At 67.2% G+C, this 56498-nt stretch carries 51 protein-coding genes and 1 pseudogene (2 of these 52 only partly in view); 22 read left to right on the top strand and 30 right to left on the bottom strand.

The features are described from left to right. A protein-coding gene (locus ACQEVO_RS08085) for an acyl-CoA carboxylase subunit beta (protein WP_432910497.1) crosses the window boundary here: on the top strand, positions 1-111 show its end. The gene continues 1386 nt to the left of window position 1, outside the view; 111 of the gene's 1497 nt are visible here — the last part of the coding sequence; its start codon lies beyond the left edge, outside the window; its stop codon occupies positions 109-111. A gap of 162 nt (positions 112-273) precedes the next feature. Here ACQEVO_RS08085 and ACQEVO_RS08090 read toward each other — a convergent pair whose 3' ends face one another. The 4 genes from ACQEVO_RS08090 to ACQEVO_RS08105 form a co-directional block, all read right to left on the bottom strand. Continuing rightward, on the bottom strand, positions 274-1734 hold the full coding sequence (locus tag ACQEVO_RS08090; RefSeq protein ID WP_432922479.1) for an aldehyde dehydrogenase family protein: 1461 nt from the start codon (positions 1732-1734) through the stop codon (positions 274-276). A gap of 212 nt (positions 1735-1946) precedes the next feature. Then, positions 1947-3137: an acyl-CoA dehydrogenase family protein gene (locus ACQEVO_RS08095; protein WP_432910499.1), complete on the bottom strand. Its 1191-nt coding sequence runs from the start codon at positions 3135-3137 to the stop codon at positions 1947-1949. Continuing rightward, complete coding sequence (locus ACQEVO_RS08100) at positions 3134-4372, bottom strand: CoA transferase (RefSeq protein ID WP_432910501.1); 1239 nt, start codon at positions 4370-4372, stop codon at positions 3134-3136. The genes ACQEVO_RS08095 and ACQEVO_RS08100 overlap by 4 nt, the downstream gene beginning before the upstream one ends. A 154-nt stretch (positions 4373-4526) precedes the next feature. After that, complete coding sequence (locus ACQEVO_RS08105) at positions 4527-5738, bottom strand: acetyl-CoA C-acetyltransferase (protein WP_432910504.1); 1212 nt, start codon at positions 5736-5738, stop codon at positions 4527-4529. A 585-nt stretch (positions 5739-6323) separates the two neighbouring features. Here ACQEVO_RS08105 and ACQEVO_RS08110 point away from each other — a divergent pair. From ACQEVO_RS08110 to ACQEVO_RS08120, 3 genes are read left to right on the top strand one after another with little or no spacing between them, the layout of a single operon-like run. Continuing rightward, positions 6324-7133, top strand: coding sequence for an NAD(P)-dependent oxidoreductase (locus ACQEVO_RS08110; protein ID WP_432910507.1), 810 nt, complete (start codon positions 6324-6326; stop codon positions 7131-7133). A gap of 20 nt (positions 7134-7153) precedes the next feature. Continuing rightward, positions 7154-8641: a coniferyl aldehyde dehydrogenase gene (locus ACQEVO_RS08115; protein ID WP_432910509.1), complete on the top strand. Its 1488-nt coding sequence runs from the start codon at positions 7154-7156 to the stop codon at positions 8639-8641. A gap of 10 nt (positions 8642-8651) precedes the next feature. Then, positions 8652-10322 carry an acyl-CoA synthetase gene (locus tag ACQEVO_RS08120; protein WP_432910512.1) on the top strand — a complete coding sequence of 557 codons (1671 nt, stop codon included), beginning with the start codon at positions 8652-8654 and terminating at the stop codon, positions 10320-10322. Between the two features lie 27 nt (positions 10323-10349). Here ACQEVO_RS08120 and ACQEVO_RS08125 read toward each other — a convergent pair whose 3' ends face one another. From ACQEVO_RS08125 to ACQEVO_RS08170, 10 genes are all read right to left on the bottom strand, one after another. Continuing rightward, positions 10350-11537 (bottom strand): acyl-CoA dehydrogenase family protein, encoded by a 1188-nt coding sequence (locus ACQEVO_RS08125; RefSeq protein WP_432910515.1) that lies wholly within the window; start codon positions 11535-11537, stop codon positions 10350-10352. Positions 11538-11658: 121 nt separating this feature from the next. Then, on the bottom strand, positions 11659-12273 hold the full coding sequence (locus ACQEVO_RS08130; protein WP_432910517.1) for a hypothetical protein: 615 nt from the start codon (positions 12271-12273) through the stop codon (positions 11659-11661). A gap of 41 nt (positions 12274-12314) precedes the next feature. Beyond that, entirely contained in the window at positions 12315-13271 is a 957-nt protein-coding gene (locus ACQEVO_RS08135) for an MlaD family protein (RefSeq protein WP_432910518.1), read from the bottom strand. Beyond that, positions 13268-14362, bottom strand: a complete 1095-nt coding sequence (locus ACQEVO_RS08140; RefSeq protein WP_432910520.1) for an MlaD family protein — start codon at positions 14360-14362, stop codon at positions 13268-13270. The genes ACQEVO_RS08135 and ACQEVO_RS08140 overlap by 4 nt, the downstream gene beginning before the upstream one ends. Continuing rightward, the gene (locus ACQEVO_RS08145) at positions 14359-15462 is read right to left on the bottom strand and encodes an MlaD family protein (protein ID WP_432910522.1); all 1104 of its coding nucleotides are present in this window, start codon (positions 15460-15462) and stop codon (positions 14359-14361) included. The genes ACQEVO_RS08140 and ACQEVO_RS08145 overlap by 4 nt, the downstream gene beginning before the upstream one ends. Further along, positions 15462-16502 carry an MlaD family protein gene (locus ACQEVO_RS08150; protein ID WP_432910524.1) on the bottom strand — a complete coding sequence of 347 codons (1041 nt, stop codon included), beginning with the start codon at positions 16500-16502 and terminating at the stop codon, positions 15462-15464. Before ACQEVO_RS08150 ends, ACQEVO_RS08145 begins: the two co-directional genes overlap by 1 nt. Next, positions 16490-17494, bottom strand: a complete 1005-nt coding sequence (locus tag ACQEVO_RS08155) for an MlaD family protein (RefSeq protein WP_432910526.1) — start codon at positions 17492-17494, stop codon at positions 16490-16492. The genes ACQEVO_RS08150 and ACQEVO_RS08155 overlap by 13 nt, the downstream gene beginning before the upstream one ends. Next, entirely contained in the window at positions 17494-18552 is a 1059-nt protein-coding gene (locus ACQEVO_RS08160; RefSeq protein WP_432910527.1) for an MlaD family protein, read from the bottom strand. The genes ACQEVO_RS08155 and ACQEVO_RS08160 overlap by 1 nt, the downstream gene beginning before the upstream one ends. Positions 18553-18556: 4 nt before the next feature. Then, on the bottom strand, positions 18557-19420 hold the full coding sequence (locus tag ACQEVO_RS08165) for an ABC transporter permease (RefSeq protein WP_432910529.1): 864 nt from the start codon (positions 19418-19420) through the stop codon (positions 18557-18559). Further along, positions 19420-20154, bottom strand: coding sequence for an ABC transporter permease (locus tag ACQEVO_RS08170; protein ID WP_432922482.1), 735 nt, complete (start codon positions 20152-20154; stop codon positions 19420-19422). The genes ACQEVO_RS08165 and ACQEVO_RS08170 overlap by 1 nt, the downstream gene beginning before the upstream one ends. 375 nt (positions 20155-20529) lie before the next feature. Between ACQEVO_RS08170 and ACQEVO_RS08175 the strand changes: the two genes are divergently transcribed. Further along, the gene (locus tag ACQEVO_RS08175) at positions 20530-22176 is read left to right on the top strand and encodes a GMC family oxidoreductase (RefSeq protein ID WP_432910531.1); all 1647 of its coding nucleotides are present in this window, start codon (positions 20530-20532) and stop codon (positions 22174-22176) included. Here ACQEVO_RS08175 and ACQEVO_RS08180 read toward each other — a convergent pair. After that, positions 22173-22664 carry a MarR family winged helix-turn-helix transcriptional regulator gene (locus ACQEVO_RS08180; RefSeq protein ID WP_432910533.1) on the bottom strand — a complete coding sequence of 164 codons (492 nt, stop codon included), beginning with the start codon at positions 22662-22664 and terminating at the stop codon, positions 22173-22175. The genes ACQEVO_RS08175 and ACQEVO_RS08180 overlap by 4 nt on opposite strands. Positions 22665-22787: 123 nt before the next feature. Between ACQEVO_RS08180 and ACQEVO_RS08185 the strand changes: the two genes are divergently transcribed. The 3 genes from ACQEVO_RS08185 to ACQEVO_RS08195 all read left to right on the top strand — a co-directional run bounded on the left by ACQEVO_RS08185 (position 22788) and on the right by ACQEVO_RS08195 (position 26471). Further along, entirely contained in the window at positions 22788-23933 is a 1146-nt protein-coding gene (locus ACQEVO_RS08185; RefSeq protein WP_432910535.1) for a spirocyclase AveC family protein, read from the top strand. 64 nt (positions 23934-23997) lie between these two features. Continuing rightward, the gene (locus ACQEVO_RS08190; protein ID WP_432910536.1) at positions 23998-24810 is read left to right on the top strand and encodes a CbbQ/NirQ/NorQ/GpvN family protein; all 813 of its coding nucleotides are present in this window, start codon (positions 23998-24000) and stop codon (positions 24808-24810) included. Further along, positions 24807-26471 carry a nitric oxide reductase activation protein NorD gene (locus ACQEVO_RS08195; RefSeq protein ID WP_432910539.1) on the top strand — a complete coding sequence of 555 codons (1665 nt, stop codon included), beginning with the start codon at positions 24807-24809 and terminating at the stop codon, positions 26469-26471. Before ACQEVO_RS08190 ends, ACQEVO_RS08195 begins: the two co-directional genes overlap by 4 nt. 141 nt (positions 26472-26612) lie before the next feature. Here ACQEVO_RS08195 and cyaB read toward each other — a convergent pair whose 3' ends face one another. Together cyaB and ACQEVO_RS08205 are read right to left on the bottom strand one after the other, a co-directional pair. Beyond that, positions 26613-27170, bottom strand: a complete 558-nt coding sequence (gene cyaB, locus ACQEVO_RS08200) for a class IV adenylate cyclase (protein ID WP_432910541.1) — start codon at positions 27168-27170, stop codon at positions 26613-26615. Between the two features lie 22 nt (positions 27171-27192). Continuing rightward, complete coding sequence (locus ACQEVO_RS08205) at positions 27193-28278, bottom strand: helix-turn-helix domain-containing protein (RefSeq protein WP_432910544.1); 1086 nt, start codon at positions 28276-28278, stop codon at positions 27193-27195. 38 nt (positions 28279-28316) lie between these two features. Here ACQEVO_RS08205 and ACQEVO_RS08210 point away from each other — a divergent pair, with 38 nt between their 5' ends. Next, positions 28317-28622 (top strand): hypothetical protein, encoded by a 306-nt coding sequence (locus ACQEVO_RS08210; protein WP_432910546.1) that lies wholly within the window; start codon positions 28317-28319, stop codon positions 28620-28622. Positions 28623-28778: 156 nt separating this feature from the next. On the opposite strand, the gene ACQEVO_RS08215 is transcribed toward ACQEVO_RS08210, so the two are convergent. From ACQEVO_RS08215 to ACQEVO_RS08240, 6 genes and pseudogenes are all read right to left on the bottom strand, one after another. Next, positions 28779-29183, bottom strand: a complete 405-nt coding sequence (locus ACQEVO_RS08215; protein WP_432910549.1) for a PaaI family thioesterase — start codon at positions 29181-29183, stop codon at positions 28779-28781. 98 nt (positions 29184-29281) lie between these two features. After that, entirely contained in the window at positions 29282-30940 is a 1659-nt protein-coding gene (locus ACQEVO_RS08220; protein WP_432910552.1) for a class I adenylate-forming enzyme family protein, read from the bottom strand. Continuing rightward, positions 30933-32624, bottom strand: coding sequence for a class I adenylate-forming enzyme family protein (locus ACQEVO_RS08225; RefSeq protein ID WP_432910554.1), 1692 nt, complete (start codon positions 32622-32624; stop codon positions 30933-30935). Before ACQEVO_RS08225 ends, ACQEVO_RS08220 begins: the two co-directional genes overlap by 8 nt. Positions 32625-32952: 328 nt before the next feature. Further along, positions 32953-34434, bottom strand: a pseudogene (locus ACQEVO_RS08230) (class I adenylate-forming enzyme family protein); the annotation flags it as partial. Further along, a complete protein-coding gene (locus tag ACQEVO_RS08235; RefSeq protein WP_432910555.1) occupies positions 34434-35348 on the bottom strand; it encodes an enoyl-CoA hydratase/isomerase family protein in 915 nt (304 codons plus the stop codon). The gene ACQEVO_RS08235 and the pseudogene ACQEVO_RS08230, both read right to left, overlap by 1 nt. Beyond that, positions 35345-36148 carry an enoyl-CoA hydratase/isomerase family protein gene (locus tag ACQEVO_RS08240; protein WP_432910557.1) on the bottom strand — a complete coding sequence of 268 codons (804 nt, stop codon included), beginning with the start codon at positions 36146-36148 and terminating at the stop codon, positions 35345-35347. Before ACQEVO_RS08240 ends, ACQEVO_RS08235 begins: the two co-directional genes overlap by 4 nt. A 115-nt stretch (positions 36149-36263) precedes the next feature. Between ACQEVO_RS08240 and ACQEVO_RS08245 the strand changes: the two genes are divergently transcribed. Further along, positions 36264-36950 (top strand): PaaI family thioesterase, encoded by a 687-nt coding sequence (locus ACQEVO_RS08245; RefSeq protein ID WP_432910560.1) that lies wholly within the window; start codon positions 36264-36266, stop codon positions 36948-36950. A gap of 36 nt (positions 36951-36986) precedes the next feature. After that, complete coding sequence (locus tag ACQEVO_RS08250) at positions 36987-37886, top strand: enoyl-CoA hydratase/isomerase family protein (RefSeq protein WP_432910562.1); 900 nt, start codon at positions 36987-36989, stop codon at positions 37884-37886. Between the two features lie 74 nt (positions 37887-37960). Here the strand turns inward: ACQEVO_RS08250 and ACQEVO_RS08255 are convergent, their stop codons facing one another. The 4 genes from ACQEVO_RS08255 to ACQEVO_RS08270 form a co-directional block, all read right to left on the bottom strand. Then, a complete protein-coding gene (locus ACQEVO_RS08255) occupies positions 37961-38665 on the bottom strand; it encodes a TetR/AcrR family transcriptional regulator (RefSeq protein ID WP_432910565.1) in 705 nt (234 codons plus the stop codon). 26 nt (positions 38666-38691) lie between these two features. Then, the gene (locus tag ACQEVO_RS08260) at positions 38692-39537 is read right to left on the bottom strand and encodes an enoyl-CoA hydratase/isomerase family protein (RefSeq protein WP_432910567.1); all 846 of its coding nucleotides are present in this window, start codon (positions 39535-39537) and stop codon (positions 38692-38694) included. Continuing rightward, positions 39524-40735: a cytochrome P450 gene (locus ACQEVO_RS08265; RefSeq protein ID WP_432910569.1), complete on the bottom strand. Its 1212-nt coding sequence runs from the start codon at positions 40733-40735 to the stop codon at positions 39524-39526. Before ACQEVO_RS08265 ends, ACQEVO_RS08260 begins: the two co-directional genes overlap by 14 nt. A 190-nt stretch (positions 40736-40925) precedes the next feature. Then, positions 40926-41711: a coniferyl-alcohol dehydrogenase gene (locus ACQEVO_RS08270; RefSeq protein ID WP_432910571.1), complete on the bottom strand. Its 786-nt coding sequence runs from the start codon at positions 41709-41711 to the stop codon at positions 40926-40928. 157 nt (positions 41712-41868) lie between these two features. On the opposite strand from ACQEVO_RS08270, the gene ACQEVO_RS08275 reads away from it, so the two are divergent. Then, the gene (locus ACQEVO_RS08275; protein WP_432910573.1) at positions 41869-43107 is read left to right on the top strand and encodes a cytochrome P450; all 1239 of its coding nucleotides are present in this window, start codon (positions 41869-41871) and stop codon (positions 43105-43107) included. A gap of 46 nt (positions 43108-43153) precedes the next feature. On the opposite strand, the gene ACQEVO_RS08280 is transcribed toward ACQEVO_RS08275, so the two are convergent. Then, positions 43154-44026, bottom strand: coding sequence for a helix-turn-helix transcriptional regulator (locus ACQEVO_RS08280; RefSeq protein ID WP_432910576.1), 873 nt, complete (start codon positions 44024-44026; stop codon positions 43154-43156). Positions 44027-44156: 130 nt separating this feature from the next. On the opposite strand from ACQEVO_RS08280, the gene ACQEVO_RS08285 reads away from it, so the two are divergent. Continuing rightward, positions 44157-45062, top strand: coding sequence for an oxidoreductase (locus ACQEVO_RS08285; protein WP_432910579.1), 906 nt, complete (start codon positions 44157-44159; stop codon positions 45060-45062). Between the two features lie 59 nt (positions 45063-45121). Here the strand turns inward: ACQEVO_RS08285 and ACQEVO_RS08290 are convergent, their stop codons facing one another. Then, positions 45122-45961 carry an enoyl-CoA hydratase/isomerase family protein gene (locus ACQEVO_RS08290; RefSeq protein ID WP_432910581.1) on the bottom strand — a complete coding sequence of 280 codons (840 nt, stop codon included), beginning with the start codon at positions 45959-45961 and terminating at the stop codon, positions 45122-45124. Positions 45962-46293: 332 nt separating this feature from the next. On the opposite strand from ACQEVO_RS08290, the gene ACQEVO_RS08295 reads away from it, so the two are divergent. Genes ACQEVO_RS08295 through ACQEVO_RS08320 form a run of 6 tightly spaced genes read left to right on the top strand, consistent with a single transcriptional unit; the run spans position 46294 to position 52758 of the window. Then, positions 46294-47919, top strand: a complete 1626-nt coding sequence (locus tag ACQEVO_RS08295; RefSeq protein ID WP_432910584.1) for an AMP-binding protein — start codon at positions 46294-46296, stop codon at positions 47917-47919. 4 nt (positions 47920-47923) lie between these two features. Then, positions 47924-48757 carry an amidohydrolase family protein gene (locus tag ACQEVO_RS08300; RefSeq protein WP_432910585.1) on the top strand — a complete coding sequence of 278 codons (834 nt, stop codon included), beginning with the start codon at positions 47924-47926 and terminating at the stop codon, positions 48755-48757. 48 nt (positions 48758-48805) lie between these two features. Next, positions 48806-49852 (top strand): acyl-CoA dehydrogenase family protein, encoded by a 1047-nt coding sequence (locus ACQEVO_RS08305; RefSeq protein ID WP_432910588.1) that lies wholly within the window; start codon positions 48806-48808, stop codon positions 49850-49852. A gap of 14 nt (positions 49853-49866) precedes the next feature. Then, positions 49867-51063, top strand: coding sequence for an acyl-CoA dehydrogenase family protein (locus ACQEVO_RS08310; RefSeq protein WP_432910591.1), 1197 nt, complete (start codon positions 49867-49869; stop codon positions 51061-51063). 36 nt (positions 51064-51099) lie between these two features. After that, entirely contained in the window at positions 51100-52110 is a 1011-nt protein-coding gene (locus ACQEVO_RS08315; protein ID WP_432910593.1) for an aromatic ring-hydroxylating oxygenase subunit alpha, read from the top strand. Positions 52111-52137: 27 nt separating this feature from the next. Beyond that, the gene (locus tag ACQEVO_RS08320; protein WP_432910595.1) at positions 52138-52758 is read left to right on the top strand and encodes a cysteine hydrolase; all 621 of its coding nucleotides are present in this window, start codon (positions 52138-52140) and stop codon (positions 52756-52758) included. A gap of 232 nt (positions 52759-52990) precedes the next feature. Here the strand turns inward: ACQEVO_RS08320 and ACQEVO_RS08325 are convergent, their stop codons facing one another. Next, the gene (locus ACQEVO_RS08325; RefSeq protein WP_432910597.1) at positions 52991-54211 is read right to left on the bottom strand and encodes a CaiB/BaiF CoA transferase family protein; all 1221 of its coding nucleotides are present in this window, start codon (positions 54209-54211) and stop codon (positions 52991-52993) included. 127 nt (positions 54212-54338) lie between these two features. On the opposite strand from ACQEVO_RS08325, the gene ACQEVO_RS08330 reads away from it, so the two are divergent. From ACQEVO_RS08330 to ACQEVO_RS08340, 3 genes are all read left to right on the top strand, one after another. Beyond that, positions 54339-55520, top strand: a complete 1182-nt coding sequence (locus tag ACQEVO_RS08330) for a thiolase family protein (RefSeq protein ID WP_432910599.1) — start codon at positions 54339-54341, stop codon at positions 55518-55520. 66 nt (positions 55521-55586) lie between these two features. After that, positions 55587-56348: a crotonase/enoyl-CoA hydratase family protein gene (locus tag ACQEVO_RS08335; protein WP_432910602.1), complete on the top strand. Its 762-nt coding sequence runs from the start codon at positions 55587-55589 to the stop codon at positions 56346-56348. A 66-nt stretch (positions 56349-56414) separates the two neighbouring features. Further along, positions 56415-56498, top strand: the 5' end (the start) of a protein-coding gene (locus ACQEVO_RS08340) for an SDR family NAD(P)-dependent oxidoreductase (protein WP_432910604.1). It continues 687 nt past the right edge of the window; the window shows 84 of its 771 coding nt (coding positions 1-84); its start codon is at positions 56415-56417; its stop codon lies off the right edge, out of view.

Below are 56498 nucleotides of genomic sequence, written 5' to 3' on the forward strand. Positions count from 1 at the left end.
CTCATCCGGCCCGAAGAGACCCGCGACGCCTTGCTGATCGCCCTGCGCCGCGGGATCTTCGCGCGACAGCAGGTCCCGGAGCCGGTGACGCGCTGCGCCATCGTCCCCTGAACGGCCGTGGTACCCCGGGTGCGGGTTGTTCGCTACCGCACTCGGCACCGACTCCTACAACGAAGGGACTCCCATAGCCGACCGGCGCACTCACCTCACACGACGATGTTGGTGAGCGCGAGACAAGGAACCCATTCCCGCGACCAGCAGGGCCCGGATCGGTCAGCCGCGCGGTACCCGGTAGCCGATGGTTTTCGTCTCGAGGTACTGCTGAAAGCCCTCCAGACCGCATTGGCGGCCGACCCCGCTGTGCTTGTAGCCGCCGAACGGGGCGTCGGCGCCGTAGAACATGCCGCCGTTGACCCCGATCGCCCCGGCTCGGATCCGGTGCGCGATCCCCATCCCGCGTTCGGCCGAGGCGGACAGCACCGCCCCGGCGAGGCCGTAGGCACTGTCGTTGGCCAGGCGTACCGCCTCGTCGTCGTCGGCGAACGGGGTCATCACCAGGACCGGGCCGAAGATCTCGTCCTGCGCGATGGACAGGCCGGAATCCGTGCAGACGAATACGGTCGGTTCGACGTAGTGCCCGCCGGCCAGATGCGGCGGCAGATCCTTCGGTTCGGCGCCGCCGGTGATCAGGCGGGCGCCGTCGCGGACCGCCCGCTCGTAGGCGTCGAGCACCTTGGTGCGCTGCGCCGCGCTGATCAGTGGCCCGACAATCGTTTCCGGCAGTGCCGGGTCGCCCACGGGGACCGCCTGGAATGCCGCCGCGACACCGGTGACCATTTCGTCGAAAATCGACCGGTGCACCAACATGCGGGTCGTCGCGGCACAGGCCTGCCCGGCGTGCACGCAGACACCGGCCGCGCTGCGCAACGCCGCGCGCGGATCTGCGTCCTCGAGCACGATGAGCGCGGATTTTCCGCCCAGTTCCAGGAAGGTCCGTTTCATGGTGTCCGCGCCCCGCCGCATGAGCAGGCGGCCGACCGCGGTCGAGCCGGTGAACGAGATCAGGTCGACTCGCGGATCGGTGGCCAGTAGTTCGGCGACCTCGTTGGACGGGGTCGGCACGACATTCACCACACCGGCGGGGAAATCGGTGCGCTCGGCGATGATCCGCCCGAGCCGGGTGGCGTTCCACGGCGTGTTCGGGTCCGGTTTCAGCACCACCGTATTGCCCGCGGCGAGTGCCGGTCCCAGTTTGTTGAGTGCGACCTCGACCGGGAAGTTCGACGGGCAGATCGCGGCGACCACGCCCACCGGCTCTTGGACGACCGTGCGCACATTGCGGTCGCCGAACAGGCTGTCGCCCGCCAACTCGCGCTGCCAGGGGAATTCGTCGATCAACCGCGCCGGATAGCGCAGCGCATCCGCCAGTGGCCAGTCGAGCTGGGCGATCCGAGTGGTGGCGACCGGACAACCGGCCTCGGCGACGAGTTCGTCGCGCAGTTCTTCGCTCTCGGATTCGAGTGCCTGCTGGAGTTGTGCCAGGCACCGCTGCCGCAGGGCCCGGTTCGTGGACCAGTCGGTTTCGTCGAAGGCGCGCCGGGCCGCGGCGATCGCGCGCAGCATATCCTCGGCGCCCGCCGCGGCCGTGCTGCCGAGTACCTGCCCGGTGGCCGGGCTGACATTGTCGAATGTTTCGCCCGAGACAGCAGGTACCAGTTCCGCGCCGATGAGCATCCGGGATTCGGCACGAACGCCTGCCCGGCGACCCAGTTCCACGCTGGGGGCAGTGTACTGCCCGTCGACCTCGCCCACATCTGCCTCCAGTTCGCCGGCGTTCGCACCCCCTGAAGCAATAATACTGTATTGGCAACCGTATGTATTACGGTATGGGGCATGCACGTGCCCGGTCGGCCGGCGGTGCCGGAGGTGCCCGCTGGGCACCGTGTTCAGAGCCGGTAGTCGCGCATGACTCCCTTGGCGATGATGCGTTTCTGGATTTCGCTGGTGCCTTCACCGATGAGCATGAAGGGGGCCTCGCGCATGAGGCGTTCGATTTCGTATTCGGTGGAATAGCCGTAGCCGCCGTGGATGCGGAAACCGGCCTGGGTGACCTCGTTGCAGAATTCGCTCGCCAGGTATTTCGCCATACCGGCGGCGACGTCGTTGCGTTCGCCGGAATCCTTCAGTCGCGCCGCGTTGACCATCATGAGGTGGGCGGCTTCGACCTTGGTGGCCATTTCGGCGAGGGAGAATTCGATGGCCTGGTGTTCGACGATCGGTTTGCCGAAGGTGGCGCGCTGCTGGGCGTAGCGGGCGCCGAGTTCGAACGCGCGCAGGGCGATTCCGCAGGCGCGGGCCGCGACATTGACGCGGCCGACCTCGATACCGTCCATCATCTGCCGGAAACCGCGGCCGCTGGTACCGCCGAGCACCGTATCCGCGGGAGTGCGGTAGCCGTCGAACAGCAGCTCGGTGGTGTCGATGCCCTTGTACCCCATTTTGTGGATCTTGCCGGGGATCGTGAGGCCCGGGGCGACCGTGCCGTAGCCGGTGGGTTTTTCGATGAGGAATGTGGTGAGGTTGTCGTGCGGTGTGTCCTTACCTTCTTCGGTGCGGACGAGGACCGCGACCAGATTGGCGGTGGAGCCGTTGGTGATCCACATCTTTCGGCCGTCGATGGTGTAGTCGCCGGTGTCGTCGCGGATCGCCTTGGTGCGGATGGCGGCGACATCGGAGCCCAGTTCCGGTTCCGACATCGAGAACGCGCCGCGGACCTCGCCGGTGGCCATCCTGGGTAGATAGGTGCGTTTCTGTTCCTCGGTGCCGTGGTGGCGCAACAGATAGGCCAGGATGAAATGGGTGTTGATCACGCCCGATACGCTCATCCAGCCGCGGGCCAGTTCCTCGACGCACAGGGCGTAGGTGAGCAGGGATTCACCGAGTCCGCCGTACTCCTCGGGGATCATGATCCCGAAGAGCCCCATCTCGGCGATCCGGTCGACGATCTCCTGCGGGTAGGTATCGGTGTGCTCGAGTTCCTGGGCGTGGGGGATGATCTCCTTGTCCACGAAGGAGCGCACGGTGGCGAGGATTTCGTTCTGGACGTCGGTGAGTCCCTGTGTGCGTGCGAGTTTCATCGGTTGGTCCGTTTCGTGGCGCCGGGGGCGGTGTCGTGGAGCCGGGCGATATCGGCGTCGGTCAGGCCGAGGTCGTCACGGAGAACGGCGTCGGTGTGCTGACCGAGTTGCGGGGCGACGCGGGCGGGCGGGTATGTTCCGTCCACCGATATCGGTGCACCGGCCGCGCGGTAGGTGCCGAGCCCGGGTTGCTGCAGGTCGGTGAACAGGGGATTGGCGGTGACCCGGGGATCGGTGGCGAGTTCGCCGAAGGTGCGGTAGCGCTCCCACAGGATCGAGGTGTCCGACAGTGCCGCGGCGATTTCCTCGGCGGAGTGCGTCCGGAACCAACCGGCGAACACTGCGGTGAGGACCTCACGATGCCGGTAGCGGGTGCCTTCGTCCGCGAAATCCGCGTCGAGGGCGGTGGCCAGGGCGGATACGACCTCGGCGGTATCGGTCACCGAGACGAGGTCGCGGAAATGCCGGGGTGTCAGGGTGACCAGCATGAAGCACACGCCGTCGGCGCTGGTGAAATCCTGTCCGTAGCTGCCGTAGAGCGCGTTGCCGACCCGGGGTCGTTCGGTGCCGGTGAGCTGCGCCTCGCCGAGGAACCCGAGATTGCTCGCCGTGGCCAGCGCGACATCCTCCAGCGGAATCGCGAGACGGCTACCGGCGCCGGTGGCCTCGCGGCGGCGGACGGCCGCGGTGATGGCCAGCGCGGCGTAGAGGCCGCACGCGATATCCCAGACCGGGACCACGTGATTGACCGGGCCCCGGTGGCCGGGTGGTCCGGTGACCAACGGGAAGCCGGTGGCGGCGTTGACGGTGTAGTCGACACCGGTGGACCCGTCGCCGCGGCCGGTGATCTCCAGGTGGATGAGGTCCGGGCGGACCCGGGCGAGCGCGTTGTACCCCTGCCAGTCCCGGCCGGTCGTATTGGTGAGCAGGATGCCGCCCTGCGGGCCACTGCCGGTGATGAGCCGGGCCACCAGGTGCTGCCCTTCGGGGGAGCGCAGGTCGGCGACGAAGGACCGTTTGCCTTTGTTCAGGCCCGCCCAGTAGATGCTGGTGCCGTCCTCGGTGAGCGGCCAGCGGTTCCGGTCGGCGGCGCCGCCCACCGGGTCCACCCGGATCACCTCGGCGCCGAGTTGAGCCAAGGTCATACCGGCCAGCGGGGCGGCGACGAAACTGGAGATCTCGACGATCCGGAGTCCGGCGAGCGGCGCTGCCGCGGCGATCCGGGGATCACTCATCGCGCTACCTCCCACACGGGCACCGGGACTGCGCCGCCGGTGGTCGCCGAGCCGGAGCGCACGCGCCGGTGCCCAACGGGAAAGCCCTGGCGCGGGTCGCGACGGGGAACACGCCGGTGCGGACCGGCGATGACGGGGTTCGGTGCAGGCAAGGTCAGACCACCCTTTCGAAGACTGCGGCCAGACCCTGACCACCGCCGATACACATGGTCTCCAGACCGTATCGCGCTTCGCGGTGCTGCATTTCGCGGGCGAGGGTGGCCAGCATCCGGACACCGGTCGCCCCCACCGGGTGACCGAGCGAGATTCCGGACCCGTGCACATTGGTTCGCTCGAGGTCGCCGTCGCCGAACTTCCATTCCCGCAGTACCGCCAATGCCTGGGCGGCGAAGGCCTCGTTGAGTTCGATCAGGTCCATATCGGCGAGGGTGAGCCCGGCCAGGCCGAGCGCGGCCTCGGTGGCGGGGACCGGGCCGATCCCCATCACTTTCGGTTCGACACCGGCGACGGCCCAGGAGGTGAGTTTCACCAGTGGGGCGAGGCCGAGCTGTTCGGCGCGGTCGCGGGTGGTGACCAGGCACATGGCGGCGGCGTCGTTCTGGCCGCTGGAATTGCCTGCGGTCACCGTCGATTCCGGGTCGACCTTCGCGCGCACCGGTGTCAACCGGGCCAGCGCCTCGACCGTGGTATCCGCGCGTGGATGTTCGTCCCGGTCCAGCACGCGTTCACCGTCGCGTGACCGCACCGGAGTCGGCACGATCTGCTCGGCGCAGGCACCGCCGTCGGCCGCCGCGACGGCGCGCCGATGCGAACGCACGGCCAGCCGGTCCTGCTCCTCGCGGGAGATTTCATAGGTGCGGCGCAGGTTCTCCGCGGTCTCCAGCATGCCGCCGGGTACCGGATAGTGCTGGCCGCCCGCGGTCTCACGACCCCGCACCAGGCTGTCGTGGATCCGCACACCCCCGCGGGCACCACCCCAGCGCATATCCGTGGAGAAGAACGAGGCATTGCTCATACTTTCGGCGCCACCCGCGACGACGATGTCCTGCGCGCCGCTGTCCACCTGGAGCACCGCCTGGATCACGGCCTGCAACCCGGACCCGCAGCGGCGGTCGATCTGTATCCCGCCCACCGTGACCGGCAGCCCGGCGTCGAGCGCGATGACCCGGCCGATGGCCGGGGCCTCGCTGGAGGGGTAGCAGTGGCCGACGATGACGTCCTGTACGAGCGCGGGGTCGAGGCCGGTGCGTTCGAGCAGGCCGCGCAGTGCGGTGACGCCGAGTTCGACCGCGCCGAGTCCGGCGAACATTCCGCCGTAGCGTCCGATCGGGGTGCGGACCGGTTCGCAGATCACTACTTCGCGCATGGGTTCAGTCTCCAACAATGGGGAAGTCCGGCGTGCAGATCGATAGGGGTGCGGGGATCGCCGCCGCCGACGGTCGTGCCGGTGCGCGCGGCGACCATATCGCCGTTACCCATCGGTGTGGCCACGGCGCCGGGTGCGCGCCGTTCACCCGGATCTTGTGTTTGCCGAGTTCGGAGGCCACCGCCCGGGCACTTGCGCGAGTGCTGCTCCGGTGATGAACGCTACTGTGCCGCGGAGTCGGCTCGTCACACGCTTTCCTCACTGTCGTCGGGCGGCCTGCCCCGCACCGCGCGCCCGGGCGCACCGACCGCGCGGGTCGCGGCCGGGCTCGGCGCGGAGCCGGCCGGAGATAGTTATCGTAATGAATATCGTAAGCCCAACTGTATGCCGGGCGGAAGGTTGTTCGGCAGGACGGGGTCCGGGGTCTGACCTGGCCGTGGCTGCGAGCGGGGGAATTTGCGAACTTGGCCCCTGGTCGGTGGTCTCAGTGCTACTGTTGCCGTTACTGGATGTATCTCTGTTCGTAGGTTGCCCCGTCGGTACGCGCGGTGGCGAGCTCGGGCCGATCGCGAGTGAGGTGTGTTGATGTCGCAGGTCGTCGGGTTTGTCGGAGCGGGCCGGATGGGGGAGCCGATGGTGTACCGGCTGGTTGCCGCGGGACACCGCGTGCAGGTGTACGCCCGGCGGGAAGCGGTGCGGGAACGGCTGCGGGCGGGCGGTGCGACGGTGGTGGATTCGATCGCCGAGGCCGCGGCGTCCGCCGATATCGTGATTACCTGCCTGTTCTCCGACGACCAGCTCGTCGAGGTCGTGGGCGGGCCCGGCGGCGTGTTCGCCGCGGCCCGGCCGGATGCCGTCGTCGTCTCGCACACCACCGGCACCGTCACCACCGTGACCGGCCTGGCCGCGGGCAACCCCGGCGGGCCGGCGCTACTGGACGGCCCGGTGAGCGGTTCCGCCGACGATATCGCCGCCGGAAAACTCACCGTACTGCTCGGCGGCGCCGCGGCCGCGGTCGCACGAGCGCGGCCGGTACTCGAATCGTATGCGGGCACCGTGATCACCACGGGTGCGCTCGGTACGGCGTTGAGCGTCAAACTGGTGAACAATGCCCTGTTCGCGGCGAATGCCCAGATGGCCGGGGCTGCACTGGAGTTGGGTAAACGCCTCGGCATCGGGGAGGAACGGCTACTGGAAGCGCTGGCCGTGTCCAGCGGCCGGAGTTACGCCGCCGGTGCCATCGGACTCAGCGGCGGGCTGGTGAAATTCGAACAGGTGGCGGCCCCGTTTCTGCGCAAAGATGTGGCGGCCTGCCGGGCGGCCACGGCCGACCTCGGGATCGATATCGGCCGGCTCGGCCCGGTAATCGACGGCGGTCCCTTCGAGCTCGGCTAGTCCACCGGAAGGTGCGCACCATGAACCTCGGTACCGCGGACGTCACCGGCGAATCGCCGGCGGCCGGCCTCGACACCATCCTGGAGCGCCAGCGGCAGGCATTCCTGCGCGAGGGGCCGCCGGGTGCCGCGGTCCGCCGGGACCGGATCGACCGGCTGATCGCCATGGTTCTGGACAATACCGACGCCTATGTGGCGGCGCTGACCGGTGATTTCGGTACCCGCTCCCGCACCGGCACCCTGTTCGCCGAGATCATGGGCATGCTCACCGCCGTCGAATACGTACGCTCGCAGCTCACCCGCTGGATGCGCCCGCGGCATCCCGACCGGGCGGCCCGGCTGTACGGTATCCGCGCGGAGGTCCGGCCCTCTCCGCTCGGGGTGGTCGGCATCATCGGACCCTGGAACTTCCCGCTCAACCTGGTGATCCTGCCCGCCGCGACCGCGTTCGCCGCCGGCAACCGCGTAATGATCAAGATGTCGGAGATCACCGGGAACACCGCGGAGCTCACGCGGCGGCTGGCGGCACAGTATTTCGACGAAACCGAACTGTCGGTGGTCACCGGCGGCCCGGAAGTGGGGGCGGCCTTCACCGAACTGCCGTTCGATCACCTGTTCTTCACCGGCTCCACCCGGGTCGGCCGGCTGGTGCAGCGGGCCGCGGCACAGAATCTGGTCCCGGTCACGCTGGAGCTCGGGGGTAAGAATCCGGTGGTCGTGGCCGCCGACGCCGACCTGGACCGGGCCGCGGACCGGATCGCGCGGGCACGGATGGTCAACGGCGGTCAGGTCTGCGTCTGCCCGGATTATGTACTGGTACCGCAGGATCGGATGGATTGCTTCGTCGATGCGCTGACCGGCGCCTGGCGGCGGATGTTTCCCGAGATACTCGGCAACGACGACTACACCGCCGTGGTGAACACCGCGAACTACGAGCGCATCGTCGGACTGATCGACGATGCCCGTGCGCGCGGCGCCCGCGTGGAGTCGATCGCTCCGGCCGGCGAAGTTCTGCCCGACCCGAGCCTGCGGAAGATCGCGCCGACGGTCATCCGGAATGTGACCGATGAGATGGCCATCGCTTCGGAAGAAGTGTTCGGCCCCGTCCTGACCGTGCTGCCCTACCGGGAACTGAGCGAGGTCGTCGACTACGTCAACCGGCGACCCGCACCACTGGTCGCCTATTGGTTCGGGCCGGACCGGGCCGATTTCCGCACCTTCGTCGCGAATACCCGCAGCGGCGGGGTGGCCCGCAACGAATTCGCCATCCACATGTTCCCCGCCGACGCGCCGTTCGGCGGCGTCGGCGAGAGCGGGATGGGGGCCTACCACGGTAAGGCCGGATTCGACACGTTCAGCCACTACCGCACCGTCGTCGGAACCGATCTGCCTGTCCCGATCACCAGCCTGGCCGCGCCGCCTTTCGGCCGGTGGACCGGGCGCCTCGTCGGTCTCGCATTGCGCAACGCGCGCCGGCGTGCCCACCGTCGGCTGCGCACAGACGAATGAGGAGCCACCGTTGTCCCCTTCTTCCACGACCGGATCCGAACCGCTGTTCACGCTCGTAACCGCCACCGATACCGCCGCCGCCGCCGTCCCGGACCGGGAGCTGATCGTGCAGGGCGAATGCCGGCGTACCTATGCGCAGGTCGCCGACCGGTCCCGGCGGCTGGCGGCCTATCTGCACGCTCAGGGGCTGGGTTGTCACACCGAACGGCCGGACCTGGCCGGTCACGAGGTCGGCCAGGATCTGCTGGGCATCTACGCCTACAACGGGCCCGAATTCGTCGAGGCCATGATCGGCGCCTTCCGGGCGCGGGTCGCGCCGTTCAACGTCAACTACCGCTACGTGAAGAACGAACTGCAGTATCTGCTGGCCGATTCGGGCGCCACCGCGCTGGTCTACCATGCCGCGTTCGCGCCGACACTCGCCGAAGTGCTGCCGGAGCTGCCCGGGCTGCGGGTGCTGATCCAGATCGCCGACTCCTCGGGTAACGAACTGCTCGACGGCGCCGTCGACTACGAAACGGTGCTCGCCACCACCGAACCGGAACCGCTCCCGGTCGAACCCTCGCCCGACGATCTCTACGTGCTCTACACCGGCGGCACCACCGGGATGCCGAAAGGTGTGCTCTGGCGCCAGCACGATATCTATATGGGAGCCTGCGGCGGCCGCGACGCCAACAGTGGCACCACCGTCGCCTCCTATGCGGAGATCGCGGAACGGACGCGGGCCAATCCCCGAATGAAACTGCTGCTCATCCCGCCGCTGATCCACGGTGCCGCGCAGTGGGCCGTGCTCACGGCCATGACCACAGGGCAGACCATCGTGATGTCCCCGGTCGCCGACCGCGTCGATGCCGGCGAGATCGTGCGCACCGTCGAGCGGGAGAAGGTGTCGGTCGTCATCGTGGTCGGCGATGCGATGGCGCGCCCGGTCCTGGCCGCCGTGGAGGCCGGAACCGCGGATATGTCCTCGCTGGTGGCGCTAGCCAACGGCGGCGCGGTGCTCAGCCCGGCGGTCAAAGAACGCTGGATCGCGGCGGTGCCCGGGCTGGCCGTGCTCGACGGTGTCGGTTCCTCGGAGACCGGGGCGCAGTTGCATCATGTGTCCGCGGCAGGTTTCGTCTCCACCGGGAAGTTCGCCGCGGGTGCCGATACCCGGGTGGTCGCCGAGGATTTCGGCACCGTGCTCGAACCGGGCCACGACGGGATCGGGTGGCTCGCGCAACGCCGGTTCACCCCGCTCGGCTACAAGGGCGATGCGCAGAAGACCGCGGTGACGTTCCCGACAATCGACGGTGTGCGCTACGTCCTGCCCGGCGACCGCGCCCGCCTGCTCGCCGACGGTTCCGTCGAACTGCTGGGCCGCGATGCCGTCACCATCAACTCCGGCGGTGAGAAGATCTTCGCCGAGGAGGTGGAGGTCGCGATCTCCTCGCATCCGGCTGTCGCCGATGTGCTGGTGGTGGGCCGCTCCAGCGAGCGCTGGGGTCAGGAGGTGGTGGCCGTGGTCGAACTCGTCGAGGGCGCCACCGCGGATTTCGACGAGCTGGTCGCCCATGCCGCGCAATCCCTCGCGCGCTACAAACTTCCGAAAGCAGTGGTGTTCCGGCCCGAGATCATGCGCAGTCCCGCGGGTAAAGCCGATTACCGCTGGGCCCGCGAACAGGTTGCCGCCGAGTCGTGACACCTGCCGACTCGGCGGCCGCCGGCCTCAGGCGGTCGCGCGGCGGGCGTTCTTGACCAGGCCGCCGCCGATGATCAACCGCTGGATTTCGCTGGTGCCCTCGTACAGGCGCAGCAGCCGGACATCTCGATAGATCCGCTCGACCGGCACATCACGCATATACCCCGTCCCGCCGTGCACCTGGACCGCGAGATCGGCGACCTTACCCACCATCTCGGTGCAGTACAGTTTCGCCACCGACGGCGCGGTACGCCGGTCCTCACCGGAAACCCAGCGCTGGGCGGCGTCGCGGACCAGCGCCCGCCCGGCCATCACGCCGGTCTGCATATCGGCCAGCATGGCCTGCACCAGCTGGAATTCCCCGATCGGCGTACCGCCCTGGGTGGCGGTGGCGGCGTAGGTGACCGATTCGTCGAGCGCACGCTGGGCGGCGCCGACCGCGAGGGCGGCGATATGCACGCGGCCCCGGGCCAGCGAGGTCATGGCCGCGCGGTAGCCGATATCCTCGCTGCCGCCGACCACTGCCTCGGACCCGACCCGCACCTGGTGGAACCGCACCTCCGCGGTCCAGGCGCCTTCCTGCCCCATCTTGCGGTCCTTCGGCCCCACCTCGACCCCCGGCGCGTCGGCAGGGACGAGGAATACGGCGATCCCCGCCCCCTTCTCGTCGGCCGGCCGGGTACGGGCGAAAACCACGAACAGGTCCGCGACCGGGGCATTGGTGATGAACCGTTTCTCCCCGTCGAGCACCCAGTCCGTGCCGTCGCGCCGTGCCGTCGTCCGTAGCGACGCCGGATCGGATCCGGCCCCCGATTCGGTGAGTGCGAACGAGGCGACCACGGCACCCGACGCGATGGGTTCGAGCCAGCGCGCTTTCTGCTCCTCGGTGCCGAACCCCACCAGCACCTGACCGGCGATCCCGTTGTTGGTGCCGAACATCGAGCGCAGCGCGAGGGTCGTGTACCCCAACTCCATGGCCAGTTCGACGTCCTGCGCCAGATTCAGCCCGAGCCCACCCCATTCCTGCGGGATGGCGTAACCGAACAACCCCATGGCCTTGGCCTGCTCGACGATCTCGTCGGGCATCCGGTTCTCGTCGGCGATATCGCGTTCCCGCTTCATGACGACGCCGCGGACGAAGGCCCTGGTCTGGGCCAGGATCTCCCGGAAATCCTCCTCGGTAACCGGTTCGGCTCCGGTGGGCGCGCTCGTCATCGCAGGGCCTCCTTGTCCCGGCGGGGTGCGCCGGTGTCGTTTCGGGCTTCGGGGTGCCGACCGGCCGGGGTGGTTCACCCAGGCATGTCCGGTGTTCCGGGACTCCCCGAGGCGATTCATCCTATTTTGTCGGTAGCGCGCTGTGGAGACCGCCGACGTCGGTGATGGTCCAGTTGTTGTTGCGGTCGATGGTCACCGAGTAGGTGACGGTCGTCGACACCCCGTCGGGGGTCTGGACGCTGGTGGAGTCGACGGTGAGGTAGGCATTGACCTTGTACACGCCGCCGGATTCGGAGGTGACGGTGGCGGACTGCGGCGTTGCCTTCGACGTCCATTGCAGTGGTAGCAGGATTTGTTCGAGTTGCGGGGCGGTGGCGTCGAATTTGGCGGACAGTTCGGGGCTGGTGCCGGCCTTCAGGCGGGTGAGCCAGCCTTTGACGTCATGGAAGTCGATTGCCGAGGCACCGAGAGCATAGGTCATGGCGACGCTCTCGGCGTGCCGGTTGCCGGCGGCGACGGTGTCGCGGTGGTTCAGTTCTGATCGTGCCGACCGCCACAGGAGCCCGAATGTCAGGGCACCGGCGAGGAGCAGCGTCAGCGCAAGTGCGGTGAGCACGGTCGACAGTCGTATCGAGAGCGTGACCGCCGTGCGCGACCGATCGCCGGGCTCGGGTTCGTCCACCCTGCTCGTCGCCTTGCCGGTGTCTGTTGCTTTTTCGTCTGTTGCCGTGGCCATGATTTGTCCTCCTGGCAGGTCGACATCGGTCGTGAGCCGGCTTATTTGGTGGTGATGCGGAAGTGCAGGGTCCCGTCCGGGTCGATTCCGTGCAGGGATTGGTCGATCAGCGCGCTGATATCGAGTTGGGGTGCTCGGTTCAGGGAATCGGTGACGACGGGCTGGAGGACCGGCGCCAAGGGGGCGACGCCCGGCCCGATCTCGTTCAGGAAATCGGTCAGCCGGCCCAGGAACGGTGTCAGCCCGTCACCGGTGAAGTAATCGGACACCGGACGGCTTTCGACGAGCGCAGAAGCTTGCTGGACGACGTTACCGAGCGAGGTGCCGAATTCACCGAGTTCCGGTCCACTGGTACGCAGCGACGGCCCGAGCCACTCGATGTTGCCGCCCAGAGCTTGGATATCGGCGAACAGTTGGCGCATGGTGCCGGTGCGGCTCAGTAAGGTGGCCGCCAGCAACGTGGTGGAACGTTGCAGGGTTTGCATGGCCGCATCGGTACCCGCCAGCGCCCGGTCGAAGGTATCGATCAGGCTCGCCATGGTGCGCGGTTGTAGTTGATTCAGCAATTCGACGAAATGGGCCGACAGCGCTGTGATGGTGACCGGGACGTGCACCCGTTCGGCCGGAATACGCTGTCCGTCGGCCAGGTACGGCCCGGCGCCGGCGGGCGGGGCGAATTCGATATAGGGCTCGCCGAGCGCCGAGAGTTGCTCGACGCGCACTGTGCTGGAGACCGGAATGTGGTAGCGCTCGTCGATACGCAGCCGCACCAGCACATCGCCGGCCTGTTTGCGCACCTGCTGGGTACGACCGACCTGAATGCCGTTGAGCAGCACCGGCGCGCCGAGGCCCAGACCACCGGAATCGGGCAGGTGCAGGTCGACGGTGAGGTAGTTGCGGCGCGGGTCCAAGTGCAGCACGCCGATCGTCATATATCCGATCCCCAGCACGAGAACCGCGGCGATCGCGGCGAGTGACATCGTTGCTCGCATGGTCATCGCACGGCTCCGACCATCCGCAAGGTGTCGATGATCCGCTCGGTCTGCTGCTGCGGCGACAGCGCGGTGACCGGCGGCGAATCGACGGTGATACCGACCAGGTTCAGCTTCGGACCCCGCTCGGCGAACGGAATGATCTTGTTCTGGATGAGTTCGACGAGCTTCTCGAAATTGGATGGTGACCCGGTATCGAGGGGGTGACTTCCGAACAGCATCGGTACGAAAGCCCGGAGGGCACGGCTACCGGACTGCAGCGCCGGACCGAGCCACAGTGCGCTCGGCGCCAACGGCCCGAGGGCGGTGAGCACGTAGACGACACCGATGGTGGTGTCGATGACGTCGGTGGTGTGCTGGACGCCTTCGGGGGTGAGGAGCTGGTCGAATGCCGGTGCGTTGTACAGCAGACCGTCATCGACGGTCGATTGCAGGCCGCGCACCAGGTGGTGGATCGAATCGGTGTCGGCGGCCAGATCCGCCAGGCTCGCGCCGAGGACCTCGGAGATATGGGCGGTGTCCTGCGGGTCGGCCGGCATGATCGTGTTGATCCGGTGCACGATGTCCTGGAAGTCGGTGACGGCGCCGCTACCGACGAAGGTGGACAACCGGGCCAGGATGTCCTCGATCGGCGGAGACTGTGTCGTATCGGCCAACGGAATCGTCGAACCCGGCGGTAACTGCCCCCTATCGTGTTCGGTGGGCTCGGTGAGTGCGATGTGCACATCACCCAGTGGTGTGTTCTGCCGCAGTCCGGCGGTGGTGCCGGCGGGAAGGCGCACCGACTCGCGGATCGAGACGTCGGCGACGACGAATCCCCGATGGCCCGGCTGTCCCGGGATATCCGCCGCGGCGTCGACTACCGTGACGCGGTTCAGATGCCCGACGGGCACGCCGTCCGCGATGACTCGCGCCCCTTGCGGCAGATTCAGGACATCGGCGAATTCGATGCGCAGGTGGTAGGTCGGTCCGCTGGTGCCGGTGCCGGGCAGGGAGATATCGGCCGGCTGAAAGCCGCATCCGGTGGCAGCAATTGCGAGAGTGCCCGCCGCTATCGTGTGTGCGCCTGTTCGCCAGTGGGCCGGGAATCGGGTCATCGTGCACTCACCGCCGCGAGAAGTGCCGGAAGACTGGGTATCGTGACCGCACCGTCCTCGGCTGTCCGGCATCGCTGTCCGGTGACGAGTTCCAGCGCGGCGCACATTTCGGTTGTATTCGACTGCGGGAGAGCAAGTTTCGGCGGTGCATAGCCGATGGTCATACGGCCGGTGCTCTTATCGAAGGACTCGGTGAAACCTGCCGCGATCGCGGGAGTCATGCGGATGATGTCGGATAGTGATCCGACTCCGGCCGCCAGCATTTGCGGAAGATCGGACATCGAGTCGAGTACGCGCAGGCCGGGCGATCCGAACATCATCACCACGTCGTTGAGCTGGGGAAGTACATCGACGAGATTTCCGACGATACGGACGATTTCGGGAAATTCGAGGGTATTGATATCTGCGAAAGTCCGGGTCAGTCCGGTGATGGTGGTCTGTACGGTGGGCCAGCCGCCGCGGGCGCGGTGGGTGAGCTCGGTGAGGGCGTCGAGGAGCGCGCCGAGATGGCCGATGGCCGCGTCCGGCGCCGACAGGGCCTTGCCGAGTTGCAGGATCAGGGTGTTGATCCGGTCTCCGGATCCGGCGGTGGCGCGATCCAGCGCGTCGAGGCCGGCGCCGACTGCGCCCGCCCGGCCGGGTTGTCCGGAACCGTTGAGTTGCTGCCCGAGCCGGGCGAGAGCGTCGAGGGTTTCGGACAGGCTCTTGGGGGTGAGGGTCTTGGTGATGCATCGGCGAGGGTCCCAGCCCGGGCCCTGCGGTTCGGCGCCGACGAGGGTGAGTGCGCGGTCGGCAATGATGGTGTCGCTGACGGTGACGGCGCCGACGTCCGGTGGCAGCTTGCGCTGCGCGGGTACGGTGAAGCGCACCCGCGCCGTGGCGCCGTCCGGGGTGATCTCGGTGACCCGGCCGATCGGAACACCCATGATGGCAACGGCGCTGCCCTCGTACAGGCCGATCGCATCGGGCATCTGCGCGCAATAGGTGCGCATTTCCGGCGCGGGCCTGGCGAGCTGCCACCCGGTTACCCCGGTACCCACAAGGGTGACCACCACAAGGGCCGACATGAACCCGCGCGATCCCAGAGCCCGTTTCAGCATCAGCATGTCCCTCCCGGTACCGGCACGCAGAATCCGGCGGCCTGGATTGTTGCGGCCGACTGGTCGACCATGACGCCTTCGCCCGGCGGCAGGAAGGGCAGCAATCGCTGCTCCGCGGAGCGCAGTGCGTCCAACAGAGCGCCCAGCCGATCGCCGAGCTGCTGTAGCTGCGGAATCGCCTCGGCAAGAGGCTGTGCCCGCTGTTTCAGCGTGTCGTCCCATGCCCGGCCCAGCGGGCCGAGGTCACCCAAGAGTGTGGCCAGGTCGTCGAGGGTCTGCTGGGCCTGGAATTTGTTGTTCTGGATGATGTTTTCCAGCCCGTGCAGGGTCGTCACCAGCTGCACGAGCACATCGGAATTGGCGTTCAATGCGGTCAGATACTCGTCGGCCACCGCCAACGTGCCGGAGATATCGGCGTTCTGCCTGTTCATGACATCGACCAGGCTGTGGGCCGCTTCGATCACGGCACGAATCGAATCGGGGCTCTCGCCGACCGATTCCGCCAGGGCGGCGAGATCCTGACGAAACACCGTGCCGTCGAGCCGCCGGACCGGCTGCACGGCATCCTGGAACGCCTGGGTGAGGTTGTAGGGCAGCCCGACCCGCTCCTGGGGAATCACTGTGTCACCCAGCGGTTCGGCGCCCAGGGGTTCGACGGCCACGTAGTAGCCGCCGACGATTGTCAGCATCCGGAGATCGAGCGCCGTCAGATCGCCCAGGAACACCTCGTCGTCGACGGTGAACGTCATGCGGACCCGGTCCGGCAGCAGCGTCAGCGAGTTCACTTTTCCCACCACTATCCCGGCCAGCCGGACATCGTCGCCCGGCCGGATACCGCCGGCTTCGGCCATTTCCGCGGAATAGCTTCGCCCGCTGTTCGTTTGGGTGACATAGACCGCGCCGACCGCGGCGAGCAGAATCAGCACGCCGCAGATTCCGGCTATACCCCAGCGCAGTTCGGTATCGCGTTCGGACTTCGCGGCGAACACCGAACGCAGTGGCGCGAACAGTGCCCGTCGGCGATGCGCTAACGGTGGCATAGTGTGATCCTTTGTCCGGCGATGAGGATCTGCAGTGGCTCCGGAGCCTGCGCGGATCCGTGGGTACAGGTCATCGCCTCGTCGGGCCCGGTCGGCGGCAGGGTCGCCGCAATCGTGTGGATCAGGCCCGGCAGCCGTCCGAATACGGCCGCGGCATCCTGGGGCGACGGAAATGCCCGCTGTAAGAGAGCGTCCAGGTCTTTGCCGGGTGCGCCGGTGATCCCCAGCACCTCCAGCATGTCCCGCACAGGTTTGAGCACCGGGGGAATGGTGACGGCGAAATCCACCAGTCCGGGAAGTTTGTCGGTTATCGCGGTGAACAAGCTCGTCAGGTTTGTCAGCAGTTGCATCGAATTCCCCGACCGGCCACCCAGCTGCGCCGAGACCTCGGCCAGGTTGGTCACCAGTGTCGACAGCACCGCCTGCCGATCCGAGGCGTACCGGCTCAACTTCTCGATGGCATCCAGCGCCGGACCCACACCCGTCCCGTTGCCTTGGATCAACGCCAACAAGCTGGACGCGAACTGGTTCAGATCATCCGGCGACAATTCCTTCAGCACCGGCTGCAACCCTTTGAACAGTCTCGTGATGTCGAAGGAGGGCACCGTCTCCGACGGCTCGAACACCGCTTCGGGGTCGCGGCGGGTGCCCGGCCGCTCGGGCTGCCGGATTTCCAGGTAGCGGAACCCGGTCAGGTTCTGATATCGGATCGCGACGGTGCTGTCGGCGAATACCGGGCGATCGCGGATCACCGTGAAACGTACCCGGGCGAGGCTTCCCGCCAGTTCGACCTCACCCACCTTGCCGACCGCGACCCCGTACATCCGCACGTCATCACCGGTGCGCAAGCCGTTGGCGTCGGTGAACAGTGCGGTGTAGGTATCGGTTGCGCCGGCTACCGGCCGCTCGAGTACGCGGAACACCCCGATCAGCGCGATGACGATGATGGCCACGGCAGCCGAAACTCGAAAGAACAGTGACCGTGTCGACATCAGCGACCTCCCGGCGCGGGTGGCAGCCCGAATACCGTCGACAACGGCGTGCCCAGCGCGGGTACGACCGCCAGGTCGACGGTGGCGTCGAGCACCGGACCGTTCGGGGTGTCGGTGAACGCCGCGGCGAGGCGATCGAGCAGATCACTCAACTGCCGGTCCGAACGGTGTGGTGAGCTGACCGATCCCGACAGTCGGTCCAGCACCGCGGTCATCAGGGGAATGAACTCGGCGAAATAGCGTTGGCCGGTGTTCAGGGTCTGCGCGGTGGCCGGCAGGAGCTGACTCTGGATATCGGCGAACATCCGAGCGTATCGATCCCTGTGCTCGGGGGTCGAGAGGTATTCGTTGCTGTAGGCCGAATACAGCACTTCCACTCCGCCGGAGATCAGCGCCGGAACGCCTTCCAGTGCCGATCCGAACCGGTGGAACAGCAAGGATGGGGGCATCTGCTGGGTGTCGGTGAACGCGCGCACAGTGGTGCCCATGGCCTGCAATATCGGGCTCAGCGCCCGCACATCGCGGGCCGCCTGCCCCAGTAGCGCCGCCAGTTTCGGTGTCAGGACATCGGTGGTGAGACCACCGGTCGATTCCAGCAGCGCCGACAGTGTCGCGTCGCGGAGCCGGCCGGCATTGCGACCGGTGAGGTCGATCGTGGCCCCGTCGGTGAGGAGCGCGCCGCCACCACCCGAGTGGAGATCGACAGCACTGATACCGAACAGGTTGCCCATCGCAAAATCGACGCTCGAGCCGTCGGTCAGCCCGAACAGCTGAGAACTCTGCAAGCTCAACGAGATGCGCTGCCGTCCGGAACCGAGACGGTCGATCGAGGACACCGAACCGACCCGCACCCCGTCCAACCGCACGTCCGTACCCGCCGCCACACCCTCGCCGACCTGCACGGTCAGCAAGGTGACATGAATCGTCCCCGCCGGTGCACCGCTCGGGACCATGCGGTGCACCACGACAGCGATGAGGACAAGTGCGATCGTGACCACGCCGAGGATGCGGGCGCGGCGCGGACCGATCTCGGTACCGGGCAGAGAATAGGCGGGCACGGCATCATCCTGTGAATGTGATCGGAGATTGGAACCCCCACAGCGCGATCGTCGCGACCATGTCCAATGCGATGATCGAGACCAGGCTCGCCCGCACCGCCCGGCCCGACGCCGTGCCCACCCCTTCGGGTCCACCGGTGGCGAAATACCCCTGATAGCAGTGGATCAACACCACCGCGATGGCGAACACGACCACCTTGAGGGTGGCCGCAACCACATCCCAGCCCAGCACGAACTGATCGAAATAGTGGTTGTAGGTGCCCGACGGTGTGCCGTGCACGGTTGTCACGATCAGCTCGCAGGAGAAGTAGGCCAGGATCAGCGACACCACGAACGCCGGGGCCACGGCGACGATTCCGGCGATGATGCGGGTGGTCACCACGAACGGCACCGACCGGACACCGAGCGATTCGATCGCGTCGATCTCTTCCGAGATCCGCATCGATCCGATTTCCGCGGTCATCCGGCAACCGACCTGCGCGGCGAAACCCACCCCCGCCGCAATCGGTGCCAGTTCACGTGTCACACCGAACGCCGACATCAGGCCGCTCAGCTCACCCAGTGACAGCAGGTTCAGCGCACTGTAAGCCTCGATGCCGATCGAGGCACCCATCGCCGCCCCCATCAGCAGCATCAGCGGCACCACCCCGCCGCCGACGATCACCGAGCCACGTCCCCACGTCATATCCGTGATCACCATGACGGTCTGCCGACGGTAGTGAACCAGCGTGTACGGCACCGCCGATACCGCCTGCCACGCGAAACCGAGCGCGAACCCGGTCGACTCGACCGGTGCCCACGGACGCAGGCGGCGACGTAACCGGCCGGCCCACCGCAGCCCCGGCGGAATATAGGGGGAGGCCGTCATCACGCCATCCTCAGCGGGAAGAACATGGTCACCACCTGGGTGATCAGCGTGTTGAAGACGGTGACCACGGCGACCGACATCACCACCGCGGCATTCACCCCGTCGGCCACCCCGCGCGGGCCGCCCTCGGCTTCCAGTCCGCGTTGGCACGCGATCACCACCACCACGAATCCGAACAGGAATGCCTTGACGAGCGACACCCAGATATCGACTGTGGTGGTGAAGGCTCCGAACGACGTCCAGTAGCTGCCCGGGGTGACGTCGAGCGCGGCGACAGCGACGAGGAAGCCCGATCCGATGCCGACCACCACGATCAGAACGTTGAGTAGCGGCGCCACCAGCATCATCGCCGCGATCCGCGGCACGACGAGCCGTTGAACCGGGTCCAAACCCATGACCCGCATCGCGTCGACCTCCTCCCGCACGGTCCGCGCCCCGAGGTCGGCCGCAATCGCCGCCGCCCCGGCGCCGCCGAGCATGAGTGCGCTCGCCATCGGTGCGCCCTGTTTGATCACCCCCAGCCCGCCGGCCGCTCCGATCATCGATTCCGCACCCAACTGCGACACGATATTTCCGACCTGCGCAGACACGATCACGCCGAACGGAATCGCCATCAACACACTCGGAACTGCGGTCACCTTGATCAGGAACCACGCCTGCAGCAGTGTTTCCCGGGTCTGAAATCGCCCCTGCGCCGCATCGGCGCCGCCGATGCGGATCGCGTGCACACTCATCCGCAGGGCCCGGCCCAGCGTGGCGATACTCGACAGGACCGTCTCGGACAGGTTCCGGCGCAATACGGTCGATGCCGTCGGTCCCGATGGACCGGACCGCTCGTCGACCGCGGTATCGCCACCATCCGGGGGACGCGGGAAGGTTCGCACTAGCCGCCACCTCAGTAGCTTTCAGCCGGCCGGCAAGAGAAGACTGTACCGGCAACTATAAGGCTTACAGTGTGGCCGATATTACACACGGGGCGGAACCCGCACAGCCTTTTTGTGTACTCGGTGTGCGTTCGCGCCCACGTCGCCGAGATCGGTGCTAGCGTCGGCAACTAGTTCGGATTCTGAAGTACTGTCTTCACAGTTGTTGAGCCAAGGATGGTTTGGATGAAGCAGCGATGTTCCACCAAAGGCTTCTCCGGCCTGAGCTCCGCAGACTACGTGGTTGTGGGATCGGGCAGCGCGGGCGCGGTCGCCGCTCGGCGCCTTGCCGACACCGGAGCCACCGTCACCCTGATCGAATCGGGTCGCCGGCTGCGCGGGCCACTCGTCACGATCCCGGGGATGTGCGGAGCGATCCACGCGATGACGGTGTTGCAACGCCGGGTCACATGGCCCGCGTACACGGTTCCGCAGCGACACATGGGTGGCCGCACACTTCCGCAGTCCCATGGCCGCGCCCTCGGTGGTGGAAGTGTGATCAACGGGATGGCGTTCGTTCGCGGGAACCGGCAGAACTACGACGACTGGGCAGGCGACGGCGCCGCCGGCTGGGGGTTCACCGATGTGCTCCCGGCATTCCGGCGGCTGGAAAGTTTCGAGGACGGTCCGAGTGAACTACGTGGCGGAACCGGTCCGATCGCGGTGGAGCGGACCACCGGTCTGGCGCCGGTGACACGCAGTTTCATGTCCGCGTTGTCGGCGACCGCGGACGTCGACGCGAACAACGACTACAACGGGGTGCAGCAGGCCGGTGTTGCCGCGCTGCAGCAGAGCACCCGCGCGGGCCGGCGGGTGGGCACCGACCGTGGGTACCTCTGGGATGCCCCTGCCAACCTTCAGGTGGTGAGCGGCGTGACCGCAACCCGGGTGCTCGTGGACAACGGCCGCGCCGTCGGCGTGGAACTGGCCGGCGCCGGCAACCGGCGTCCGATCGGGTCGGTCCGAGCCGACCGCGAAGTCATCGTCGCTGCCGGATCGCTGGGGTCGCCGCGCCTGCTGATGCTGTCCGGAATCGGTCACGCGGAACACCTGCGTGAGCACGGGATCAAGGTTGTCGCCGACCTACCGGTCGGCGACAACTTGCACGATCACCTGTTCGTCCCGTTGTCCTACCAGGCTCCCAGCGGGCGCAGCGCATCCCCGGTGAGTTTCGCCAAGACGATGGCACGTGAATACGTGCGCCCGCGGTCGACGTATCTGGCGCATACCCTGTTCGAGGCCGTGGCTTTCGTGGACAGCGGTGTGCAGTCTCGCGCCGGTGTTCCCGACCTGCAGATGTTCATCCTCCCGATGAGCTATCCGGAAAACCAGGATGCACCGGGACTCCACCTGGCCGCCGATCCGTCGCCGTCGCTGACGCTGCTGCCCACCATGCTCTATCCGGCGAGCCGGGGAACAGTGCGGCTGGCCTCGACCGACCCGTTCACCGCCCCGCTGATCGACCCGAACTACCTGGCGGAACCGCGAGATCTGGCGACATTGATCGCGGGTATGGAACTTGTCCGGGAGGCGATTGCACACGGCGCGGTCGCCCCGGAAGTAGGTCGCGAGATGCTGCCGGGTTCGGGTGCGACCGGTGCGGACCTCGCGGATTTCGTGCGCCGCAACGCGTCCGGCGTGTACCACCCGGTCGGAACCTGCCGGATGGGCGCCGAGGGTGATTCGGTGGTCGACCCGCAGCTGCGTGTGCGTGGCGTGGAGGGACTGCGCGTGGCCGACGCTTCGATCATGCCGCGCATCGTCGGCGGCAACACTAATGCCGCGGCGATGATGATCGGTGAACGTGCGGCCGAGCTGATCGCGGGCGGCTAGGGCTGGTCGGTCGATCCGTCCTCGCGCAGCGGGTTCGGCACGACCGGCTGCGGTTGTCCACTGAGTTTCCGCAGTGTGGTGATACAGGCCTGCAGCTCGTCCAGCGATACGCCGACGGCCCGGGCGCGGAAGAACTCGTGCAGCCGGCGCAGCGACTGCTGTTGTGCGGTAACACCTCGTGCGGTCACTTCGAGTTCGGTGACTCGACGGTCGGCGGGCGATGTCGTCCGCCGCAGCAGTCCCGCGGCGACGAGCTTCTCCACGTCGGCCGTGATCGTGCTCGGCAGCACATTGAGGTATTCGATCAAATGCTTCGGGCGGTCGAGGCCGGCGTGGACCAGGAAGAGGATTCCGAGCGCGCGTTCGGATATTCCGCGCTTTCGTGCCACCGGCAGGGTCAGGTTGGAGATCATCCGCCGGACATCGGTTACGGCACTGAGGAAGTCGATGATATCGGCGTCGTCGGCAGCATCAATTGGCTCGGTCACGAGCCTCCACTTTACTGCATTATCCAAAAGGTTCGTTTTATGAACTATGTTGGGTTACTCTGCACCTGGAGGCGAAAGCCGTCTCGCCCGTTCGTGAGGGCGCGAGGATCAGCATGGAGTGTCATGAAGTCGTCCGAACCAGTCCGAGACCAGGTAAAAGCCGACAGCGACCTCATCACACCACCGGGCGCCGCCCGGTTGTGGTCATGGAAGGCACTCGTATGCTGGGCTGTAGTCGCGGTCCTGGCGGTTCTCGTTTTTGCAACCGCCGAGAAGAACGGACCGGTGTCGGCCGACAACCGTAATCCGGGGGGAGCGGACAAACCACTGCCTGTCGAGCCGCTGTGGTCGGTGATCGACTGGCTCACCGTGGGGCAGGTTCTGGGGCTCGTCCTGTTCATCGCCGTCGTCATCGCCTGTGTCCGAGGATGGCGGCGCCATCCGGGGCACCCGGTGATTCTGATGGTTCTCGCCACCAGCACGCTGTTGTGGGTCGACCCATACAACAACTGGGCCATCGGGTTGGTCTACAACCCGAAACTCTGGCATTTCCCCCGGGATTGGCCGTGGCTCAACCTTTCCCCGGTCATCGAGCCGCTCACCTCGTTCGTCTACGCGCCCTACATTCTGCTCCCGTACTTCGTGGTGATGCCGATCCTGCGCGCCGTGCAGCGGCGGCGCGGGCCCGACGCGTTCGTCTGGCGTCATCCCTTGATCTCCCTGGGAGTGCTGACGTTCGTCTTCGGTGCGATCTGGGATGCCCTCCTGGAGATCTTCCTGGTCCAGACCCAGTTCCTGACCTACACGCATGTCGTCGAGTTCGGCTCGATCAACGCGGGCGAGAACACGCAGTTTCCGATGCTGTGGGCCAGCGTGCTGATCACGATCGTGATGATTCCGGCGTCACTTCTGCTCTATCGCGACGACACCGGCCGTTCGCAGGCGGAAAAGATCGCCCGGCGGTTCAGGTTTCACGACCGCCGACCCAAACTGGCCACCTTCCTGGTAATGGCGATCACCCTGAGCGTCATGATGTTCAGCTTCAGTTCGGCGTTCTGGGTACTGCGTGCCACCGGCGCCGCATCCACTGTCGCCTGCCCATGGCCGTATCCGACCGCGAAGACATGGGATCCGCACGGCTATTACGAATCCGAAGGCGCTCCCGGACCGTTCACCGCCGGCGCCGGAAGTACCTGGCAGATCGGACAACCCGAGGGCCGGCCCACTCATATCGTCCCGGAGTCGCAGCGCTGCAACCCTGACAACTGACGCTACCGGCCCGACTGCCACGTGGAAGTACTTCCGAGAGTCGTCCCGTTCGATTGGGGAACCGATGACACTGACCGATAACTCCGAGGTACGCACCGGTGCGCCGTTCTACAAGCCGGTCGGCGACGAGGCGGAGGTATTCCGCGCAGCGGCCCGGCGCGGTCTGCCGGTATTGCTGAAGGGCCCAACCGGGTGCGGAAAGACACGGTTCGTGGAGGCCATGGCGGCCGAGACCGGCCGCGATCTGATCACCGTGGCCGGGCACGAGGATATGACGTCGGCGGATCTCGTGGGTCGTTTCCTGCTGAAGGGCGGAGAAACGGTGTGGGTGGACGGACCTTTGACACGAGCTGTGCGCGAAGGTGCCCTCTTCTATCTCGACGAGGTGGTGGAGGCACGCCAGGACACCACTGTGGTGATCCATCCACTGGCCGATCATCGTCGCGAACTTCCGGTCGACCGGCTCGGCACGACAGTGCCGGCCGCACCCGGGTTCCAGCTGGTGATCTCGTACAACCCCGGCTATCAGAGCGTGTTGAAGAACCTCAAGGAATCGACCCGGCAGCGGTTCATCGCCATCGAACTCCGCTTCCCGCCCGCCGAGACCGAAACCGAGGTGGTGGCCCACGAAGCCGGGATAGCGCACGACACGGCGCGTGCGCTGGTGACCCTGGGCAACGCTATCCGGAGTCTGGACGGTGCGCCGCTGCGGGAAGTGGCGTCCACGAGGATGCTGATCCTCGCCGGTGGCCTCGTCGCCGAAGGGCTGAGTCTGCGCAGTGCTGTCCGGTCGGCTGTCGTGCAAGCGCTCTCCGATGATCGGGAAGTAGTCCGCGCACTCGGCGAACTCGCCGACGCCGTCCTACCCGGCTCATGACCGCGACCGACCCGAACCGGTTTCGCTTACTGGCGACCTTCCTCGCCGGCCGCGCTGTCGAGCTGGCATGGTCGGAGAACGGGACGGCTGCGCACACCACCGGCCGGACCATTTTCCTCACGCCCGGCCGGTCCTGCGTCCAGCAGCGCCGCGAGGTAACCGTCCAAGCCGCCCTGCTCGGTGCAGGAAGCCTGGATCCGCCCCTGGTGCAGGCTTTGCGGCGACGTCCGGCGCTGGCACGCCGCTACCTGGCGCTGGAAGCACGGCGGGCCCTCGCCGAACTCCCCGGTCCGGTCCTGCGCGCCGCCGAGCTGCCCTGTGACAGTGAAGCCGGCACCGCGACCGCTGAGGAGTCACTCGCAGTCGCCCGGGGCCGCCGACCGGTCGCCGATCCGCCGGACTGGTTCGGCGTCATCAAACCCGCCCTCCTGCCCATCAGTGTCATGGCGGACCCGGGCAAGCGGCTGCGCCCGCAGCTTGCTGCGCCCGACGACTCCGAACCCGGCGACGAGCAGCCCGGCGACCGCGTGATCGCGAATCTCTTTCGGAACCCCCTGCTCAGCTCTCGAACTCTGATGGACTTCTTCCGCGGGAAGAGCGGCGGTACGCGGGCGGCCGGGGCCGGGCCCACCGGCGTCGGTGCATCGGCGCGCAGAGCGCGTCACGGGCGTAGGGCCGGGTCCCGAACCAGGCCTTTGAACACGCACATTCGATTCACCGAAGACGGCAAGCCGGCCGTCGTCGCCGGGGAGAACGGCGCCGTCTACCCGGAATGGGATGTGCACCAGCAGCGGTACCGCCCCGGATGGTGCCGAGTGGTCGACCTTCCGGTCACGGCCGAGGCCGACAACGTAGTCGACGGTGTCCCACCCGACGATTTGCTGCGCCGACGCCTGGCCCGGGTCGGCACGGGTCCCCACACGCTGCGCCGGCGACCCGACGGCGACGAACTCGACACCGAGGCGCTCATCGACCTGTATGTGGACCTGCGCTCGGGTTACTCACCCCCCGGGCATGTCTACCGCGAACGCCGCAAGGTGGCACGCGATCTCGGCGTCCTGATCCTGCTCGATGCGTCCGGCTCGGCCACGGACACGGACCACAACGGTTTCACGATCCACGACCGCCAGCGCCGGGCGGCCGCCACCCTGGCCGTCACGCTGGAAGAATTGGGCGACCGCGTCGCTGTCCACGCATTCCGGTCACACGGCCGCCATGCGATCCTGCTGTCGGAGATCAAAGCGTTCGGGCAGCGTTTCGGCGCAGTCGGGCCGGCCCGGCTCAACCGAACTCGACCCGGCGGGTACACGCGCCTCGGAGCCGGCATCCGCGCGGCAGGCGAGATTCTCGATACCCGAGCCGGTACAGAGAATCGGCTGTTGTTGCTGCTGTCCGACGGCCTCCCGTTCGAGGACGGCTATGAAGGCCGCTACGCCGAGGCCGACACCAGCAAGGCACTCGAAGAACTCCGTGGCATCGGCGTCGGATGCCTGTGCCTGTCACTCGGCTCCGATACGGACACCGAACTACTCGAGCGTGTCTTCGGTGCCGCGGGGTATGCCACCGCGAACACCCTTGCCGAGCTGAGCCCGCGCATCGACGAACTGTTCCTGGCCAGCCTGCGAGAGTTCGGCGCACCCAGTCCATTCCGTCACCACTGAGGAAACACACCTGGACCGCATTTGCCGAATCCGGTGGTCAGCGCCCGGCCTCGCTGCGGGCCGCCGCGTGTGAGCAGTATCGGCCGCGATAACAGTGTGATACGACCATCTGCCTACTCGCAGGACCCGTCAATGGTGCGGCTATCGGCGTGCCTGGCGGACTGCGTCGGTGTAGAGCTTGTTCGTCAGCTCTCCGGGAGAAATACCGAGCTCGGCGAGTACTGTTCGCAGGTCTTCGAGTGCGAGCGGAAGGTCGGATTCTTCTGTCCGGGTCTCGAGTTCGAGGAAGGTTCCGGCTATCTCCGGAACCTCGGCGATGGTGGCGAGCATGCTCCGGCCCGCAGTGGTGAACTCGAAGTTCTCGCATCGCTTGGTGAAAGAGATCGAAGGCCGGAAACCGAGCTGGAAAATGATGTCCTGCATGGCATCGCGATCGGCCACGCTGGTTTCGAACTCCGGTTTGGATCCGGTTTCCGTGTCGACGGCAGGGGCTTTGAACGTGAGCAGGTGCCATTGTCGGCCGGTGGAGTCCTGCACTGTGCGGAGCCGGAGCTCACGGCCGCTACCGTCGAACCGGTTGTCCGGGGTGTCGTAATAGGTGTCCCAGTACGAAACCGCAATAGGTGTGGCCCGCTCACGTAAGGCAGCCCGGACTCGGTCCGGAGTCGTCAGTTCGGCTTTATATTCTGCCTCGATCACGGTGCTGCCTTTCTGCCGTCGATCACACAACGCGATGTGCGGTGGTTACCGTGTGCTCCAGGGTTCGCCGGAACGCATGGTGCAGGATCCCGCGCGGGTTGGGTTCGATCCGCTGGGTCGGGCACGAATGTGCTTCCCGCTGGTCGGTGAACGCGGAAACAAACAAAATTCCGGATGGCCCGTCGATACTGATGATCCGCCAGACCGGTACGTGGTCATAGAGATAGACCTCGACTTGCCGTCCCGCGACGGATAGCTCCCGGAGCCGCGAGATCGATAACCGGATGCCCGCTGTGAACGATTCGGCAGATTCGCCGATCTCCTTCGCGCGGTACGCGGCGGCGTCCGAGTCAGGATTGAGCAGGAGTGTGCGTAGCCGGGCGCCGGTCGGGATCGCCCCGCGAAGTAGCGAGTCCTTCAAGCCGAGAATGCCGAGGCCGCGGACTGCCATGACGTCGATGGCCGCCGAGCCGCGAACCGCGGTACGAATATCGTCGGCGGCATCCGCCTGCGACGGATATGTGCGGGCGATCTCGGCACGATCTGTCGTCACCGGCGGGCTGCCCAGGGGTGCGAGTCCCAGGGCTATCCGGGACGGGTCCGGCATACCCAGGCCGTCGGCCAACCGTTGGAACGAACTGAGGCTGGTTATCTGCCGCCGCCGGTTGATCAACTCATTGACTCGGCCCTGGGAAATAGCCAGTGCGGTGGCGAGGCGTTGCTGACTGGCGCCGGTGTGCTGCTGCACCAGACGAAGGAGACCGGCGACATCACGATCGGCGAGCAGGCGCTGGACCTCGTCACGTGCCCATACTTCGGATGGGACCACAACCGGGGCGAACGCAGACCCGTGCACAATTGTCCTCCCACGCCGAACGCCAGAAGTCCATCTCACGGTGAGATTAGCAGCTGGTCGGTGATATCGGCTCCGTGTAATCGAAAGGCCAAGAGTTTCTTGGCTTACTGGGTGCACCGCTCTCACCGCATTCGAAAGGCACCATGCATGCGAGCTGTTCGCACCCTCGACTACCCCGGACGCCTGGCCGCCATTTGTCGCACGTCGTGCCTTGCGGCTCAACGCACTTTTCCATGGTCTGCGTCCCTGCACGGCCGGGCCACACCCGACATCCCCGGCGGGGCGGAAGGATGAGCGATCGTTCGATCGCCCTCGGCTGGGTCGACCTCGACGCCAGCACCACGCCCGAATGGGACCGCGCGCAGGTGCTGCGGCTTGCCCGGCGCCTCGGCTACCACCTCGTATGGCCGGATGAACGCTCGTTGCTGCCAGTAGCCGACCAAGCCCGCAACGCGGGAGCGGATATGGTGATCCTGCCCGCGCCCGAGCACCTCGGCCCGCTGGAGCTGAACCGGGTCATGGATGTTGCCGACGTGGAGACAGTGATTCCCCGGCTGTCTTTTGCTCGGTGGCATGCGGCTGGAGCCAACCGGTGACCGACTCGGTGGTGCTGGCGCTGCTGGTGGCAGGTCTGGTGGGCGTCACGGTCTGGGGATACCGGCCCCAGTTCGATGAGCGGCGTTTCGACCGGCCCGGAGAAGCCACGGCACCCGCGATGAACGCCGGCCGATCGTCGTCGGTCGGTATGGGCTTCAGCCGCCGGTGCGCGTATTGTGGCCGACTTTGGCGAAACTCACCGTGGCGAGTGCGGCGAGGTGGTCTTCGGGCATGTTGCGCACCTCGACCTGTACGACGATCGAGCGTTTCCCGTCGTGCACGATGGTGGAGACCGTGCGTGCGGTGCCGGTGGTGACTGCGCGGAAATAGCGCACATTCAGATCCGAGGTCACCACACCGCCGGCGGGCAGGCTTTCCAGCGCCAAGGTGCCCGCGGCGATATCGACCAGGGTGGCGATGAGGCCGCCCTGGAGGCCGCCCGAAGTGTTGACGACGTGCGGGGCTACCGGTAATTCCCAGGTCTCCACGCCTGTTTCGTCCGGTTCCTTCCGGAAGCCGATGTGGTCGAATAGATCGCCGATTGCCTGAGTGGAGGTCATGGTTTTCCCTGTCGAGTTGTGCCGGAGCGCACGAGCGTTTCCGGGTGCGTGGGTCGATAACCGGCGCCACAGCGCGATGTGGCGCCCGCCGGAGATGTTCAGTGGGACGGTCCGGTGGCGGTATCGGCGTCGATACCGCGGTCGGTGAGCAGCTTGCGCAGGGCGGCGATATCGACCTTGCCCGTGGTGCCGCGCGGAATATCGGTATCGGAATCGAGCAGCAGCCAGATGGTCGGCACCTTGAACGAACTCAGGATCTCCTTGGTCGCGGCGCGCAGCCCGTCGATACTCGGGCGGCCCGTGACGACCAGGGCGGCGGCCACCCGGTCGCCGTCGCCGCGGTCGATATCGGTGACGAAGGCGCCGGTGACGCCCGCCAGCGATCGCAGCGCCTTCTCGACTTCGCAGGGGTAGACGGTGGCGCCGTTGACCTTGAACATATCGTCGCGGCGGCCGTGGTAATAGAGGAAGCCCGCCTCGTCGAGGCGGCCGAGGTCGCCGGTGGGGTAGTAGCCGTCGGCGGTGAACACCTCCTCGCGTCCGCGGCCGCAGATACCGCGCAGAATATGCGGACCGCGCAACTGGATCTCGCCGATCATCCCGGCGGGCACCGGATTTCCCGCGGTATCGGTGATGCGTACCTGCATGCCGTCGAACGGCCGGCCGCAGCTGCCGTGCGCGGACTCCGGCATATCGGTGTCGGCGGGATAGCCGCAGTAGGGGCCGAAGGATTCGGTCATCCCGAACAGATTCGCGCGGGCGCCGGGCCGTGCGCGTTGGTCGGGTGGTAGGAGTGCTTCGAGGCTGCCGGGGCGCAGAGCGGACAGGTCGGTGCCGAGGGTTTGCGCCCGGCGGGCGAGGGCCTGGGCTTGGTCGGGCCAGCCCCGGAACAGGGTGACCCGTTCGCGTTCGAGCAGCTCCAGGGTCGATTCCGGGCGCGGTATCTCCTCGGTGACCAGGGTGGCGCCCGCGGCGAGCGCGGAGAGGATACCGCCGCCGAAACCGCCCACCCAGAAGAACGGCATCGGGAGGTAGAGCCGGGTTTCGGCGTCGATACAGCGGGCGGTGAGCCCCGAGCGCACGGCGGCCAGCGCGTTGCCGTGTGAATGGATCACACCTTTGGGCAGGCCGCGGCTGCCGGAGGTGAACATGATGAGTATGGGGTCGGCGGGGCGGACGGTAGCGGCCAGCGCTTCGGCGACCGCGGCCGCGGCCGGTGTCGCGACGAGCTGTGCGCCGGCTGCCCGGGCGTCGGTGGATGCCCCGGTGGCGGCCGGTGCCGGCACGAGTGCGGTGGCGGCCTCGACGCTGAATATCTGCCGGAGCGCGGGCAATTCGGGTGCGTGGATCGGTGCTGTGTCGATCGAGTCGCCGAGTTCGGAGCGCAAACCGTCGAGATAGCGGTGACCGCGGAATTCCTCGGTGGTGATCAGTACCGCTGCGCCGGCAACCCGCAGCTGGGCGATCAGTTCCGGCGGTTTCAGCAAGGTGCTCATCGGGACCAGGACGGCGCCGATCCGGGTGAGTGCGAGCGCGATCCGCACCCAGCCGACGCTGTTGGGGGCTACGAGTCCTACCCGGGTGCCCTTGGTGATTCCGGCTTCCACGAAGGCGGCGGCGAGGCGGCGGGTGGTGGTGTCGAGGTCGGCGTAGGTGGTGCGGGTGTGCGGGTCGATCACCGCCGGATGGTCTCCGCGCTCCGCGGCTCGGCGTAACAGTGTGTCGATGGTGTCGGCCGCCTCGGTGCGTTCAGGCATGGAAGATCTCTCCGAGTCGCTGGATATCCACTTTGCCGCCGGCGAGCAGGGGGACGTCGGCGGGTCGTATTGCCGCGAATCGCCGGGGAATTTTGTAGGCCGACAGCTCCTGCCGGAGGTGTTCGCGCAGCGCGGTGTCGACGGTCGCGTCGGGAGTGACGAGTACGGCCGCCACGATCTGCCCGCGCTCGGGGTCGGGCAGGCCGAGCACATGCGCTGTCGCGCCGGTGACTTTCGTAATGGCCTTCTCGACCTCGGCGGGGGAGACGTTCGCGCCTGCGGTTTTGATCATGGCGCCGCGCCGGCCGAGGAAGTAGCAGAAACCATCGGCGTCCACCCGCACCAGATCGCCGGTGTGGAACCAGCCGTCGGCATCGAACGATTCTTCCCGGCTGCGCCCGTAATAGCCCTGCATCACATACGGTCCGCGGATGTACAGTTCACCGGTCTCACCGATCGGAGTGTCTGCGCCGGTGCCGGGATCCACGATCCGGGTATCGAAACCGGGTGCGGGTTTGCCGAACGAACCGCGGCGGTGCTCGGGTTGATCGGAATCGTCGCCGCTGAGCAGCACCACACTGCCCGCCTCGGTCATACCGAGCATATTGTGCCGCAGTTCCGGGTCGGCCGGACGCACGTCGGCGGGCATGATCGTGTACAGGTTGCCGCGGCGCATCGAGGACAGATCGCGTCCCGCGAAACTCGGATGCCGGGCGAGATGGGCGACGCCGGCGGCGAAACCGTTTGTCACAGTGGGTTTTTCGGCCTCCACGAGGTCCAGCGTGGCGCTGGCGTCGGTGGCGTCGGAACAGATCAGCGTCGAACCGGCCAGCAGGCTCGCCAGCAAGGCGTAGCCGAAACCACCGATCCAGAAGAACGGGGAATTGCAGAACAGCCGGTCGCCGGGGGTGAGGCGGCGGATCTCGTTGAGATTGTGCTGATGTCCGAGCAGGCCGCCGTGGGTGTGCACGACGCCCTTCGGGGCGCTGGTCGAACCGGAGGTGTGGATGATCGCCAGCGGATCGGCGGCATCGACATCGCGCTCCATTGCCGCGAGGAGCTCCTCGGCGACGGTATCGGCGAGCGGGTCGAGTTCGCCGATATCGCGGATACGTCGTCCGGTACCGAAGAGACCGATCCGGCCGTCGCGCGGTTCGGGGCCGTCCGGAAGCTCCGGGCGAGGTGCCGCCGATCCAGGGGTGCGCGGGTTTGCGGCGGCATAGTCGATCGCAATATGCCGGAGTTGTGGGGCGGCCGGGCACAGCAGACGATCTGCGGCGCGAGCATCCGAATCGAAGGCGCCGGGCAGCAACTCGGACAATCGCGCAACATAATCGTGCGTGCGGTAACCGGCCGTGGCCAGCAGGATCTGTATATCGCTGCCCACCAATTGCGCACCCAGCTCCCGCGGGGTCGAGAAGGTGGAGAAAGGCACCACGACGGCACCGATCCGGGCCGCGGCGAAGGCTCCGATCACGAAATCCGCGCCATTGGGGTACAGCAACCCGATATGCGTACCCTTGCCCGCACCGAGGGTAATGAGTGCGCGGGCGAGGCGGCCGGATCGCGACTCCGCGTCGGCGTAGGTGATCCGCTCCTGATCGCAGACCAGCAAAGGGTGCTCGCTACGCTCGCGTGCTTGCCGGCGGAGCACCCGGGCGAGAATGTTGTCGTCAGCCGACATGGTCCCCTCCGGTGTGGGACGCCGTCTTACGTCCGCTGGGGTCCGCCTGTTCGCGGCCGATATCGACGGCTTCGTGTGTGACCGGGTCGGTGGGTTCACGTCCGTTCCGGGCGGTTGCCCGGTGTCCGGTCGGGTCGGTGGGGCGGAGAGCGGCGAGGTCGGTGGGCACACGCCCGGGTGGGTCGGCGTCCTGGCGCCCGGGAGGGTCGTCGGGCCGACATCCGGTGAAGTCGGCGGGCTCGTCTCCGGCGGGATTGCGGGGTTCGCCGAACCGGGGTCGAACGGTTTCGTCGCTGTCAGGGTGTATCTGTGCGTGTGATGTCGCCGCGCCTTCTTCGAAGTGGCGCAGTACCGCGCGGAGGTCGGGTTTGCCCGAGGGGGTGCGGGGAATCGCGTCGACCAAAGCCAATTCCGTCGGAATCTCATAGCGCGCCAGCCGGGTTCGCAGGTGTCCGGTCAACTCGTCGGCCGAGGTAGTCGTGTGTTCGCGCAGTTCGACCAGCGCCACCGGTGTCTCGCCGAGTCGCGGGTCCGGCCGCCCGACCACGGCGGCGCCGCGCACCGCCGGATGGCTTTCCAGGGCGCTGCGCACATCGTCGGGCATGATCTTGAAACCGCCGCGGATGATGGCCTGGTCTGCCCGGCCCAGGATCCACAGGAATCCGTCCGCGTCTATCCGGGCCAGGTCGGTGGTGCGGATCCAGTCGGCCCCCGGTCCCAGCTGGCCGGGGATCACTTCGAGTATTCCCGGTTCGCCCGGGCCGAGGACTGCGCCGTGCTCGTCGACCACCCGCAACCGGGCGCCGCCGGTGGCCCGGCCCACACTGCCCCGTTTCACGGTCCAGTAACGCTCGTGATCGGGCAGGGTCCAGCCGGCCACTCCGCCGCCGAATTCGGTGGCGGCGTAGGAGGTCAGCACCGGGATGCCGAATTTCTCGTGGAAGGCGTCGGCGTCCTCGGCCGACAGCGGCGCCGTTCCGGAGGTGACGACGCGGATACCGGCGAGATCCTCCCGCCGCAGCTCCGAATGCAGCACCATCCGCAGCGCCGCCGGTACCAGCGACACCGCACCCGGCCGGTGCGCGCGAACCGCCCGCACCCAGGACTTCAGCTCGAACCGGGGGAGCAGGACGAACGGCCGGGCCTCGGTGACGCACTGGAGCACCCGGAACACCCCGCCGATATGCACCAGCGGCGCGTTGACGATGGCCACACCTTCGCGCGGCTGCTCCGGTGCCGCGGCCGCCGCCGGCTCGGTGCCCAGCACGCTGCGGGCCAGCATGTCGTAGGTGAGGTCCACCCGCTTCGGCGGTCCGGTGGTGCCGCTGGTCAGCATCCGGACGGCCACCCCCGGCCGCGCCGCTCCGATGTCCGGCGAGGTGGCCGTGACACGGATCTCGGGCAGCGCATCCGGACCAGGAATCGAGACGACTGTGGTCTCCGGACGCGGCGCCACCAGCGCATCGAGGTCGCCGGGTGAGCCGATGAGCACCGGCAGCCGCAGGGCGGTGATATCACCACGCGTCCGGTCGTCGCCACGCGACGGGTTGATCACCACCACCGTGCTGCCGGCGAGCAGTACCGTCAGCAGCGCGGCCACGTGTTCGGGACGGTTCCGCAGCAGGATCCCGACGGAACGGGGCCCCGCGTCCGGCTCGAGGACCGCACCGATGCGCTGCACCAGCCCGCCGATGTGCCCCCACGAGTACCAGCGCTCGTCGAATTCCAGGGCGGGTGAATCGGGTTGCAAGGCCAGCACATGGGCTATCCGGCGGCTCAGCGGATGGGTGTGTGGTCCCGTCTGGGTCATCAGCGGATCCTCGGTTCGGTCGCGGTGGGCGGGTCGGCGGCCAGCTCGGACTTGCCGATCGGATTGCCCAGGCGGGTATAGATCAGCCCGTGGTCGAGCGCCGCCCGGTAGGGCTTGTCGAGCGACTCCCAGATCGCTTTGACGGTGCCCTGGGTGGCGGCCGGCGGTTTGGCGGCGATGGTCGCGGCGATCTCGTGCGCGCGGGCCCACAACTGCTCGCGGGTGACGACCTCCGACACCAGGCCGATCCGCAGCGCGGTCGGCGCGCAGACCCGTTCGTCATTGCCCATCAGCGCCATCCGCAATGTCTCCCCGAGCCCGACCCGGCGCATGAGCCCGACCGGTTCCAGCGCCGAGACCAGGCCCGCGGAAACATGCGAATCGAAGAAAGTCGCCTCCTCCGAACAGATCACGACATCGGATTCGTTGACGAAATAGAACGCCCCCGCCGTGCACATCCCGTGCACCGCACACACCACCGGCTTCCACATCTTCTGCCATTTGGGGCTGAGCAACTCACCGGGATCCTCGTGATGCCAGACACTGGCCGGCTGCCCGTAAGGAGATTTGATATCGAGTCCGGCGCTGAAGGCCCGGTCACCCGCCGCGCGCAGGACGACCGCATGCACCGAGTCGTCGAGTTTGATTATGCGCCAGGCGCGTTCGACTTCCTCACACATGGCCCGGTTGAATGCGTTCAGGCGTCCGGGTCGATTCAAGGTGAGCGTCGCGACCCGGTCGGACGGATCGACCTCGAGCAGAATTGTTTCGAAACCACTGCTGCCGGCACCCGATGCCGCTGCGTCCGCCGACCCGGAAGTCGCCGAATCGGACGCGTTGTTCCGAGCGCCCGCCGGACGAGGGGTCGACGGCCCGGGTTCCCGGGGTGCCGGGTTCTGCGGCGCGGGGCTCATCGACAGCGCCAATCGGGCGTGCGCTTCTCGATGAATGCTCTCGGGCCCTCTAGCGCGTCCTCGGTGCGGGTGACCCGCTCCCGGAACGATTCGGCGAGCATCTCGGCCTCGTGCAGCGGGATGTCCAGCCCTTTCACGATCGCCAGCCGGGTACCCCGGACAGCCAGCGGCGCATTGGAATTGACGATCTCCGCGATCTCGTGAGCGCGTTCCAGCAGCCGATCGTGTTCGACAATCTCGGTGACCATCCCGAGCTCATAGGCGCGCTGGGCGCTCATCCGCTCGTGTTTACCCATCAACGCCATCCGGAGAGCGACCGTGCGCGGCAGCACCCGGGCCAGGCGGACCACCTCACGTCCGGCGACCAAGCCGATACTGACGTGCGGGTCGAAAAAAGTCGCCCGGTCCGAGGCGATGACGATATCGCCGGTGGTCACCCAATCCAGTCCCGCCCCGCAGCACACGCCGTTGACCGCGGTGAGTACCGGTTTGGTCATGGTCCGGAACGGGGGTGTGCCCTCCTGGGGTGCCTCCCACTGTTCGTAGGTGGACAGATACGGCCGTTCGTTGATCACCTTGCCGTCACCGGGGATGGCCTTGACGTCGGCGCCGGTGCAGAACGCGCGGCCCGCGCCGGTGACGATGAGCAACCACACTGTGTCGTCGTTCTCGGCCTCGTCGTAGGCGGCGCGCAGCTCGGTGATCATCTGCGGGCTGAGCGCGTTGAGGGCGCCGGGCCGATTCAGTGTGATGGTGGCCGTGTGCCCGTCGACCGTGTAGTCGATGGTGTCGAACGGCATGGTTCCCTCCTGGGCGGACGGGGACAGAGCGCATACTGATATATATACAGTAGACAGTACCGTTGAGCTTCTGCCAAGGTTTGTGCAGACGTGTCGGCAACGAAAGCAGGGTTCGATGGCCGCGAACGAGATACCCGACCCTTTGGTGCACCCCACGGCACCCATCTACTTCGGCGAACAACCCCTCGCTCAGACGGTGGCCGCGGCCGGTGCACTGCGCCGGATCGCCGGGCTACTGATTTCCCTCGAACATCCCCACCCCGCTGTCGACACGATGATCGAGCACCTCGACCGGTGGGAACGGGAACTGGCCGGCGCGGCACCCTTGGACCCCGCGCCCCGGGTGGGGCCGGAGGCAAGCGATGCTCAGCGCGTCTACCTGGACCACGCCTTCGATATCGGCGCCTACAACCCCTGCTTTCCCGAATACCGTTTCGACCTGCTCGGCCCCGGGCACGCCGCCGGCCGGATCACGTTCCCGCTGGTGCACGAGGGGCCGCCCGGACTCGTACACGGCGGGTTCCTCGGCGTGTTCTTCGATGCGGTGGTCCAGCACCAGAGCTGCGCGGCCGGCGTCACCGGGAAAACCCGGTCGATGAACATCACCTACCGCCGGCCGACGCCGATCCTGGTGGAGTTGCGCTTCGAGATCGAACGCGTAGCGCACGACACCGGAATCCGGTCGGCGGCCCGGCTGCTGCGCGACGACACCCTGCTGTGCACGGCGGAGGTCGAAACCGTCGCGGCCGCCGCGGCGAAACTGGCCGGAACCCGGTTCGGCCGCCGCCGCGTACGCGACTGACCCCCGGCATCACCTGCGAAGAGAAGAGGCCCCTCGATGATCAGCTCCAGTGCCGCCGACGGCCGAGTCCACTACGACGTGGACCCCGGTGGCCGGATCGCCACCATCACCCTCGACAACCCCGCGCGGCGCAACTCCTACAACGCGGCCATGCGTGACGCGCTGGCCCGGCACCTGGACCGCGCGGCCGAAGACGACGACATCACCGTGGTACTGCTCCGCGGCACCGAGGGCGTGTTCAGCACCGGCGCCGATATGAACAACGCCTACGGCTGGTACGGCGAACGCGCGCCCAGCGGCGACGGCACACCGGCGAAGAGCCGCCCGAGCCAGCGCCGCCGACTCACCGTGGACCGCAGATCATTCGGCTTCTACCACAACCTCATGGGCTATCCGAAGGTCACCGTGGGCGAGATCAGCGGCTACGCCCTCGGCGGCGGCTTCGAAATGGCACTGATGACCGATATCTCGGTGATCGCCCGTGACACCAGAATCGGGATGCCCGCCACCCGATTCCTCGGACCGGCCCTCGGCAGCCTGCACATGTTCTTCCACCGGCTCGGTCCGGTACTCGCCCGGCGCCTGCTGCTCACCGGCGACATCATCGACGCGGCCGCGGTCGAACACCTGGGCGTGTTCACCGAAACCTGTGCCCCCGCCGCGGTCACCGCCCGCGCGCGCTACTGGGCCGAGAAAGCGTCGAAAATGCCCGCCGACGGTGTGGTCATCGCCAAAGAGGCATTCCGGCTGGTCGAACAGAGCCAGGCATACCAGGGTGAAGAGGTCGCGAGCTATCTGTTCCACGCGTTCGGCACCAACCTCCAGTTCGCCGAAGGCGAGTTCAATTTCGTCAAAACCCGCGCCGAACACGGCACCCGGGAAGCTTTCCGGCTGCGTGACGAACACTTCCACGTTCCCGAACCCGATATCCCCTGAGCTGCACCGGTGGACGGCTCGGAGACAGTCATTGCTGTTCCGGGCCGTCCGCGGCTGTGTCGATCACGCGGTCCTCACCGATTCGCCGCGATCAGCCTGCTCACATGGTCGAGGAGGCACGTCAGGCCGTACTCGAAATTGTGTTCGTCCGGTGCGCCCGATCTGCGGCCCTTCGACATCGCCTGGGAGAGCAGCGGAGTCTTCTCCGGGTCGACCTGGATCTCTTCGTAGTAGGCGCGGGCCGAAGCACCGAGTTCGGAGTTCTTGTCGTAGAGCCGTTGCAGGACCACCGATCCCCGGATGTGCAGATTGACCGCCGAATACGTGTCGAACGCCTGGTCGACGGTCAGCCCGGCCTCGACCAGGGCCGCCACCGCGCGTTCCATCCCGCGGGCGCCGAGGCGGGCGGCGGGTGGGCTCAGCGCGGAGCGGATCAGTACCAGATCGCACAGAATCGGGTTGCCCAGGAAGGCACGGCGCATGGTGCGGGCGTGCTGGGTCAGCGAATCACGCCAATCGGCCGGATCGATGAACGGGGCGTCGAAAATGTGCCGGCTCAGCGCCCGGTCGGTCATGGCGTTGAGCAGATCGTCCTTCTTGCGGAAATACCAGTAGATACTGGTCACCCCCACATCGAGGTGCTTACCGAGCATCGGCATGCTCAACCCGTCGATCGATACCTGCTCGGCGAGTTCGAAGGCACCGTCGAGGATGTCCTCCGGATTCAGCGAGCCACGTTCCCGCCGCCGGCGACTCACACCGTTGGTTTTCCGGTTCACAGTGGTTCTCGTTTCTTCCGGCGGCCTCAGGTATCCGCACCGCGCGCGGTGGGGTACACCGGATCGCGCTTCTCGCTGAACGCGGCGAACGCCTCGAGGACATCGGGGCAGGTGAGGTTGATCCGCTGCGCGTGTCCTTCGTTGACCAGCGCGTCGCGCATGGTGCGGTCGGCGCCGTCGTTCAGCAGTGATTTGGTCTGCGCGAGAGCGGTGGGCGGTCCGGCCGCCAGGCGGGCCGCCGTATCGTCGACGAAATCGTCGATGGTGTCTTCGGGGCGTACCCAGGTGACCAGGCCGAGCGACCGGGCTTGCGCGGCCTCGATCGTGTCGGCGAACATCGCGAGGCGTTTGGCCTGCTGTAGCCCGACGAGTCTGGGCAGCAGCCAGGAGCCACCGCAATCGAGCGAAAGTGCCCGGCGGGTGAAGATCTGGCAGAACTTCGCTTCCGGCGTGGCGACGACGAAATCGCAGCCGAGCGCCAGGTTCCAGCCGGCCCCGACCGCGACACCGCGTACCTTCGCGATCGTGGGTACCGGCAGTTCGTGCAACTGCAGCACTGCCTCGTTGATCGCGCGGATCTCCGCGGCGGGATCGGGGAATTCGTCCATCCCGGACGCGTCGGCGATATCGGCGCCGGAACAGAACGAACCACCCGCCCCGGTGAGCACGACCGCGCGGACCTCGCCGCCGTAGGTGATGTCACGGAGTTCGTCGCGCAGCGCGGACCACATCGCGCGGGTGATGGCGTTCTTGCGATGCGGCCGGTTGAACGTCAGCGTTCGCACGCCTCCGTTCTGGTGGCTGAGCAGTACGGGATCATCGGTCACAATATTGTCCTTTCCGCTGCCGTGGCGTGGTTCAGGCGACGGCATCGAAGGTCACCGGGAGCACATTCGGCGAACGGAAGGGCTGGCCGAAGATATGCGGATCGCCCTCGTCACGCAGTTCGAACCCGGTCAGCCGGGTGAGCAGGCGGTCCAGCGCGACCCGGGTCTCCATCCGGGCCAAGTGCAGGCCGAGGCAGGTGTGCGCACCCGCGGTGAAGGTGATGTGCGGGATGCGGCGCCGGTGGATATCGAATTCCTCCGGGCGTTCCCACCGGCTCTCGTCCCGGTTGGCCGAACCCAGGCACAGGTCCAGTACCGCGCCGCGAGGGATCGCGACGCCGTCCAGTTCGGTGTCCTCGGTGACATAACGCTGCACCAGGGTCAGGGGTGTTTCGTAGCGCAGCCCCTCCTCGATCGCCGGCGGTAGCAGACTGTGGTCGGCCTGCACGGCCGCGAACTGGTCCGGATGCTTCAGCAGCAGGTAGAGCAGATTGCCGGCGGACCGATAGGTGGTTTCCAGGCCGGCCGGTAGCAGCAACCGCAGAAACGAGTAGATCGCCTCGTCGGTGAGTTTCTCGCCGTCGATCTCCGCGGTCACCAGATCGCTGATGATATCGGCGGTGGGGGCGCTGCGGCGCTGTTCGATATGTCCGAGGAAATACTCCTGCAGGTCCTTCGACGCCTGGAGTGCGCGCTCCACATTCCCGGCGTAGCTGATGATCGACACGGCGGCTTTGCGGAAGAACGGTAGATCTTCCGCGGGCAGGCCGAGCAGCCGGGCGATGACCCGGGTGGGGAATTCGAAGGTGAAGTCGCGGACCAGGTCGGCATGGCCGCGTCCGGCGAGTTCGTCGATGAGCTCATCGCAGATCGGCCGGACGATCTCGGGTTCCCAGGTGAGCAACGATTGCGGTTTGAACGCCGCCGAGACGAGACCCCGGTGCGCCCGGTGCCGGGCGCCGTCCATCGCGAGGATGGTCGGTCCCATGAATACGCCGATCGTGGAATCGTAGAGCGCGGTGCTGAAGATCCGGCCGTTGCGCAGCGCGGTGTTGACCGCATCGTAGGAGAACGCCGCATAGGTATCGGTGGGCCGCAGCGACTCCGGGGTTTTGGAGTAGTCCATCACCGTGCCGTGCGCGACACCGGCCTCGGCGCGCCGGGCGGCGAAGTACGGGTAGGGGTCGCGTAGGTCGAGGGTGTCCCCGACCGGCGTCGATTCGTCCTGAACTGGGCTGTTCACAAGTCACCTCTAGCGGTCGTCGGGACCTTGTGGAATCCGCGGTATTCAACATACTGTAATGCATACAGTAAAAGGGATCATTCGCAACGGCAATCTTCGGTGACGGTGCGGCTTCCCTCGGAGTCCGTGGGGCCCGGAAATCGCTGCCGGCTCGTGGGATCGGCGTCTGCGGAATTCCGGCGGAATTGCTTCAGAGTTGTATCGGCGCCCCGGTCGACATCGGCGCCACGAACCCACCGTCCACATGTACATCCTGACCGTTGATCCAGCGGGCCGCAGGCGAGGCCAGGAAGGTGATCACCGGGACGATATCGTCGACGCTCGCATGCCGGCCCACGGTCGCCTTGACCATATCCAGGACGTCTTTGCCCATACTGGCCTCGAAATCGGTGAGGATGGGAGTCTCGGTCGGTCCCGGGCTCACCGTATTGACCCGGACGCCGTACTTCTGCCAGGCGGCCGGTGCCAGGCGCTTGGCGTAGATGATCGCGGCCTGCTTCGAGGTGCTGTACACCGGATAGGCGGGATCCTGGGCATCCTGCCAGGTCCGGACCGTGTCGAGATCGGTCGCGTCGAGCAGGTCGGCGAGTTCATCGATCCGTTGCTGCCAGCCCAGTGCCGCGACCGACGCCACGGTGACGATCGCGCCGCCCGGGCGCAGGCGCGGCAGCATCCCTTCGGTCATCAGGCGCATGCCGAGATAGTTCACCGCGAGCACATCGTGCGCCGGGGCGGTGCCGGGTACGCCGGCGACGTAGGTCAGGACGTCCCATCCCGAATCGATGCGCTCCAGCAGTGCGTCGATCGACGCGGCATCACGCAGATCGCAGTACTCGTGCCGGGCGGCCGGGGTGTCGCTGCGGCGAAGGTCCACCGCGAGGACGTACTCGCCCTGCTCGTGGTAGTGCGCGGCGGTGGCCGCACCGATCCCGGATCCGGCGCCGACGACCACGATCCTGCGTTGTTCGGGCGACATGACTACCACCGCTCCCTTGCTCGGGACGAGTTATTGAATGCTTGACAGTAAGCCTGACTATAAATCACTCTGGTGGGCGGCACAACGCGCGGGACCGGCCCCTCGGCGACGGGTCCGGCCGGCAGCGAACCGAAGATACGGAACGGAAGAACCGCATATGAGCATGCCGATCGTCGACGATGCCGCGAAGGTACTTGCGGACCCGGCCGCCTACACCGACGAAGTGCGGTTGCATACCGCGCTCGGTGCGCTCCGGGCGAATGCCCCGGTGTCGCTGGTGGATGTACCTTCCTACAAACCGTTCTGGGCTATCACCAGGCACGCCGACGTCCTGGCCGTCGAGCGGGCGAACCGGGTGTTCACGAACTGGCCGCGGCCGGTGCTGATGCCCGCCGCCTCGGACGAGATGCAGGACGCGGTCGGTATCCGGACGCTGATCCATATGGACGATCCGCAGCACCGGATCGTGCGGGCGATCGCCGCGGACTGGTTCAGCCCGAAGTCCATGCGTGCGATGGGTGAGCGGATCGACCAGCTCGCCGTGCGCTATGTCGATCGGATGCGCGATACCGGTGGTGAATGCGATTTCGTGCAGGAGGTAGCGGTCGACTATCCGCTGTACGTGATCATGTCGCTGCTCGGCGTCCCCGAATCCGATTTCCCGCTGATGCGCAAACTCACGCAGGAACTGATCGGCAGCGACGACGACGAGTACAAGCGCACGATGTCGGATACCGAGACCATGAACGCGCTGGCCGAGATGTTCGCCTACTTCCAGACGCTGACCGAGGCGCGGCGGGCGAACCCGACCGGCGATCTCGCCTCGGCGATCGCCAACGCGACCATCGACGGCGAACCACTGTCTGATATCGACACCATGTCCTACTACGCGATCATCGCCACCGCCGGGCACGACACCACCAGTGCCACGATCGCCGGCGGGATGCGCGCACTGATCGAACACCCCGGCCAGCGTGCGGAGTTGCGCGCCGATCCCGGCCTGATGCCGCACGCGGTCGAGGAGATGATCCGCTGGGTCACCCCGGTGAAAGCGTTCATGCGCACCGCGGCACAGGACACCACCGTCCACGGCGTGCCGATCGCGGAAGGGGAGTCGCTGCTGCTGTCCTACGCGTCGGCGAACCGCGACGAAGAAGTCTTCGACGATCCCTTCCGGTTCGATATCCACCGCGAACCCAACAAACATGTGGCTTTCGGGTTCGGGATCCACTTCTGCCTGGGTGCCGCGCTGGCCCGGATGGAGGTCGGGAAATTCTTCGCCGAACTGCTGCCCCGGCTGGAATCGGTGGAGCTGGCCGGTGAGCCCGAACTGATCGCGACCACATTCGTCGGCGGGCTGAAACACCTGCCGATCCGCTATCGGTATGTGCGCTGACGTCGACGTGTCGCAGCGCCGCCGTCGGCGGGCCGTTCCGGCGGGATCACTTGCCGGCGAGCGCTGAGCGGGTCGCTTGCATGGTCGAGAGTAGCTGTAGCCGGTCCGCGTCGGCGGTATCCGGCTCGGCCGTGAAGATCAGCATGACCGGGCCGGGATTTCCCGGAAGCGGGTATGTGTCCCAGTCCAGGGTGATGTCGCCGACCTCGGGGATCCGGAAAGTTTTGGTGCCGCTGACGGTCTCGCGGATGTCGTGGCGAGACCAGAGCCGCCGGAACTCGGCGCTGCTGATGCTCAGTTCGCCGACTATCGCGGTAGCGCGAGGGTGGGTGGGATCGGTGGCGACCGCGGCACGCATCATGCCGATGTATTCCAGGGCCTGCCGCTCCCAGTCCGGGCAGCTCCGCTCGCCGGTCAGTGTGTCGTCGAACATCAGCAGGAGCATGTTGAGCCGGTCGGGCGGGTAGCTGTCCGGGCTACCGAGCAGCGCCTCTGCCATCGGATTCCAGTCGAGCAGGTCGAGATGCCTGCCGAGGACGACCGCGGGGGTGTTCATGGTTCGGATCAACCGGCGGGTACTGTCCGGCACCTGTTCCGGGGCGCGGTCCACTCGGGTGGGTATCGGCCGGCGGGCGGCGCGGGCCAGCTTGAACAGGTGGCGGCGTTCCTCGTCGTCGAGGCCGAGCGCGGTGGCGAGCGCGTCCAGAACGTCGTCGGACGGGCGTACCTCTCGACCCTGTTCCATTCGCTGGTAGTAGTCGGTGCTCAGCCCGGCGAGCATGGCCAGTTCCTCGCGGCGCAGACCGGTGACCTTGCGCCGGCCGCCCGGCTCGAGGCCGACGTCGCGTGGATGTAACTGCCCGCGCCGAGCGCGCAGGAAATCACCGAGTTCACGAGCGTACGGATGCGGGTTGCTCACTGCTCCAGTGTGCCCGGGCCTCGGCAGCTGAAGGTAGGTCCCGCAGACCTGGGCAACCGAGAACGACCGCGCCGGCTCGCAACGTCCGTAGCGTCGGCCTGCCAGCGCATTCACACTCCAGGAGCAGCAGATGACCGAATGGACCGCCGACCGCATTCCCGACCAGCGCGGCCGGGTCGCCGTGGTGACCGGCGCGAACTCAGGCCTGGGCCTGGTGACCGCCACCGAACTCGCGCGCCACGGCGCCCTCGTCGTGCTCGCCGTCCGCAATACCGACGCCGGCGAGGCGGCCGCCCGCCGGATCGGCGGCGAAACCGAGGTGCGCGAGCTGGATCTGGCCTCCCTCACCTCCGTGCGCACCTTCGCGGCGAAGCTGGCCGCCGACTTCCCGGCCATCGACCTGCTGGTCAACAATGCCGGCGTGGTACTGCTCGGTCCGCGCCGCACCACCGCCGACGGCTTCGAGCTGCAGCTCGGCACCAATATGCTCGGCCACTTCGCGCTGACCGGTCTGCTGCTCGGCAATCTGGCCGCGGCACGGGAGGCCCGCGTAGTGAGTCTCAGCTCGATCACCCACAAGAACGCGCACCTGGACTTCGATGATCTGATGTTCGAACGCTCCTACCGGGCGGCTGCCGCCTACGGCCGGTCGAAGCTCGCCACCACGGTCTTCGGTATCGAACTGGACCGCCGCCTGCGCGCGGCCGGATCACCGGTCGTCAGCGTGCTGGCCCACCCCGGTCTCACCCGGACCAATCTCACTCCGCGAGCCTGGGAGCACCGTGGCCGTGTGGGCCGGCTGATCGCGCGGGCCGGCCTGCTGGCCACCCAATCGGTGGAACAGGGGGCGCTGCCACAGTTGCGCGCCGCGACCGAGCCCGGTCTGCCGGGCGGCCGGTTCTACGGTCCCGCCGGGCTCATGGAGACGCGGGGCCGGGTCACGGAGGCCAGACTCGGCCGGGAGGCCACCGATCCGGCCGTCGGGAAGCGGCTCTGGGCAGTCGCCGAGGAAATAACCGGCATCCGCTATCTCTGACTTCCGCTGCGCCGGCCCGTCGGGCGGAAACGGCAGGAACGACAGCAACCGCCGGATGATCAACGGCCCCGGAATTGCGGATCGCGGCGCTCCCGGAACGCGGCCAGACCCTCCTTGAAATCCGCGGTACGGCAGGCAAGTTCGAGGGTCAGCAATTCGTGGGTCAATGCCTGGGGCAGGCTCGCGTCCAAGTTGTCGTGGACGGCCTGTTTGGTCAGTCCCAGTGCCACCGTGGGTGCGGCGGCGAGCCGGTGCACCAGCTCGGCGCCGCGCCGGTCGAGGTCGCCGGGGTCGACGGCCTCGTGCACGAGCCCCCAGTCGGCGGCTTCGCTGCCGCCGATCTTCTCGCCGAGCAGCAGCATGCGTTTGGCGCGGGCGAGCCCCACCAGCCGGGGCAGCAGCCAGGTCGATCCGGTATCGGGACTGAAACCGCGGTTCAGGAACGGTTCCCAGAACACCGCGTCGCGCGCGGCGACGGTGAAGTCGGCGGCCAGGGCGAGGTTGCACCCCATCCCGGCCGCCCATCCGCGCACGGTGCACACCACGGGGAGGTGGATGGTGTGCACGAGTTCGATCAACCGGTTGGCGGTATGGGGGATGCGGCGTACCAGGTCGCCGGTGCGGGGGCGGCGGTTGTCGCTGTTGGTGCTCACCCAGTCCACTCCGGAACAGAAATCCTCGCCGGCGCCCTGGATATGTACCACCCGCAGGTTTTCGTCGGTCGCCGCCCGGGTGAGCGCGTCGATCAGCTCCCGCAGCATCCCCGGCGCCAGCGCGTTGCGCCGCGCGGGCCGGTCGATGGTCAGCCGCAGCACCGGACCGTCCTGTTCGCGGTGGACTGTTTCCGGCGGGAGCGGGTCCTGGGTTTTGTCGCTCACTGCGTCTTCCTGGGTTCGCATTCGGGCCCTCATTGATACCGTTGACCATACCGTAAGAAGCTCCGGGATGGTTCGTGACGGGCCTGCCGGTCGAACGTCGCGGCAGTCCCGGATCCGCGGACCCGCCGGGCGTGACACCTCGGCCTGGGGTAGGTGGCAGTTTTGGTCCCGTTGCCTATTCGGTAAACCTTGCGCCCGGCGGTACTGATAGCTATACAGTAGACACTACTATTCGGTATGCGACAGGTCGCGCGGTAGTGGAGGTGGCACATGGACGGACCCGCCTGGCGTCGGTCCGAACAGGTTGTGGATCCGGTATCGGTGCTGCCGGCCCGAGATTCCGGAGGATCCCGGTGACGGAATGGAGTATCGGAGCCGTATTCGACGCAGTCGCCGCCGCGGCGCCGGATCGGACCATGACCATCTGCGGCGACCGTAGGACAACATTCGGCGAAACCGCCCTGCTGACCCGCCGTTTCGCCGATTTCCTCGCGTCCCGTGGGCTCGGCGTGCGCACTCCGCGCGAGCAGCTGGACCGCTGGGAATGCGGCCAGGACCGAGTGGCGCTCCTCATGCGCAACGACCGGTACCTCGACGTGATGATCGGCTGTATGAAGGCACGCACTGTGCCGGTGAATATCAACCACCACTACACCGAGCACGAAATAGCCGACCTGCTCGCTTATATCCGGCCGAGCGCGATCGTCTACCACCGATCGTTCGGGCCGGTGGTCGCCGCCGCCGCACCCGAGGGTGTGGACCTGCTCGTTTCGGTGGACGACGGCAGCGAGATCGACGAGCCGCCGGGCGCGGTGCGCTTCGAGGAGGCAGTGGCCGCCGGCGCCGCCGACCGGGTGATCGAGACATCCCCGGACGATGTGGTGATGCTGTGCACCGGCGGGACGACCGGGCGCCCGAAGGGCGTGCTGTGGCGGCAGAGCGATATGTACGTCTCGTCCATGAACGGGGCCGATCACGAATCATTGGCACCGCTCGCACAACTCGTCGCGGCGACCGGGTACGTCTGGTTCGCGGTCTCACCGCTGTCGCATGCCGCCGGTATCTGGACGTCGTTCGCCGGTCTGCTCGCCGGGCAGACGATTCTGCTCTACGACGACCGGAGGACGTTCGACGCCCGCACCGCGCTGACGGCCGCGCAAGAGGAACGGGCCGCGCTGATGACCATCGTCGGCGACGCCTACGCCGGACCGCTGGTACGGGAACTGCGGGCGCGGCGCTATGCACTCGATTCGCTCATGGCGATCGGAACAGGCGGTGCGGCAACCAATCCGAAGCACCGGCACGAACTGCTCGAGCTGCTTCCGCATGCCACCGTGGTCGAAGGGTACGGCTCCTCGGAGACCGGCGGGATGGGCTACGGCCGCAGCAGTAAGGGCGCGGAGGTGGACACGTTCGCGCCGATGCCCGGCGGGACGGCGGTCTCGCTCGACCGCAGCCGCTTCCTCGAACCCGGAGACACCGAGATCGGGTGGGCGGCGCGTACCGGCCGCGTCCCGCTCGGCTACTTCGACGATCCGGAAGCGACCGAACGTACGTTCCCGGTGATCGGTGGGCGGCGCCTGGCGATCCCGGGTGATCGGGCCACGGTCGCCACCGACGGGAGCCTGCGCCTGCTCGGCCGGGATTCGCTGGTGGTCAACACCGGCGGCGAGAAGGTCTTCGTCGAAGAGGTCGAAGAAGTCCTGCGCGCCCAGGCCGGTGTGCACGACGCACTCGTCGTCGGGCGGCAGAGCCCGCGGTGGGGACAGGAAGTCGTGGCCCTGGTGTGTATCACCGACGACCTGGAGATCACCGAACTGGTCCTGCGGGAAGCCTGCCGGCTTCGCCTGGCCGGATTCAAGGTGCCCAAGGAGATCATCTTCGTCACCGAGATCAGACGGCTCGGCAACGGCAAACCGGATTACCGCTGGGCGTCGCAACGCGTGACCGTACGGGTCGCGGAGGAAAACGAGGTCTGAGACTATGCGCAAGGTCATCGACTGCCTGGTCAACGTGCACTTCGGTGAACAGGAACAGCCCGGCTGGATGCTGAAGGTCCGCGACGACTACTTCAAGGGCCCGAAATCTCTCTATGAGCAGGTGGAACTCGGTGCGCTGCTCGAGGAGATGGACGAACAGGGCGTCGAAAAAGCCGTACTGATGTATTCGATGAAGAAGCCGTCGGCCACCGCACGGAAATTCGCCGAGGCACATCCGGAACGGTTCGGTCTCGCGCTCAACGGTGTGGACCTGCTGCATCCGGTCTCCTCGCTGCGGGAACTCGAAGCTTTGTCGAAGGACCTTCCCGTCGCCTACACCGCCATCGGGCCCAGCTTCTGGGGCGACGGCCGGTATCCGCCCACGGACGCGGTCTACTACCCGCTGTACTACAAATGCGCGGAAATGGACCTGCCGCTGTGCATGAACACAGGGCTGCCCGGCCCGCCGATTCCCGGTGAGGTGCAGAACCCGATCTACCTCGATCGTGTGTGTTATCGCTTCCCCGAATTGCGCCTGTGCATGATCCACGGGGCCGACCCGTGGTGGGATGTCGCGATCCGGCTGCTCATGAAATACCGCAATCTGCGGCTGATGACCTCGGCCTGGTCGCCGAAACGGCTGCCCGACAGCCTGCTTCATTTCATGCGGACCCGGGGCAAGGACAAAGTGATCTTCGGGTCCGACTGGCCGGTACTGACCATGCGCCGGGTCGTCCCGGAAGCTGCGGCTCTCGATCTCCCCGGTGACGTCCTCGACAACTACCTCTACCACAACGCGCGGGACTTCTTTTTCGGCGACCGATCCGCCGACGACTGAATCGCCCAGAACACAGAGAACGCCGCGCCGGACCAAGGAGCACGCAGAATGGATCGCTACGAATTGCGGCGGCAGGACTACAGCCTGTCCGAGGACCAGTCCGAATTACAGGCCGCCTACGCGAAATTCTTCAGAAGCCGCTGCCCGCTGGAGGTCGTGCGGGCCGCCGAGGCCACCGGTTTCGACAAGAACCTGTGGGAGCAACTGTGCGGTACCGGCGCGACCACGATGGCGCTGCCCGAATCCGCGGGCGGGGACGGTGCGACGCTGGTCGATCTGTCCCTCGTCGCGGAGGAACTCGGCCGCGTCCTCGCCCCGGTCCCGTGGGTCGATCACGTCTGTGCGACCCGGTTGCTGGCCCGCTTGGGTGTGTTGGACGCCGACGCCGACGCCGCGATCGTGGAGGGTCGGCAGCTGGTCGCGCTGGAGTCCCGGATCGGGGCGACGGCCGGAACCCGGCTGATCCCGGCCGGGGCGGTCGCCGACCATATCGTGGTCCGCGAGGGCGACGAGATCGTGCGCCTCAGCTTCGATACTCGCCCGGCCGGCGTCGAGAATATCGGCCGGTTGCCGATGGCGTGGATCGACCCGGCCGCGGCCGACCGGCGTACGGTGCTGGCCGCCGGTGCCGCGGCTCTCGCCCATTACGACCGGGCACTCGACGAATGGCGGGTACTGACAGCGGCGGCCTTGGTCGGCCTGATCGACGAAACCCTGCGTATCGCGGCGGAATTCGCCACCACGCGGTACACGATGGGCGTCCCGATCTCCACGCTGCAGGGTATTTCGCATCCGCTGGCCAATATCGCCATCACGGTGCAGGCCGGGCGCAATCTCGCCCGGCGCGCGTCCTGGTTCCTCGAATTCGAGCCCGATGTGCAACCGGCCCTCGCGTCGGCGGCATTCGTGTACACGGCCGAGGAGGCGCCCCGGGCCGCCACCATGGCAGTCCATGTCCAGGGCGGGCTCGGGGTCGCGGCGGAGTCGGCGGCCAGTGCCTACCTGCTCCGCGCGAAGGGGTGGCCGCTGGCAGCGGGCGATGCCGCCGCGAGCGCGGTACGCGCCGCCGAACTCCACGCCGCGGCCCAGAGCTAGAACGGAGTACATCGATGGATTTCTCAGTGGTCGAACTGTCCGACGAGGATCAGGCCTTCCGCGCTCGCGCGCGGGCCTTTCTCGACACCCATGTGACCGACGAGGTCCGGCGCCGGGACCGCGAAACCGGCGACAACTTCGACGAAGGCGTCCACCTGGCGATGGGGGCCGAGGGCTGGCTGGCGGCGGAACTGAACAAACCGGGCGAGGGCGGGCTCGACCGGTTGCGGCGCCGCATCTGGGACCTGGAGAAGCGGCGCGCCCGGGTGCCATGGGTCACCTGGGGCACCACCGCGATCGTGCTCGGCTCGGTCCGTGACTACGGTTCGCCCGAGTTGAAGGAAGAGATCCTGCCCAAGGTGGCCAGTGGCGAGGTGCGGCTGTGCCTCGGCTACACCGAACCCGACGGCGGATCCGATGTCGCGACCTGTAAGACGCGGGCGGTACGCGACGGGGATCAGTGGGTGATCAACGGTTCGAAGATGTTCACCACCGGAGCACACAACTGCCAGTACGTCTTCCTGATCACCAATACCGACCCGGAGGCGCGGAAACACAAGAGCCTCACCATGTTCCTGGTTCCGCTGAACACCCCCGGTATCGAGATCCAGGGCATCCGCACCGTCGACGGCGACCGCACCAATATCGTCTACTACAGCGATGTACGCGTCGACGACAAGTACCGCCTCGGCGAGGTGAACGGCGGCTGGTCGGTACTGATGGGCCCGCTCAACACCGAGCACGGCGTGGTCGACGCCGCGGGCGACGGCCTGCAGGACGTCTCGATCATGACCCACCAGGGCGCCATGACGGCGGTAGCGGTCGACCGGATCGCCGCGCTGGCGGCGCAACCGCGTCCGGACGGGAGCCGGCTGCTCGACGACGCTTCCGTGGCCTACCGGCTGGGGCGCAGTATCGCCCGGATGGAGGCGTCGCTGTCGGCACCGCATATGTTCGGCCGGGTTGCCATCGCGCAGGCGATGCGCGATATCTCACCGGACCTGATGGACCTGCTCGGCCCGGCCGCGGCGCTGCCGGTGGAGACCGAGGGCGCCGCCGACGACGGGGGAGCGGAATACATCTACCGCTGGGCCCCGCTGTGCGGTATCTACGGCGGCACCCTGGAAGTGTTCCGCAATATGATCGCCCAGCACGTCCTCGGACTGGGGAAGCCCAACTATTCGCTGCCGGCCGAACCGAAAGCTGCCTGACCCGTCGGGAAGTAGTCCGGGTATCGGAGGTGTTACGTGAAGGTCCCTTTCACCTGGAAAGTCACCGGCTGGTTCATGGTCGGCTGGTCGGCCGAGTTTCCGCTCGGCGAGGTGCGGCCCCTGCGCTATTTCGGCGAAGATCTGGTGGCCTACCGCGACGAGGCCGGCGAACTGCATATCCTCACCGGCCACTGCCGGCATTTGGGCGCGCATATCGGGTACGGCGGCAAGGTGGTCGGCGATTGTGTCGAATGCCCGTTCCACGGCTGGCAGTGGGGACCGGACGGGCGTAACCGCAAGATACCCGGTGAAGACCGGGTCAACCGCGGCCTGCGGTTGCGGGTCTACCCGGTGAACGAGCAGAACGGCTGTGTCTTCCTGTGGCACCATCCCGACGGGAAGCAACCGCACTGGGAGATGCCGGACATCCTCCGGATGTTCCCCGAACTCGGTGGCGACCCGGACAGCTACTACCGCCCCTACCCCGAATTCTCCCGCAAGTCCGAGCGGGAACCGGTGCATCCGCAGGTCGTCCTGGAGAACGGCCCGGACAGCTTGCATTTCGAATATGTCCACGGCGCCACCGTGACCCCGCGGATGCTGGACTACCGCGCCGAGGGCCATACCTGGTCGTTCCTGACCGGCTGGCCCGACGCCCGCAGCGGCGACCCGGACCGGATGGCGCTGAAGATACACGCCCAGATGTTCGGCCTCGGCGGGTCGATCAGCGCCTTCGAGGGGTCGTCGAACCACCGCCTCGTCTTCGCGACCACACCCGTCGACGACGAATGCTCAGACCTGTTCTACTCGATCTGGTGGCCCAGGAAACCGGGCGACGAGTCCGATGTCCCGCCACCCGAGGTCCGCGAACGGGTCGAGCGGCAGTTCCTGGTGACGGTCTGGGAGGACCTGAGTATCTGGCGATACCAGAAGTACATCGAACACCCGCCGCTGTCGGCCAAGGACGCGAAACCGTTTATGTCGCTGCGTAAATGGGCCCGGCAGTTCTACGATGCTCCGCCCGCGGAAACCGGGATCCCGGTATGAACCCGGGCCGTGGCCGAGGAGAGGATTGTGGGTAAACGTGCGCTGAGCGAGCTGGTGGACCCCGCGCGTACCGCACTGGTCACCCAGGAGTGCCAGGCCGCGGTGGTGGGACCCGACGCAGGCCTGGCCGAGCTGGCCGGCGAGGCCCGCCGGGCGGCACTACCCAATATCGCCGCGCTGCTGCCGGCCGCCCGCGCCGCCGGGGTTCGTATCGTGCACTGCCTGGTGACGCGCCGGGCCGACGGCCTGGGCACCAACCACAACGCGAAACTGTTCGCGCTCGGCCGCCGCGGTGTCGCGGTGACCCCGGGCAGTCCGGGAGCGCAGCTGCTCCCCGAATTCGGGCCCGACCCGGCCGATCTGGTGCTGACCCGCAGCCACGGCCTCGGACCCATGGGCGGTACCGACCTCGATCCGGTGCTGCGCAACCTCGGTGTGTCGACGATCGTCGCCGTGGGCGTCTCACTGAACGTGGCCATCCCGAACCTCGTCATGGACGCGGTGAACGCGGCCTACGAGGTGGTCCTGCCCCGGGACGCCGTGGCCGGAGTCCCGCCGGAGTACGGCGCGGCGATGATCGACAACACACTGTCGCTGCTCGCCACGATCACCGATACCCGGGAACTCCTGGGTATTTGGAAGATGTGATCGACAGACAGGTTCCGTGCCGATCAAGGGCGGGGAGCCCGGCGCCGGCCGAAGCGGTCGGTCGCTCGCCGGGAGCGGTTTCGCCTCTTTGATCACGAGCGGCACCGCCCGCAGCTCGTCCGTATCACCGACGGTGGTGACTGCGGCGAGCGCGGCGTCCGCGGTGAGCGTGCCCGCGCCGCCGCGGGGCACCGTGATTTCGGCCCCGCCGGCGTGCTTCACCAGGTTTCGGCTACAGGATGGCTCCTGCCTCCTTGGCGGTGATGATCTCGTCCCAACCCATCCCCAGTTCCAGCAGGATGGTCTCGGTGTGCTCACCGTAGGCAGGGGCCCGGGCCGGCGGGGCGGGGGTTTCGTCGAACTGTACCGGGGCGGCAACGGTCCGATAGTCGTGGCCGGCGTCGTCACGCAGGGACATCAGGTAGCCGTTCGCCGCGACCTGAGGGTCGTCGAGAACTTCCTGCGGGCTGGCGATCGTCGACCAGACACCCGGCTCGTCGGCCAGGACCTGCTGCCATTCGGCCAGGTCGCGTTCGGCGAAGATCTTGCGCAGTTCGATGGTGGCGGCTTCCTGGTTCAGTACCAGATTCGCCAGCGGAACGAATCGTTCGTCGGTGCCGAGGTCGGGCCGGCCGATCCGGTCGCAGAACCCCTTCCAGTAACGGTCGGTCTGCAGGAACATCAGCTGAACCCAGCGGTTGTCGCGGGTGCGATACCGGTTCACCGCGGGATTCGGGGCCGATCCCGCCACGCCTGCCGGTATCCGGTCGAGCCCGTAGTAGTCCGCCGCCGAAATATCGGGGGCTACGGCCCACATCCCTTGGGCGAGCAGCGAACTGTCCACTATCGGTGCGTGCCCGGTGCGTTCGCGGTGGAACAGCGCTGCCGTGACACCACCGGCCAGGGTGATACCGCCCTGGAGATCGCCGAACGCGGGGGTCTGGGTAACGGGATACTCGGCGTCCGCCGGGCTCAGCGCGTAGGCGACGCCGGCGCGGGCGAGGTAGCTGGCCGCGTCGAAGCCGCCGCGGTCCTTGTCCGGGCCGCGGCTCCCGTGACCACTGCCCCGGGCGATGATCAGGCGGGGATTCACCGCACGCAGATGCTCCACTGTGAGGCCGGCGCGCTCGAGCGGTCCGGGCAGCCAGTTCGTGAGGAAGACATCGGCCTGCCCGAGCAGCTTCGCCAGGATCTCCCGGCCCGGATCGGACTTGATATCCACGCCGATACTGCGCTTGCCGTGATTGCCGATTTCCATCATGAAACTGGCCTGCACAGGGGAACGGTCCACGGTCAGTCCGCCGACGACGAGATTCCGGCACGGGTCACCGCCGCGAGTGTCCTCGATCTTGATCACGTCGGCGCCCCAATCCGCCAATGCCGCGCCCGCGCTGGGCACGTAGGTCCACGAGGCCAGTTCGACCACCTTGACACCGTTGAGCAGGCCGGTCATCGGTGCTCCTTCCTGAACTGTCAGCTGTCTTGTAGAACTATACGGTAATCATTACAGTTGAAAACACAGGATCGAATTCCCGCACCCTGCCACAACCCGGGTGTGGCTCGAACAGAGGTTGAAAGCTATGGCCGAACCCGTCATCGTCGGCGCCGTCAGAACAGCGATCGGGCGATCGTTCAAGGGCGCGCTGGCGAACGTGCCGACCGAGACCCTCGCGACCACCGTGCTGCCGGAGGTGGTCCGCCGGGCGGGTCTGGAGCCCGCCGCGGTCGACGATGTGGTGTTCGCCGAACTGAACTACGGCGGCGGCGATCTGGCCCGGCACGCCGCTGTGGCCTGCGGGATGGAAACCGTCCCGGGCCAGGCGGTCAACCGGCATTGCGCGGGCAGTCTCACCGCGATCGCCAACGCCGCCGCGCATATCCGCTCCGATATGGAGCGGGTACTGGTCGCGGGCGGTGTGCAATCGCTGTCGACCGCGCCCCTGATGAAGTGGCGCGTGCCGGATTCGGGACCGGAGATGCAGTTCATCGAGCCCTGGATCCCACCGTCGCACCCCGAGACCCCGGACGCTCCGACCACGGATATGTCGGTCACAGTGGGCTGGAACACCGCGAAAGCGGTCGGCATCAGCCGGGCGGAGATGGACGCGTGGGCCTTGCGGTCGCACCAGCGCGCCTGTGCCGCCATCGAGGCCGGGAAATTCGTGGACGAGATCGTGCCGCTGAAGATCACCCGGCCCGACGGTACGGTGATCGACTTCGCGGTGGACGAACATCCGCGCCGCGATACCACCCTGGAGCGGCTGGCCGCGCTGCCGGTGCTGCATCCCGAGATCGAGGGTTTCTCGATCACCGCCGGGAACAGCAGCGGGATCAACGATGCCGGTGCCGCGGTGGCGCTGGTCGGCGATGATTATGCCGCCGCCGAGGGTCTCGAGGTGATGGCGACCGTGCGTGCCTGGGCCAATGTCGGTGTAGCGCCCCGGGATACCGGTCTGGGCGCGGTCAAGGTGATCGGCAAGGTACTGGAGCGGGCCGGCCTCGGCGTGGCGGATATCGCGCTGTGGGAGATCAACGAAGCCTTCGCGTCGACGCCGATCGCCGCCTGCCGGGAATACGGGCTGGACGAGGAACGCGTGAATTTCTCCGGCAGCGGATGCAGTCTCGGGCATCCGATCTCGGCCAGCGGCGCGCGCATGGTGACCACGCTGGTCTACGAACTGCGCCGGCGCGGTGGCGGTATCGGGGTCGCCGCGATGTGCGCGGGTGGCGGTATGGGCGGTGCCCTGGTGGTCGAGGTCTGACCTCATCGCCACGCCGGGCACCCCGGCAACAATCCTGTTCAATTCACAACGAGTAGTAGGTGACCGGTGTCGGACGAAGTTCTGGTGGAGCGCCGCGGGCGCACGCTGGTGATCACGATCAATCGACCGGACGCGCGCAATGCCGTCAACCTGGCGGTGAGCCGGGGCCTGGCCGCCGCGATGGACGAACTCGATGACAGCCCCGAGCTGTCGGTCGCCGTCCTGACCGGCAGCGGCGGGAATTTCTGCGCCGGTATGGACTTGAAGGCCTTCGCCGCCGGCGAATACCCCTACATCCAAGGCCGGGGGATGGGCTTCACCGAACGGCCGCCGCGCAAACCGATCATCTCCGCGGTGGAGGGCTTCGCCCTGGCCGGTGGTACCGAACTGGTCCTGTCCACGGACCTGGTGGTCGCCGCACGGACCGCGCAGTTCGGTATCCCCGAGGTCAAGCGTGGGCTGGTGGCCGGGGGCGGCGGGCTACTGCGCCTGCCGCAGCGTATTCCCTATCAAAAGGCCCTCGAACTCGCTCTCACCGGTGACAATTTCACCGCGGAACAGGGCGCGACGCTGGGTTTCGTGAACGTTCTCGCCGACCCCGGTGCGGCGCTGACCGAAGCCCTGCGGCTCGCCGGCCGGATCACCGCCAACGGCCCCCTGGCAGTAGCGGCGACCAAGGAGATTCTCGTCAAGTCCCGGTATTGGAGTGAGGACGAGATGTGGCAGAAGCAGATGGAGCTGCTCGGACCGGTATTCGCGTCGAAGGATGCGCAAGAGGGCGCCAAGGCATTCGCGGAAAAACGAACTCCCGAATGGACCGGCACCTGACCGGTACATCCGGCCGCCCGGTGCGCCGGGCCCTTACCTGTCGATCATGAAAGTTAGGAGAACTCCGTGTCGTTCGAGGGAGAAGTCGTTCTGGTGACCGGCGGCGCCGGCGGACTCGGTGCCGCCACCGTACGCCGGCTGCACGGCGCC

Source organism: Nocardia sp. CA-290969, assembly GCF_050936135.1.
GTDB lineage: Bacteria > Actinomycetota > Actinomycetes > Mycobacteriales > Mycobacteriaceae > Nocardia.

What these genes read in the sequence shown, in the direction of transcription:
- ACQEVO_RS08090 (WP_432922479.1), bottom strand. Translation starts at nt 1,734, where the DNA reads ATGCTCATCGGCGCGGAACTGGTACCTGCTGTCTCGGGCGAAACATTC.
- ACQEVO_RS08115 (WP_432910509.1), top strand. Translation starts at nt 7,154, where the DNA reads ATGAACCTCGGTACCGCGGACGTCACCGGCGAATCGCCGGCGGCCGGC.
- ACQEVO_RS08185 (WP_432910535.1), top strand. Translation starts at nt 22,788, where the DNA reads ATGAAGTCGTCCGAACCAGTCCGAGACCAGGTAAAAGCCGACAGCGAC.
- ACQEVO_RS08260 (WP_432910567.1), bottom strand. Translation starts at nt 39,537, where the DNA reads ATGCCGTCGCCTGAACCACGCCACGGCAGCGGAAAGGACAATATTGTG.
- ACQEVO_RS08225 (WP_432910554.1), bottom strand. Translation starts at nt 32,624, where the DNA reads ATGTCGGCTGACGACAACATTCTCGCCCGGGTGCTCCGCCGGCAAGCA.
- ACQEVO_RS08275 (WP_432910573.1), top strand. Translation starts at nt 41,869, where the DNA reads ATGAGCATGCCGATCGTCGACGATGCCGCGAAGGTACTTGCGGACCCG.
- ACQEVO_RS08110 (WP_432910507.1), top strand. Translation starts at nt 6,324, where the DNA reads ATGTCGCAGGTCGTCGGGTTTGTCGGAGCGGGCCGGATGGGGGAGCCG.
- ACQEVO_RS08215 (WP_432910549.1), bottom strand. Translation starts at nt 29,183, where the DNA reads ATGACCTCCACTCAGGCAATCGGCGATCTATTCGACCACATCGGCTTC.
- ACQEVO_RS08175 (WP_432910531.1), top strand. Translation starts at nt 20,530, where the DNA reads ATGAAGCAGCGATGTTCCACCAAAGGCTTCTCCGGCCTGAGCTCCGCA.
- ACQEVO_RS08310 (WP_432910591.1), top strand. Translation starts at nt 49,867, where the DNA reads ATGGATTTCTCAGTGGTCGAACTGTCCGACGAGGATCAGGCCTTCCGC.
- ACQEVO_RS08290 (WP_432910581.1), bottom strand. Translation starts at nt 45,961, where the DNA reads ATGCGAACCCAGGAAGACGCAGTGAGCGACAAAACCCAGGACCCGCTC.
- ACQEVO_RS08250 (WP_432910562.1), top strand. Translation starts at nt 36,987, where the DNA reads ATGATCAGCTCCAGTGCCGCCGACGGCCGAGTCCACTACGACGTGGAC.
- ACQEVO_RS08240 (WP_432910557.1), bottom strand. Translation starts at nt 36,148, where the DNA reads ATGCCGTTCGACACCATCGACTACACGGTCGACGGGCACACGGCCACC.
- ACQEVO_RS08190 (WP_432910536.1), top strand. Translation starts at nt 23,998, where the DNA reads ATGACACTGACCGATAACTCCGAGGTACGCACCGGTGCGCCGTTCTAC.
- ACQEVO_RS08155 (WP_432910526.1), bottom strand. Translation starts at nt 17,494, where the DNA reads ATGTCGACACGGTCACTGTTCTTTCGAGTTTCGGCTGCCGTGGCCATC.
- ACQEVO_RS08330 (WP_432910599.1), top strand. Translation starts at nt 54,339, where the DNA reads ATGGCCGAACCCGTCATCGTCGGCGCCGTCAGAACAGCGATCGGGCGA.
- ACQEVO_RS08170 (WP_432922482.1), bottom strand. Translation starts at nt 20,154, where the DNA reads ATGAGTGTGCACGCGATCCGCATCGGCGGCGCCGATGCGGCGCAGGGG.
- ACQEVO_RS08220 (WP_432910552.1), bottom strand. Translation starts at nt 30,940, where the DNA reads ATGCCTGAACGCACCGAGGCGGCCGACACCATCGACACACTGTTACGC.
- ACQEVO_RS08300 (WP_432910585.1), top strand. Translation starts at nt 47,924, where the DNA reads ATGCGCAAGGTCATCGACTGCCTGGTCAACGTGCACTTCGGTGAACAG.
- ACQEVO_RS08105 (WP_432910504.1), bottom strand. Translation starts at nt 5,738, where the DNA reads ATGCGCGAAGTAGTGATCTGCGAACCGGTCCGCACCCCGATCGGACGC.
- ACQEVO_RS08125 (WP_432910515.1), bottom strand. Translation starts at nt 11,537, where the DNA reads ATGACGAGCGCGCCCACCGGAGCCGAACCGGTTACCGAGGAGGATTTC.
- ACQEVO_RS08100 (WP_432910501.1), bottom strand. Translation starts at nt 4,372, where the DNA reads ATGAGTGATCCCCGGATCGCCGCGGCAGCGCCGCTCGCCGGACTCCGG.
- ACQEVO_RS08150 (WP_432910524.1), bottom strand. Translation starts at nt 16,502, where the DNA reads ATGCCACCGTTAGCGCATCGCCGACGGGCACTGTTCGCGCCACTGCGT.
- ACQEVO_RS08305 (WP_432910588.1), top strand. Translation starts at nt 48,806, where the DNA reads ATGGATCGCTACGAATTGCGGCGGCAGGACTACAGCCTGTCCGAGGAC.
- ACQEVO_RS08325 (WP_432910597.1), bottom strand. Translation starts at nt 54,211, where the DNA reads ATGACCGGCCTGCTCAACGGTGTCAAGGTGGTCGAACTGGCCTCGTGG.
- ACQEVO_RS08140 (WP_432910520.1), bottom strand. Translation starts at nt 14,362, where the DNA reads ATGACCCGATTCCCGGCCCACTGGCGAACAGGCGCACACACGATAGCG.
- ACQEVO_RS08095 (WP_432910499.1), bottom strand. Translation starts at nt 3,137, where the DNA reads ATGAAACTCGCACGCACACAGGGACTCACCGACGTCCAGAACGAAATC.
- ACQEVO_RS08130 (WP_432910517.1), bottom strand. Translation starts at nt 12,273, where the DNA reads ATGGCCACGGCAACAGACGAAAAAGCAACAGACACCGGCAAGGCGACG.
- ACQEVO_RS08165 (WP_432910529.1), bottom strand. Translation starts at nt 19,420, where the DNA reads ATGACGGCCTCCCCCTATATTCCGCCGGGGCTGCGGTGGGCCGGCCGG.
- ACQEVO_RS08195 (WP_432910539.1), top strand. Translation starts at nt 24,807, where the DNA reads ATGACCGCGACCGACCCGAACCGGTTTCGCTTACTGGCGACCTTCCTC.
- ACQEVO_RS08145 (WP_432910522.1), bottom strand. Translation starts at nt 15,462, where the DNA reads ATGCTGAAACGGGCTCTGGGATCGCGCGGGTTCATGTCGGCCCTTGTG.
- ACQEVO_RS08210 (WP_432910546.1), top strand. Translation starts at nt 28,317, where the DNA reads ATGAGCGATCGTTCGATCGCCCTCGGCTGGGTCGACCTCGACGCCAGC.
- ACQEVO_RS08270 (WP_432910571.1), bottom strand. Translation starts at nt 41,711, where the DNA reads ATGTCGCCCGAACAACGCAGGATCGTGGTCGTCGGCGCCGGATCCGGG.
- ACQEVO_RS08245 (WP_432910560.1), top strand. Translation starts at nt 36,264, where the DNA reads ATGGCCGCGAACGAGATACCCGACCCTTTGGTGCACCCCACGGCACCC.
- ACQEVO_RS08135 (WP_432910518.1), bottom strand. Translation starts at nt 13,271, where the DNA reads ATGACCATGCGAGCAACGATGTCACTCGCCGCGATCGCCGCGGTTCTC.
- ACQEVO_RS08235 (WP_432910555.1), bottom strand. Translation starts at nt 35,348, where the DNA reads ATGAGCCCCGCGCCGCAGAACCCGGCACCCCGGGAACCCGGGCCGTCG.
- ACQEVO_RS08285 (WP_432910579.1), top strand. Translation starts at nt 44,157, where the DNA reads ATGACCGAATGGACCGCCGACCGCATTCCCGACCAGCGCGGCCGGGTC.